We start from the raw sequence: 57,671 nt of genomic DNA, 5'->3' as shown, positions 1-57,671 counted from the left end.
TGGAATCCCGATATTTTACAAGCGTCGTAATATTGGTAAACGTATGATCCGCTCTTTTGCCAGTTGCCCAAATTACATTGGCTGCTTTAATTCCTTTTTGCAGAAGAAAATCAAGTGCCTTTTCTAAATCTGTTGATTCTTGATCGGTACAGTGTATAATTTCTAAGGGATACTGTTTTTCTAAATATACGTTAGGATCAAATGCTCTGTCAAAATCCCCAATAAGAACATCTACTTTAATATTTAAGGCGATGACTCTTTCTATTGCTTCATCCAAAACAACAATAAAAGGAGACCATTCTAATAATTGATTCATTAAATCTTGACTGCAAGCCGCACCATTAGCAATAATTAATGCAGGTTCTTGATCATCGCGAACGATATGATGTGATGACATAAATTGGTTCTTGAGTTTTATAGAACAAAGAAAAACAATAAATCCAACTAAAAGTCATTTTTTAAAGTGAAATAAGGGATAAAATACAAAATAACTTTATCTTTGAAGCTATTCTAAGAATTGAAAAAATGGATTTAAGACAAGAACAATGGTGGGCACAATATCAAGAAGATACGAATGCTGTTATTTTAGATGTTCGCACAGATGAAGAGGTGGAAGAAGTAGCAATTCCAAATGCAATTAACATCGATATTTATAAAGGACAAGGATTTTTAGATGCTGTAGAGCAATTAGACAAGTCTAAGAATTACTATATCTATTGCAAAGCTGGAGGTAGAAGTAATCAAGCGTGTTTATTGATGAATCAACTTGGTTTTGAACATACTTTTAATTTAGTAGGAGGTATTATAGAATGGGAAGGCCCAACCCTATAAAAAGTCAACTCAAGTTGACTTTTTTGTTATACTAAAAATAGAAATTCATTGGTTTAGCAGTTGTTAAACCCCCTAATTGTCGTTCTATGACTCACATTCATTTTATAGTAAATCCTATTTCAGGAAAAGGTAAGCACAATATTACGGAAGCGCATATCAAAACCTTTTTCCCCAGTGAGAAATACGAGGTTTACGTTCATTTAACAAAGCGTAAAAGACATGCCATTGAGCTAACAAAGTTGGCGTTGGAGCAAAAGGCAGATATTATTGTTGCTTGCGGAGGAGATGGTACTATTCATGAAGTAGCAACGGCATTGGTAAACAAAGAGGTTCTCTTCGGGGTTGTACCTGTGGGCTCAGGCAATGGCTTAGCGTCTAACTTATCTATTCCAAAAAATATTGACAAAGCTTTAGAATTAATTAGAAAACAAACCGTAGTTGCTATGGATGTAGGGTCTTTGAATGGCGAATATTTCTTTAGTAATATGGGCTTTGGTATTGACGCAACCATTATCGAACAATATGAAAAATCAGGTAAACGTAAATTGGGCGCTTATATCCGAGCAGCTTTGAATTCTGCTCAGCAATATAAAGCAAAACAGATGTACGTTACGTATAATGGAAATACAAGAGAAGTAAATCCTCTGTTGTTGTTTATTTCTAATTCTAATGAAATGGGGTATAATATGAGTTTAACACCCAAAGCAAGTTTGACCGATGGCCTATTGGATTATTTAATGGTTCCAAAAATAGGAATCTTTAAACAATTGACCTTTGGGTTATACGTGCTATTAAAAAAAACAGAAAAGTTTCGACAAACGGATTATGTGCAAACCGCTAAAATTGAGGTTGAAATAAAAAATAGTCAGCGTCAAGGTGTACAAATTGATGGAGAGTATTATGAATTTAATACCAATCATTTTATCATCGAAGTTGTGCCTAAGAGTTTAAACGTAATCTGTTAAGATAAAATCGTTATATTAGGAAGAGTTATTTTAGAAAACCGTACATTTGTACATCGTAAATAAACATCAAAAAGTTAAAAAAATATGAATTCATTTGACGTAGTTGTAATTGGTTCAGGACCTGGTGGATATGTAGCTGCAATCCGTTGTGCTCAATTAGGTTTTAAAACTGCAATCGTAGAAAAATATGCTACACTTGGAGGAACTTGCTTAAATGTAGGGTGTATTCCATCAAAAGCATTATTAGCATCTTCTCACTTTGTTGAAGAAATGAAACACTTTGGAGAGCACGGTATTGAAGTAGCGGGTGATGTAAAAGTGGATTTAGCAAAAATGATTGAGCGCAAGCAAACCGTTGTAGATCAAACTTGTTCAGGCGTTAAGTTCTTAATGGATAAGAACAAAATTACAGTATATGAAGGAGTGGGGTCATTTGAAAATGCAACTACAATTCATGTTACAAAAAAGGATGGTTCAGTAGAACAAATTGAAGCAAAATACACAATTATTGCGACGGGTTCTAAACCAACCACTTTGCCATTTATTCAATTGGATAAAGAGCGTGTTATTACTTCTACAGAGGCCTTAAAACTTCCAGAAGTTCCAAAACATTTGATTATTATTGGAGGTGGAGTAATTGGCTTAGAATTAGGACAGGTTTACTTGAGATTAGGTGCTCAGGTGTCTGTTGTTGAATTTGCAGATCGTATTTTACCAACGATGGATGGTGCTGTTTCGAAAGAATTGACAAAGGTATTAAAGAAACAAGGCATGAAATTCTATACTTCACACAAAGTACAAGGTGTTGTACGTGAAGGGGATGTAGTGAAAGTTTCAGCAGAAGATAAAAAAGGAGAAATTATTACTTTAGAAGGAGATTATACTTTAGTAGCTGTAGGTCGTCGTCCTTATACAGACGGTTTAAATGCAGATAAAGCGGGAGTAAAACTTACAGAAAGAGGACAAGTAGAGGTAAATGACCATTTACAAACAACAGCTTCTAATATTTATGCAATCGGAGATGTAGTTCGTGGAGCTATGCTTGCACATAAAGCAGAAGAAGAAGGGGTGTTAGTAGCTGAATTTTTAGCAGGACAAAGACCTCATATCAACTATAATTTAATTCCTGGTGTTGTATATACATGGCCAGAAGTTGCTGCAGTTGGAAAAACAGAAGAACAATTAAAAGCAGAAGGAGTTGCCTATAAAGTAGGTAGTTTTCCATTCAGAGCTTTAGGACGTTCTCGTGCTAGTGGTGATTTGGATGGATTTGTGAAAATTATCGCAGATCAAACGACAGATGAGGTTTTGGGCATTCACATGGTAGGTGCCCGTGCAGCTGATCTTATTGCAGAAGCAGTTACTGCTATGGAATTTAGAGCTTCAGCGGAAGATATTTCAAGAATGTCGCATGCGCATCCAACTTTTGCAGAAGCGATTAAAGAAGCTGCTTTAGCAGCAACAGAAAATCGTGCTCTACACGTATAGTTTAAGAGAATATATGTTAAAAAAAAGAGTCTAAAGTCTATTTAGACTCTTTTTTATTTATGGTGATACAAAAAATGATATATTTGTTTTCTTAAATACTAAAATAAAACCAAAATGAAAAAGATACTAGTTATGCTATTCGGCGCTATTACTATAGCTGCTTGCTCTAGTGATGATAACTCATCTTCATCTAATGACCCTATTTTTTCTCAACCCTATACTGAATTAGCTAATTTAGATGAATTAGTTACAGGTAAATATGCCTATGTCGGAAATAAAATCGGAGATAGAAAAGTTGGTTTAGTACCTGCGTCAAATGAATGTAAACAAAAAGACTATTTAGTTGTTCATAGAACTGGTGTTGTTTTGGATTCCTTATCTTATAATAATTACGGATACAGAGTAGTTGATGATAAAAGAGAATGTAGAAGTATTTTTGAATTTCCAAGAATTGTTCGTGGTATGAATTTATTATCTCCGGATAAGCTAAAGGTACTTGTTACGGATGACTATTTAGAGTCAAAAGTAATAGATGAACTAGGTGCTGATGGAAAACCGGTATTAGATGAACATGGAAAACCTAAAAAGAAAACTATTTATCTTAGAAAAAGAAAAGAGCATTATAGTGGAAATTTAGAAATTGGTTTTCAAGCAGATTATTTACGTGTAGAAGATCGTTTATCTGATTACTCAAGAGTGAAAGATGAAAAAGTATATCTATATTTCAAAAAAATGTAAATTGATTTTATACTATATAAAGCTTCTACTTTTGGGTAGAAGCTTTTTTTATTGCAAGGAATTGTGCAGATTGTTTTTTAACTTTGTATTTTTAACGTAGAAAAATGAGTGTAGATATAAAAACCTTAATTCATCATAACCTAGATGAATTATTGTATTTAGCAGATCAAAAAGGAGCCTTAAATACGGATTTGGTGGTGAAAATAGGAGCTTTTGTTAGTGCAGCTGTACTAAGAGGTAGGTATGCAGATAAGAAAGCGGTAACAGAAGAGGAAATAAATGGCGTTTTTGGTATAGTAGGCGATTTTTGTAAGATGAGTTTTGGTAGAAGTTATACCAAAGTTCACTTTAAAAAAATGACAACATTAGCCTTGGAATTGATACAAGAACCTACATTTGATACAGACGTAGAAGCTTTTATTCAGGATTTGAAATCCTAAATAGCAAAAAAACGATATAATTTCATAGAAATTAAAAGGACAGTAGTTTATTACTGTCCTTTTTTTATTTGTAATCTTTATTTAGAGTTAAACGTAAAATTATAAAAAACGTTAAATCATTGAGTATCTAGAAAATAAATAATAAATAGATACCGCTGAGGTGTTAATGCACTTGTTATATCTTTCCTAATGGAATATCTTGTACCTATCGAAATAACAAATAATAACAAACATTTACACGTATAACATGATTCGAACGAATAAAATCTATTCCTTAAGTATCGGTATTTTACTATTGACCGTTACTTTAGGATATGGACAAAAAAAACCTTTAGATCATACCGTATATGATAGTTGGGAAAGCATTGCAATGAAACAATTTTCCAAGGATGGTAAAACCATTGCCTATCAAATTGCCCAGCAAGAAGGAGATAAGAAATTAGTTATTAATTTAGGAAATAAAAAGAAGGATCAACTAGTTGAACGAGGAGAGAACGCCCTATTTACTGCTGATTCAAAGTATATCGTTTTTGCTATTCGACCTTTTTACAAAGAGTTGAAAGCGGTGAAAAACAAGAAAAAGAAAGCCGATGAAATTGCCAAAGATTCTTTGGGAATATACAATCTACTAACCCAAGAAATGACTAAAATCCCACAGGTGAAGTCTTTCAAATTACCGAGTAAAGGAGCGAGTACAATTGCTTATTTATTAGAAAAAGAAATAGATACTACTCAAGGAAAAAAGGCGAAACTAACGAAGAAATCGGATAAAAATGAACCGCTAGAACTCGTTTTGCTTAACTTAGAAACGGCGGTAGAAAAAAGGATAGCAAATGTTACTGAATACTACTTTGATGAAAAAGGCAACTATTTAGTGTACGCAACAGCTAATCCAGAAAAAAAGAAGGTTGAATCTAAAGATTCGGTTGAAGTAGCCACTGATTCTCTAGCTGCCATTTCTGAGCCAAAATCAGCAGATCAAACCTATGGTGTTTATGCCATTGATTTAAAAACAGCAAAACTAGCAACCCTATTTCAAGGAGAAGGCAAATTTTCTCAATTTAGTTTTGATCAGGAGGGGAAACAGTTAGTTTTTACCTATACAGCTGACGAGGAGAAAGCTTTAGTTAAAAACTATATAATTTACTATACACAATTGCCAAAACAAGCAAAAATTTTGCTTACCAAAGAAGTAAAAGGAATGCCTTCGGATTGGGTGATTTCAGAAAATTACGCTTCCCAATTCAGTAAAAATGGAAAAAGACTATATTTTGGTATTGCGCCTCAGTCCATTCCTAAAGACACTACACTTGTTGCAGATGATCATGCCTTAGTAGATGTTTGGCATTATAAAGAAGATTATTTACAACCCCAACAATTAGTTAATTTAGAAAAAGATTTAAAAAAGTCTTACCTAGCAACGATGGATTTGACACAAATGAATCGTATCGTTGCTTTAGCAAATGAAACAAGTAATGCTACGTCTCTGGTTGATGAAGGAAATGCTTCCTTTGTTTTTCAAATGTCTGACTATGGAAGACGTGTAGAAAAACAATGGGATATAGCAGGGGTTAGTTCTTACTTTATCGTAGATGTAAATACAGGTGTGCGCAAAGAAATAATCAAAGATTTACCTGGTAGAGCTTCTGTTTCACCTAAAGGAACAGCCGTGGTGTATTACAATAGTCAAGAGGGCAATTGGTACGTATATGAGATAAAAACGGGAGTAACCAAACAATTAAACAAAGGGTTAAATGTATCTTTTGCAGAAGAAGAATTTGATATGCCAGATTTACCATCCTCTTATGGGATAAAAGGCTGGACGGATAAGGATGAATCCGTTTTAATAGGGGATCGTTATGATATTTGGGCGTTTTATTTGAAAGGTAATAAAGCTCCTAAAAGGATTACAAATGGCTATGGACGTAAACACAACCTTACTTTTGATTTGATTCAGTTCGATGAGGAGAAGAAAGCGTTCGATAAAAATGAAACAGTAATAGCAACTGTATTTGACAATGCAACAAAAGAGGCGGGATATTTTAGTGTGAATTTAAAAACATTGGAAGATCCAAAGAAGATTTTACTAGAACCTTATGGAGGATTCTCATCCCTTATAAAAGCAAAAGATGCAACGGTATATGCCTTTACCAAGGGGAATTTTGTTCAATCGAATGATTTATATGTTGGAGAAAGATTGGATCAAACTACCCGTTTGAGTCACCTTAATCCTCAACAACAAAACTACAATTGGGGAACCAATGAATTGATTCATTGGACAACCCCTAATGGATATGAGGCAACAGGTGTTTTAGTTAAACCAGAAGACTTTGATGAAACAAAACAATACCCAATGCTAGTTTATTTCTATGAAAAATTATCAGATAATTTACATCGCTATGAAGCACCAGCACCTACTCCTTCTCGCTTAAATATTTCTTATTTTGTGAGTAATGGGTATTTAGTATTTACACCTGATATTAGCTATACAGATGGATTTCCAGGAAAAGCCGCCGAAGAATATATCAATTCGGGGGTAGATTTTTTGAAACAAAACGCATGGGTAAATCCAGATAAAATTGGTATTCAAGGACAAAGTTGGGGTGGATATCAAGTGACTTATTTAGTAACGGTTACCGATATGTATGCAGCAGCTTGGGCAGGTGCTCCTGTGGCTAACATGACATCTGCTTATGGTGGAATTCGCTGGGGAACAGGAATGAGTCGTCAATTTCAATATGAAAAAACACAAAGTAGAATTGGAAAAACACTTTGGGAAGGTTATGATTTGTACATCGAAAATTCACCCTTATTCAAAGTTCCAAATATAAAAACACCTTTGGTGATTATGCATAATGACAATGATGGAGCAGTGCCTTGGTATCAAGGAATAGAAATGTTTATGGCTATGCGTCGTTTAAATAAACCAGTATGGATGCTAAACTACAATGGCGATGAACACAATTTGATGAAACGTCAAAATAGAAAAGACATCCAAATTCGTCAACAACAGTTTTTTGATTACTATTTAAAAGATGCGCAAGCTCCTATTTGGATGGTAAAAGGGGTTCCTGCTGTACTAAAAGGAAAAGACTGGGGATTTGAATTAACCAACGAAACGGTCAATTAAAACGTTAAATGAACACTAATAAAAGATCTAAAAGAACCTTCTCTTTTAGGTCTTTTTTTTGTCAAAATAAGAAACCTACTACTAAAATTTAGAAGGTGGAAAATGCATAAAAAAGCATTCTTATCTGTACATTTGTGGCTCGAAGACCTTGTACTTTTACAAGTGTAAGCTTGTTTCTCAAATACTATGAAAAAAATTAGTTTAGGATTGCTCTTTTTGCTTTGTGTATCTTGTTTAAATACTTCCCAAAACAAGAATACCAAGCTGTCCTTTTATTATTGGAAAACCAATTTCTCTTTAGATCAAATAGAAAGAGAGACTTTAGAAAATCTAGACGTAAGTAAACTTTATATTCGCTATTTTGACATTGGGTTAAAGAATGGTTTAGCGGTTCCTATTACGCCAATTGTCTTCAAAGAATCAGTGCCTTTGCTAGAGGTGGTTCCAGTTATCTATATTAAAAATGAAGTTGTATTGAATGAAAAGCTAGATATTAAACACCTAGCCAATCAAGTGGTCGATTTTGTGCATCAAATAAATGAACACAACAATATTGATAGCCAAGAAATACAAATCGATTGTGATTGGACTTTAAATAGCAAAGAGCGCTTTTTTGCTTTCATCGAGCAATTGCGCAAAGAAACAGAAATGAAAATTTCGGCAACTATACGTTTACATCAAGTAAAATATGCTTCTAAAACAGGAATCCCTCCCGTAGATCGTGGGGTTTTGATGTATTATAATATGGGACGTATTGCTACAGATTCATTGAATTCTATTTATGATCGTCAAATTGCACAAAAATACACCAGTGGATTGAAAGACTATCCCTTGTCTTTAGACTATGCTTTGCCTATCTATTCCTGGGTAATTCACAGTAGAAAAGATCGGATTATTCGACTAATCAGCCGATTGAGAGTAACCGATTTAATGCAGCAAGAAGCTTTGGAATCCATTAATGCGCATCAATTTGTGGTCAAAAAGGAAACTGAACTTTTTGGTTTTCTATTTCAAAAAGGAGATGTGTTAAAAGTAGAAAGTATTTCAACAGATCAATTAAAAGAAATGACGGTCGATTTGTACAAAGCGAGCGGGAAATACCCAGGGGAAATAATATTATATGATTTAAATTCAAAAAATATCAATGACTATGATCAAGAGATCTTTAAAGAAATGGTACGTTCTAGGTAGTTTATCTGTGCTATTAGGTACGGGTATTTATACCTATGCTTGTGCAGATGGATGGTGGAGTTATTCCAGCACTTCTAATTTTACACCTGAAGCTTTTGCTGATGCGTCCTATAAGCCTCTATTTTTCGCTCCGTATGATCGTTTTTATAATGGAGGATATATGGTGAATGGGGCGATGTTTAATGATGATATTGTAGCAGAATGGACCGCCTATTTACAAGGAAAATTAGAGGAAAAAGAAATTGAGAAATACCTATTGTCTAGTAGAGAATATGCGAGTGAAATAGATCAATTATATGCCAATTTAAAAGGTAAAAAATCTACAACCTGGAATTTAAAAGAAGAGCGAATTCAAAATTTTGTTACTTTTTTATATCATGCTAAAGAAATTGAACACTATTCTAATGACAGTTATAGTTACTGGGATTATGACACGTATGTTGCTGCTTTGATGAATGAAAATCAAGCAGATAAAGTGGAGAAGCTGTATAAAAATTTGAAAAGTAAAGACATTTTCTTTGCGAATAGAATGTGGTTTCAGGTGATGAAAGCAAAGTTTTATTCGGCCAATCGCGCAAGTGTGACTACTTTTTTCAATCAAACTTCAGATAAACAGCCAAAAAACACACTGTATTATAGAGGGTTGAGTTACGTTGCAGGGGCTTATTATCAAGCAGGAGATTACGAAAGGTCTAATGCGCTTTATGCTGAGGTTTTTAATGCAAATCCATCCTTGCGTCAAGTAGCATTATACAATTATAAGCCGATGGATACAGAACGTGTAAAACAAGTGGCACAAACAATCCCATCCAAAGAGGTACAAGCCGCTTTATGGGCTATGCAAGGCTATTATACAGCAGCTAATACCCTTGATGCGCTCAAAGAAATTATGGCGATTGATAGCCAAAGTCCGCACGCAAATTTTTTGTTGACTCGTTGGGTAAATGAGCAAGAATCTTCGTTTTTAAAATTTAGAGAAGAATCGTTTAAAAGCAGCAAAGCGTATTTCGAAAGTTTAAAGAAAACGATTGATCAACCGGGATTAGCTTGGGTAAAACAAATAGCAGCACAACCTGAAAAAGTCGATAATCCAGCTTTATGGCTTATGGCAAGTGGTTATTTAGCTATTTTTCAAGGGGAATATACCGAAGCGGATGCTGCCTTCGCTAAAGCTAAAAAGGAAGCACACAACAACCCATTGATAGAAAATCAAATTCGATTATTTGGACTGATTAATAAAGTCTCTCAAATAAAGAAAATGGATGCCAAAGCTGAACAGGTGATTCTAAAAGATATGCAGTGGATGTATACGGAGATTATGCCCCATTCAAATTGGGAAGATCCTTTCCGATATGAATATGGGATACATTGGATTCGCCAGTATTTAGCAGCGATCTATTTAGAAAATGGCAATAGTGTCATGAGTGAAATTATGTATTCAAATTTGGATTTCTATGGTAAAGTAGACAATACCGTGAAGATAGAAAAATTCTTGTTGAGTAATACTAAAACAAGCTTTGAACAATTGATGGTTGATAAATACGAATATACACTAAGCGATATTTACGAGCGAAGAGCTATTAACTTATTCTATCAAGATAAAATTGAACAAGCGATTGCTGAAATGAAAAAAGCTGAACCTGTTACAGCGGTATATGCTTATAATGGAGAATCATATGTGAAACCCTATAATGCTACTGTTTTATTAGGAAATCCTTTTAATGGTAAAATTCAAGATTGTAACGATTGCGACCACATGGCTAAGCAAACGATTCTTTACACAAAGCTTTCATTTTTAGAGAAAATTAAAGAAATGCAGGATAAGATTGCAAAAAAAGAAGATGTTTTCAATAATGCATTGCTCGTCGGAAATGCGTTTTACAACGGAACGTATTATGGGAATGCACGTGTTTTTTACTATAATCCTTTAGTTAATGAATATGGTAATTTTATTTCTCCTTCAGAGCGAAAGTATTTATTGAATATGGGATTAGCTAAAAAATACTACAGTATTGCTAAAAAGGCGGCTACAACTAAGGAACAAAAGGCAAAAATGGCCTATTTAGAAGCCAAAGTAGAACGCAATGAGTTTTATGCCATCGAGTATCAAAATAAAGACTATTATTGGGGGGCAGGATGGGAGGATCCTATGTTTAAAAAATGGAAAGGATTCCAAGAACTCGCAACCTTATATAGCGATACAAAATATTACCAAGAGGTAATTAATGAATGTGGCTATTTCAGAACTTATTTAGAAAAAAACAACTAGCTAAAAACAAAAATCCACCAGAATAGGCTGGATTTTTGTTTTTGTATCAATTCATATTTTACTTAATTACATACGATATTCATCGTTGTAAGACTAAAATTTCTTAAAAATGCCTCAGGGGCATTTTCTAGTTTTTTTAATTGATGCTTAGATAAAATAAAGTTACTACTAACCCAATTTTTGGTATCATACAGCATAACTAAAAGCTCCTCTTGCAATTGGTGGGCGGGAAGTTGAGCCATGTTTTGTTGTTTCTGCTCAATTCCTTGTTGATTGAAAAATAATTTTTTCATTACGGCTACTTTTTAAAGAACGACAATCTATTTTGTAAGGTGCTTTGGTGAAATCAAATTATAGTGTTGTTATTTGTTGTAAAATTACTTATTTATTTTTAATTTTTAACGTATAAGTTTAAAAATAAGCGATTTATTTGTTTTTGTTTTGATTTGATACTCTTTTTTTAAATAAAATAACACTATTTAATCAGTGATGATTACTGGAATTACTAGTAGTTTTAATACTAAAAACAAAACTAATTATTTTTATTGCCAGTAAAATAATTGCTCTTCGATGGAGTTTTCGCGTTTAAGAAGACGAAGATCATCTTAAATGATACGTGTATTTATATTTAGAAATAACCGCTTTTAAAAAAATGGAATTTAATTTTAATTGATTCAAAATAAAGTTTTTTAATCTTGCTGTACTTTTATTTTTTTCTTCATTATCAGGTCAAAAAATAATCAATTGTTTGAAAAATTAATTATTTATATCCCCTAGTATAGTCTGTTTTTGTTATTTTTGAGTAAAAAAATTAGACTTTGAAGAAACTACTTGTTAAAATAGGTAAAATAGTGGGGTGGATTGTATTTTCAGTTCTTGTTTTACTGATACTTTTAATTGTATTAGTGCAAATACCAGCTATTCAAAATGCAATAAAAGACAAGGTGATATCCTTTGTTGAAGAGAAAATTGGCACACCCGTTAAGTTGGATAAAATAGCCCTTTCTTTTCCTAAAGAAATTGTAGTAAAAGGTCTTTATATTGAATCGCAAGAAAAAGATACGTTAGTTTATGTCAACCATTTGGGAGTTGATATTAGTTTGTTGGGCTTGTTGACTAGTAAAGTGAATGTTAGCTCGGTGGATTTAGATGGATTAAAAGCAAATATTCAACGAGATACGCTGCAACGCTTTAATTTTGACTACATTATAGAAGCTTTTGCTTCGGAAGATGAAAAAGAAGATACTCCTTCTACAATGACCATTGATGTTGGTCAAATTCGCTTGAGTAATATCGATGTGAAATTTGAGGATTCTTACGATGGGCATCAGGTAAACTTAAAATTAAATCAGTTTGTAACGCGATTTAAGGTTTTTGATTTAGATCAAATGAGATTTGAATTACCTAAGATTTTTTCGGATGGGATTGATGTTGTATATCACAAAGAAAAGCAATTTGGAGAGCGAATAGAAGAGGAGATTCTTTTGCCAGAAACTACAAATCAGGATGATAAACCTCTTGATTTGCGTATTGGAGCAGTTGAAATGACGAATACACAAGTAGATTATCAAAGTGTAGAAGATTATATTCAAGCCTTTTTATCGCTAAGTGAATTTAAGTTAACAGTAAATAAATTTGATTTAGGCAAACAGCAAATTGATGTTGAGGACATACTGTTGAATAAAACAGTAGCAGAAGTTAAGTTTTTACCCCGAAAAATTCAGACTACTGAAAGTCAAACACAAATAGTTAATACGGATAGTTTAGCAGTAGAAACGAAAGCTAAACTTGGCTGGAATCTAGCAATTAAAAACTTTAATATCAAAGATTTTAATGCAAAGTATGACGATGAAAATCATAAAAAAGTCAACGAAGGACTAGATGCCAACCACATCGGAATTGAAGCATTAGATTTTAAATTAAAAGATTTCCAGTATAGTGATGCAGGGCTTAATGGAAATTTACAGCATTTTTCTTTTAAAGAACAAAGTGGTTTTATCCTTAATAATGTAAAGACCTATTTTCAATATGGGCAGCAAGCGTCTTTTTTGAAAGATTTGAATATAGAAACACCAAATACCCAGTTTAATAGCTCTGTTGTATTGAATTATAATACACTTGATATGCTCATGAATGAAATTGGACAGGTTTCAACGGATGTTGTTATTACTAATTCTTATTTAGGATTAAAAGATGCTTATTTATTACTACCAGACGTATTTAAATCCAATGGACTGACTAAATTAAGTCAAGAAAAAATAAAAATTGAACTTGTTGCAAAAGGATTGGTTAATGATTTGCAAATTGACAAAGTATATTTGAACCTGTTGGGATCAACGTTTTTAAATGCAGAAGGAAAAATCAAAAATCTTCCACTGGTAGAAAAAGCATATGTTGATATTACTATCAAAGATTTTCAAACCACGGCGAAAGACATCAAGTTGTTATCTCCTCCAGATATACTACCCAAAAATATTGAAATTCCCGCTTTAATTAGTTTGGTTGGAACTGCAAAAGGAACACAACAGGATATAACGAGTACTTTTAAGCTGAAAACAAGTTTAGGATCGGTTGCTTTTGATGGTTCTTTCAATCAAAAAATTAAGAATAAAGAAAAGTATAAGGCTAATTTGACAATTGACAAGCTAAATGTAGGACGTTTAATTAAAAACGATTCTATTGGTAGTATCACGCTTCAGGCTAAAATTGACGGAATGAGTTTTGAACCGTCAAAGGCTCAGGCTCAAGCTTTTATTAAATTAGATGAAGCAGAGTACATGGGGTATACTTATAAAGATATCCAATTAGATGGAGTGCTTGCGAATGGGCAATACACTTTAAAAACAGCAAATAAGGACCCGAATTTAGATTTTACGCTGGAGGCTACAGGTGCATGGACGCATCAAGCATTAAGCCTAAATCTAGTAGCTGATTTGAAGCAAATTGATTTATATCAATTGCATTTGAATGATGAACCTTCTACAGTTAGCGCTAATTTGGCGGTTGATATGCAAAATATCTTACCCGATAGTTTAGTGGGTACAGCAACAATCAAAGATTTGAGTTTTAATGCTCTAAGTCGATCTTTTAGATTTCAACCTATTGTTTTTAACGCCCAAGCGAGTGAATCTTATCGCAAGATGAATATATCTTCTCAAGTACTTGACTTTGAAATGGAAGGAGATTATCTATTGACTAAACTCGGAGATGCAATTACAACAACAATAAGCAAATATTATGCTTTAGCAGTTAGTGCAGAAACTGAAAAAGACAAGATTAAACAGAAAAATAACAAAAAGGAAAAACAAACGGTTGTAAAACAACAGTACTTTACCTATCAATTACGCATAAAAAATGATCCGATATTCCAAAAGGTTCTCCCTGAGTTGAAAGAAATACAACCAATTGTTTTTGTGGGAGCTTACAGAGAAAAGGAAGCTTATCTTGCCCTTAAGGGAGGAATTCCAACACTTGAATATGGTGATATTGTAATCGATTCTATTTCTCTAGATATTGAAACCAAAGCTACTACCTTGGATTATAAGTTAGCTATTCAAAGTATCTCAAATGCTGCATTCAATCTCAAAAGAATGGTATTTGATGGTTTTGTGAAGGATAATACAATTGACTTTAACTTTAAACTGTTAGATAGTCAAGAGAAAATCTGCTACTTAATTGGAGGTGAGGTTTTGGCAGGTATGGCTCAACAAGAGATTCGATTAAAGGAGAAAGGATTTATTTTAGACTATATGCCTTGGCATGTCAATCCAACCAATAAAATAGTTCTAGGAGATAAAGGATTCTTTGCGAAGGATTTTGAACTGAAGTATCAAAACAGTACGTTTAGCTTGGCTTCTGAAGAAGAAGAAATGAATAGTCCCCTGACTGTAAATTTTGAGAATTTTAGTATTGAGATGCTTACTAAAATGATTAAAAAAGATAAACTATTAGCTGCGGGAACAATTAATGGACAGGTGAACTTAAAAGATTTAAGCGCAGATTTTCGATTTATTTCTGATTTGGATATTTCTAATCTAGCTGTATATGAGATTGGTTTAGGAAATTTACACATAGGGGTTGAAAATCAATCGCTAAGCCAATATAAAGCAGATATAATTTTAGAAGGAAAAGAAAATAAGATTCGCCTTTTTGGAACAACTGATGTGGATCAAAAAACCTTGGATTTAAATCTGGCAATTGATAAATTTCAGCTAGCTGCAATTGAACATTTTACTATGAATAACCTCAGTGAAACACAAGGCTATCTTTCTGGACAATTGAATATTGGTGGCAACTATGATAAGCCGGCTATTCTTGGAGCAGTAAACTTTAATGATATTGGATTTCACGTGAATCCAATTAATGCCGATTTTAAAAATATAAACGAAAAAATAGCTTTTACAAATCGAGGGATTGAGTTAGATGCCTTTAGTATTACAGATGCAGATGGTAATTTATTGGTTATTGATGGACAAATACTAACGCAAACGTATACTGACTTTGACTTTAATTTAGATGTTAAAGCAGTCGATTTCAAAGCCGTTAATTCTACCTCTAAAGACAATGAGATGTATTATGGTACCTTGGTTTTTGATTCGAATATTATAATTAGAGGAGATTTAAATACTCCTAAGGTTTCGGGGCAAATTAGCATTGGAAAGAAAACAGATTTTACCATGGTAATGCCGCAAGAAGATCCTTCAATTGCAGATCGAGAGGGAATCGTAGAATTTATAGATGAAGAGAGTTTACGACAAGCGGAATTAGTAAAATACCAAGATGATTTCAATCAATCTGAATTGAAAGGAATAGATGTTTCTGTATCCATTATTGTAGATAAAGAAGCTACTTTCTCCATGATTATGGATAAGAGTAGTGGAGATAAAATCGTGCTGAAAGGTGAAGGAGATATTGTTGGGGGAATTGATCCTTCTGGTAAAGTATCCTTGACTGGTAGGTATGAGTTTTCTGAGGGGTCATATGATTTATCTTTTAATTTTTTGAAACGAAAATTCTTGGTCGAAAAAGGAAGTTCAATCACCTTTGCCGGTGATCCAACCGATGCTATTTTAAACTTGACAGCGATTTATGAAACAAAAACAGCGCCTATAGATTTACTTCAAAATCAATTAGCGGCTTTATCGCCTACACAACAGAATATGTATAAACAACAATTGCCTTTTCAAGCGCTTTTAATGATGAAAGGAGAATTGCTTAAACCTGATATTTCTTTCGATATTCGATTAAAAGAGGGCGTTACAAGTGCTTCAGGAGATGTGATTTCTAATACAAAATCTAGACTAGATCAAATTAGAGCCAATGAATCGGAATTGAATAAACAGGTATTTGCTTTGCTGTTATTAAATCATTTTATAGGAGATAATCCTTTTGAAAGCAGCATGGGAGGATTAAGTGCTGGTACTATGGCAAGACAAAGTGTCAACCGACTCTTGTCTGATCAATTGAATAATCTTGCCAGTAATTTAATACAAGGCGTAGAATTAAATTTTAATCTAGAATCAACGGAAGATTTCTCTACAGGAGCAAGAGAAAATAGAACCGATTTGAATATAGCCGTTTCAAAACGTTTGTTTGCGGATCGATTGAAAGTTACTGTTGGAAGTAGCTTTGAAGTAGAAGGAAACCAAAGACAAAATGAACAAGCATCCAATATTGCAGGTGATATTGAGTTAGAATATGCACTATCTAAGGATGGACGTTACTTGTTGCGTGTGTATCGTAAAAATCAATATGAGGTTGCTCTACAAGGACAAATAATAGAAACAGGGGTAGGTTTTATCATTACCATGAGTTATGACCGTTTTAGAGAATTATTTGAACGTTCAAAAGACAAAAGACAATTGAAAAAACAACTAAGAGATGAGGCTAAAAAAGAAAACTAATCGTGTTCTATTATTGACTGTAACAGGAATTGCTGGATTCTTTATAAGCTCATGTAGTTCCACTAAATATTTAGAAGAAGGACAAGTACTCTATACCAAAGGTGTAATTGAAGTAGATAATACGCAGGGAAGCAAAGTACAGAAAAAAGAAATTGAAGAGTCATTAGACGGTTTACTTCGACCAGAACCCAATGCCTCAATATTGGGCTTTCGCACGAAGTTGTTTTTTTACAATTTGGGCGGAGATCCAACTAAAACGGGCAAAATACGACAATGGTTTCGCAATTCTTTAGGAGAACCTCCCGTTCTTTTTAATCAAGTAGATATGCAACACAATCAAGCTATTTTGGTTAATCGAATGGAAAATAACGGTTTTTTTAATGTTCAAGTAGCTTATGACACACTAAAGGTTAGCGAAAAGAAAAAAGGAGCTTTATATACCGTAAAACCAGGGCCACAATTTACAATAAACGAAGTGACGTTTTTAAATGATTCTACGCCTTTGCAACAGGCTATCCACGATGCAGGTATGAGATGGACTCGATTGAGAAAAGACAAAGCGTACAGTCTAGATGTGATTAAAGAAGAACGCGTTCGCTTTGATAATTATGTAAAAAACAAAGGTTATTTTTATTTTAGCCCGAATAATCTTTTGGTACAGGTAGACAGTACAGTAGGCAATAATAAAGTAAATCTTTTTGTCAAAGTAAAAGAAGATACCCCTGTATTGGCAACTAAGGCGTATACGATTAATAAAATCTATGTTTTTTCGGATTATTCTTTAGCAGAAACCGATGTTAAACGCGATATAAAAACAGCAGAAGCCTATAAGGATTTTGAAATTATTGATCCCAAAAAGAAATTCAAACCAAGTATTTACGATCGTACTATCTACTTAGGTGAAGGAGAACTTTACAATCGGAATGATCATAATTTATCCTTAAATCGATTGGTGAATTTAGGGGTTTTTAAATATGTTAAAAATCAATTTGAATTAGTAGATACACTCAATAATAAGTTAGATGTTTATTATTTCCTGACTCCTGACAATCCAAAATCAATTCGTTTAGAATTGTTGGGAAAAACAAACTCTGCGAGTTACAATGGAGCTGAATTAAACGTTAACTGGAGTCATAAGAACATCTTTAGAGGAGCTGAATTATTTTCTGTTTCAGCCTATGGCGGAGCTGATTTTCAAATGTCATCTAAAAACAAAGGCTATAATGTCTACAAAGTAGGGATGGAAACCAGTTTAACCTGGCCGCGTTTAATAGCACCTGGTAATTTCCACTCTTCAAGTGGATACGTACCCCGAACAAGAGCGATGCTAGGAGGCGAATATTTAGAAAGAAGCCAATTGTATTCTTTGACGTCTTTTAAAGGTTCTTGGGGATATATGTGGAAAGAGAATGCTAGGAAAGAGCATCAATTAAATGCATTAGAAATAAATTATGTAACGCCTCAAAATATAACTGACCTATACCGAGAAACAGCTGCGGGAAACCCTTCTTTGGAACGAGTATTGGACAAACAGTTAATTTTTGGTCCAACTTACACCTATACGTATACAAATACGATGAATCAGTACAAAAAGAATACTTTTTACTATAGAGGAGGACTTGATTTATCCGGAAATATAACAGGATTAGTTATGGGTGCTGATGTTGATGGCGATAATGAAAAAGCAATTCTCGGTGTCCCTTTTAGTCAATATATCAAAACAGAACATGATTTTAGACATTATTTGCGATTGAGTAAAACCTCTCAGTTGGTGAGTCGTATTCATGCAGGTATAGGATATGCGTATGGGAATTCAAAGAATTTACCGTATACCAAACAATTTTATGTAGGTGGGTCTAATAGTATTCGCGCGTTTAGAGCAAGAACATTAGGACCAGGAAACTTTAATCCTAATTCATTTGATGCCAAGTTTATTCCAGACCAATCCGGAGATATGTTGTTGGAATTTAACTTCGAATACCGCAAAAAATTAGTGAGTATTATTCATGGTGCCCTATTTATCGATGGTGGGAATATTTGGAATTTAAATGAAGTCTCTGATCGACTAGGTGGAAAAATATCAGGTGATTTTTATAAGGAAATTGCATTAGGAGCAGGAGCAGGACTTCGATTTGATATAACTTTTTTAGTAGTTCGATTTGATTTTGCCTTTCCCCTTCGAGTGCCTTATAACGAACCTGGAGAGCGTTGGGTAGTGAAAGATATTGATTTTGGAAGCGGTAGATGGAGAAAAGATAACCTGATGTTCAATTTAGCAATTGGGTATCCATTCTAGTAAATGGGGAATATGTACCCATTTTGTGAGGAAAAATAAACATAAAAACAATTCTTGATAAAAAAAGATTTTAATATAAGTGATTGATAGATAGGTATTTGTTTTAGTTTTTATAGAAGTAGTAGTTTTGGCACGTTTTTTTCTATATACTATAACGTAAGGTGTTATATAAAAAAACAAACAGTTGAGGAATCAACTTTAAATTGCTAGAAAAAGAAAATTAAGTGTTTGTTTAAAAAAATTTTATTACCGCATGCGGTAATAGGTTAGATCGTTAGTAAGGTGAAGAAGAGAAATCTTCAGGTATAGAGGGAGCTTAGGCTCCCTTTTACTGTTTATAAGAGGTTAAAGTTTAGAGTCTTATTAGTTTCTCAAAAATAATTATATTAAATTTGTCTTTAGCCCTAAAAAAGACGGATAAAATATGAGTCATAAAGTTCTCGTAATAGACGATGATGTACCATTCTGCGAAATGTTGAAAGCCTTTTTAACTAAAAAAGGTTTTGCCGTTACAAACGCTTTTAATTCGCTAGATGCAAAAAAAGCAATTGACGATACGTGTTATGATATTGTATTGACAGACGTTAGACTGCCGGATAGCGATGGTATTGAAGTATTAAAATACATCAAAGAAAAGTGTATTTCTTCACAAGTTATTTTAATGACGGGTTATACCGAAATCAAAACAGCAGTTAATGCTATGAAATTAGGCGCTTTTGATTATGTAGCGAAACCTATTAATCCGGATGAAATTGTTTTAACCATAAAACAAGCTTTAGATAAAAAGAATAAAACAGAGGATAAAGGAAAACAAGAGACTTCGAGTAGCTCATCTGTAACGAAAGCAACAGAGCAACAGAGTATAGAAGAATATGTGCGAGGTGACAGTAATGTGTCTTCTCAATTACAAGAATATATTGCTCTGGTTGCACCAACTAATATGTCTGTTTTAATTATTGGAGATAGTGGTACAGGGAAAGAAAATATAGCGCATTCTATTCATTTATTGAGTAAGAGAAATAAGAAACCCTATATTGCAGTAGACTGTGGAGCTATTCCCAAAGATTTGGCATCTAGTGAGTTTTTTGGACATATTAAAGGATCGTTTACAGGAGCAGTTACCGATAAAATAGGGCATTTCGAAGCAGCAAATGGAGGAACAATCTTTTTAGATGAGGTAGGGAATTTATCTTATGAAGTGCAAATACAACTTTTGCGTGCACTTCAAGAAAGAAAAGTGAAACCCGTAGGAAGTAGTGTAGAAATCGATGTTGATATTCGCGTTATTGCTGCAACTAATGAAGATCTACCCAAAGCAGTTAGAGAGGGAGAATTTAGAGAAGATTTATACCATAGACTTAATGAGTTTGGTATTGTTGCTCCGAAGTTAACAGATAGAGGAAGTGATGTTTTATCATTTGCTAAACATTTTTTAAAGAACTCAAACCAAGAATTAGAAAAAAATGTAAAAGGATTTTCTAGTGAAGTAGAATGTATATTCTTAACCTATGATTGGCCTGGAAATCTTCGAGAAATGAAAAATATTATTAAGCGTTCAGTTCTCTTAACCAAAGGGGATTTTATCGAGAAAGACGTTTTACCAGATGCCATGTTTGCACCGAAACCGATAGTTTCAGATAGTCCAAATGAAGAAGAAAGAGATTTAAAACTGTTTTCATCTAGAAATGAAGAACAAGCGATCCGAACGGCTTTGGAAAAGGTTAAGTTTAATAAAACAAAGGCTGCACAACTGCTAGGAATTGATCGAAAGACATTATATAATAAAATGAAACTTTATAATATAGAATTGTAAATTCACCGAGTAAAAAAGGCATCTAATTTTGTATTAGATGCCTTTTTTGTAAATAATTATGGGTATAAAGTAATTTATCTAGTTACTTCTTCAATCAAATAAAAAATGGATTTAAAGGTACGATTACTATGTTCCGTTAATCCTATTTCACAAGTGCGGCTCGTAGAAAAACCATCAGAGCAGCTAGCGGGTATTTGCTGTTTTAAATTTCTATTGCCATGTTGATTGAGCTCAGGAAATGTAAAACCTCTATCACCAGCAAAACCACAACAATTGCTATCTATATAGTTTACTTTCTTTGCACACTGTTGAGCAATAGCATCTAATTTTTCTTCTAGTCCTAGTTTTTTAGCAGAACAAACAGAGAAAATAGTTACTTCATTTCTTGGATTTGTAATGGATAACTTGGGAAGTACGAGGTCCATCATAAATTCAATCGGATCATAGAATTGAAAAACACCCGTAGCATGATGTTCATGGTACGTGTAATGGCAAGGGCTCATATCAAATAAAATAGGATATTTCCCTTGTTGAGAAGCCTCTAATAAAGCCGTTTCAAGGGCTGTAGATTTTTGTAACCCTTCTTCTTGAAAACCTTTACTGCTAAAAGGCATTCCACAGCATAAATTAGCTATATTTTGGGGGTAAATAACTTCGTAACCCGCACGTTCTAGCAATAGCACAGTCAAATCTTTTAAATCTAACTCTTCTTTGGGATAGTCTTTTGATTTACCCATAGTTCGATTGATACACGAAGGAAAATAAACGACTTTTTGTGCCAATTGGTTGCTTGGCGTAGTTGGATACACTCGGGTTGAGGTTCCGGTTGGCATAGCTATATTCCATTGAGGTAAGCGGTTTTTACTAAATTGACGCATTTTCGTTGCCAAGCGAAGCATGTTTTGATCTCCAACAATATTTTGAAAAAATCGAACAGCTTTTAAACCATAACGACCTAATTGGGTAATGCGATCCAAATGTGCTACGAAATATTGGGCATCCTGGTGATTTTTTGAGGTTAATTTATCAGCGCGTAAGGCTTTTACATATTTACCCGTATCTATTTTTACAGGACAAGCAATCGCACATAAACCATCCGTTGCACAAGTATCATCGGAATAATATGGGGTTTGTGTTTGCAATTGAACTAATAAGGCTGGATTTTCTTGGGTTTGCTCTAAACGGGCAATCTCTCGTCCAATTACAATCCGTTGACGTGGAGAGAGTGTAAGTCCCTCCGATACACAATGCGATTCACAAAAACCACATTCAATACAGGTATCAACAATAGGATGGGTAGCAGGTGAAGCCTTTAGATTTTCTAAGTGAACCTTTGGATTTGCATTGATAAGTACGCCCGGATTGATGACCTGATTTGGATCAAAGATTTGTTTGATGCGAAGCATTAAGGCATAGGCTTGTTTTCCCCATTCTTTTTCTACAAAGGGAGCCATATTACGCCCTGTGCCATGTTCAGCCTTGAGAGAGCCATCAAATCGCTGTACAACCAAGTCTACGAGCTCATCCATTAAATTGGCATACCGCTGAATGGAAGTTGTTGTACTGAAATCTTGAGAAAAAACAAGGTGTAAATTTCCTTCTAATGCATGTCCAAATAGAACCGCATCTTCATAGTGATATTTAGCAAATAACTGTTGTAAAGCCAGGCTGGCTTCAGCTAATTTATCCAATGGGAAAGCTACATCTTCAATAATACAAGTTGTTCCTGTTTTTCTCAGGGCTCCAGTAGTAGGCAAAAGTCCATTACGCGCTTTCCAATTAAAGGCGTATTCTTTTGGATCAGAAGTAAATGCAAAAGGAGCTAAAGTTGGAATAGGCGTAACCGCCTGTTTCACTTGCTCTTGTTTTTGAACCAATTCTTCTTGTGTATTTGCTTGTACTTCTATAAGTAATAGACAAGCAGATTCAGGTAGTGTTTTAAAATAATCAGGAGCTTGAGGTTCATTCTCTATAGAGCGAATACTATTTCGATCTAGGAGTTCTACTGCTGCCACGGGGCTCTGCTTTAAATATGGAACGGCTTGACATGCTGTTTCAATAGTTTCAAAGACCATTAAAGTACAGGCTTTTTTCTTGTAATTTAGAACCGTATTATAGGTGATTGCTGAAATAAAAGCAAGGGTACCTTCTGAACCAATCATCAAGTGTTTGAGGATGTCAAAAGGATCTTGGTAGTCAATAAAAGCATTTAAACTATAGCCTGTTGTATTTTTGATTTTATACTTGCGTTGAATGCGCTCATATAAGAGTGAATCTTGTTGTATTTCACGGTGAATAGCTTCTATTTCAGCTAGGATTTCAGGATGTTTCTCCGCAAATTGTTGTTTACTGGCCCTATCAGCAGTATCTAATAGCGTTCCATCATAAAAAACCAAGCGAATATCAGCAAGGGTATTGTAGGAGTTTTGAGCGGTACCACAACACATGCCACTCGCATTATTGGCTGCAATACCTCCAATCATTGCCGCATTGATTGAACCTGGATCCGGTCCAATTTTACGCCCATAAGGCGCTAATAAAATATTAGCTCTTCCGCCAATAATTCCAGGTTGAAAAGTGGCCTGTAAACCATTATTTGTGATGCTATAGCCTTTCCAATGATGCGTAGCAACCAATAAAATAGAATCAGTTACTGCCTGACCAGATAAGCTTGTACCAGCTGCACGATATGTAATGGGCAATTGTTTTTGATGTGCTAAAGCAATTACCTGAATGGCTTCAGTCTCATTTCGAACTTCTACAACAATTTGTGGGTTTAAACGATAAAAACTCGCATCTGTCCCATATGCTATAGTTTGAATAGGATTGGTAATGATTTGCTTTGGATCGAGGAATTGTGCTAATTCACGGGCAAAAGAAGTGTAGCTTTCTGATAACATAGCAACTTTTTGATTTAGTAGCAGAAAGTTACGATAAAATTAAAAAGGAAGGTGGCTTGCTCCGATAGTTTATATCGGGTTTAAATAGAAGACAGGGAGCAGTTCACCGTCCAGGGTAGACTGTCAACTCTTATATCCAAATTCCAGCGGCACTTCTATTTTTTTTGCAATTCGTTCTGCTTGTAAAGCACGAAGTTCAACCCGTTTGATTTTACCACTGATTGTTTTGGGTAATTCCGTAACAAATTCAATTTTACGAGGCATTTTATATGGAGCGAGATGTTGACGAGAAAACTGAAATATTTCATCCGCTAAGGATGTCGTAGCTTGTTGAATATCCTTAATAATTACAAACGCTTTTACTTCAAATCCTTTGATTTCATGAGGACTTGCTACTACTGCTGATTCGATAACAGCAGGGTGTTCCAATAAAACACTTTCTACTTCAAAGGGCCCTATTCGGTAATCAGAAGCTTTAATAACATCATCATCACGCCCAATAAACCAAATATAGCCGTCTTCATCTTTGTAAGCTTTATCCCCTGTGAAATAAACGTCATTTCTAAAAACCTGTTTTTGACGTTCTTTGTCATACATATATTCTTTAAAAATACCATTGATTTTATCCGTATCCGTTTTAATACAAATATTTCCCTCTTCATTGATTGGCAGTTCACGTCCATCATCATCTGCAATAATAATATCATATAGAAATGTTGGTTTTCCCATTGAACCATATTTTAATTTGGCATTTGGGTAATTGGCTACTAAGCAAGTACTTTCTGTTTGACCAAAACCATCGCGTATATATAGACCCGTTGCTTCTCGCCATTCTTCAATAATTTCTGGATTTAGTGGTTCACCTGCCGCCACGCATTGTCTTAAACTAAATTGATAAGAAGCTAAATTTTCTTGAATAAAGAAACGCAAAACGGTAGGAGGAGCACAGAGCGTCGTTATTTTGTGTTTTTCGATTAAGGATAATGTTTTTTGTGCATTAAAGCGCGCTTTGGTATGATAGGCAAAAATAGTAGCACCTACATTCCAAGGAGCAAATAAACTACTCCATGCAAATTTAGCCCAACCCGGTTGAGAAATATTGTAATGAATATCCTCTTTTTTTAGCCCAATCCAAGCAGTAGTAGTTAGATTGCCAATAGGATAGCTTAAATGTGTATGACAAACAATTTTCGGCATGCCCGTTGTGCCAGAGGTAAAAAATAGAAAAAGAATATCATCAGGCTTAGTTTGAGCCGCAGGAGCTTCAGTTTCTTCTGCATCTAAAACAGACAAAGGATACCAACCTTCGCGTTGACCATCAAGGATGATTTTAATTGGAATCTTGTGATTAGAGGCTTGTTCTGCAGCATCAATTTTTTCTACATTGTCAACATCGGCAATAATTACTTTAGGAGCAATTTTTTCAAAGCGATATTTCAGATCATTTACACCTAAAATACTCGCTGCAGGTGATAAACGATAGCCTCCTTTAATTGCTGCTAAATGCGTTACCCAATTAATGCGTTGTAGCATCATTTGAGTTAGGATAACATCTTGTTGTTGAATCCCTTTTTTACGCAAAAAATTCAAAAGCTGGTTGTAGCGATTATAGAGGGTTTTAAAAGTATAGTGTTCCGTTTTTTCGCCATCTGTCCAAAGTAAAGCCGTTTTATCAGGCGTTTCTTGAACATTAATTTCTTCAAATATTTCTGTAACCCAATTAAAAAAAACAGGTTTTTCTACTTTTATATCTTGCAAAGCAGCAAAGTTTTCTGTAGCAATAAAATCGCCGATGGTTTTAAATAAAGTTTTCATATTCTTTGTGGTTTTTGTGGTAGTAAAATATACACAAAAGGATCAAGAATACATAGGAAAAAGAAGGAATAAGGTGTTTTATTGAAAATATAGGTATTTATATTTAAATTTTTTGGAAAAAAAAGAGTGATTTTTAGATTAAATGGAGGTGGTTTAGCAAAGTGATAGCTATCAAGCTCTATTAAAAATAACTAAAAATACAGCGTTCTTTTCTATTATTTACTTTCTGTGTATTAGTATAAAAACAAAGAATAATTAGTGATACTTAGTTAAAATATATGTGTATATATATCCAATCCAGTAAATAGTTATACTTTTTGTAGGTTTTAAAGAGGGTTTTTTTGTGTATTTGTAAGTTAATTAATTGTTATGGTTCGTTTTTTTGATTAAAAAAATGATTTTATTGCAATATAATTAATATTTATTCGTTTTCTTTGATGTAAACCAATAAACTGAATGTACTATGAGATCTTATTCATTGACTGAAATTAATGAAGTACTAAATGGAGTCGTGATAGGCTCAACAGTAAAAAAAATCAATGCTGCAGAACAATTAGAAAAAGCACAAGATGGGCAAATTTCTTTTATAGGAAATAAGAAATACGAACGACTATGGGAAAACTCAAAAGCGAGTATTGCTATTGTCAATAAAGATATCTCAATTGTACCTGGTGCGGATAGAGCTTTTATTAAAGTAGATAATGTGGATATAGCTATGTCTCAATTATTGACTTTTTTTGCACCTAAAATGCCAAGTATAAAAGAAGGGATTCATTCTAAAGCTAATATAGATGAAAGTGCTCAAATCGGAGAAGGTACGCAAATCGGTGCAGGATGTTATGTAGGAGAAGATGTGGTTTTAGGAAAAAATGTAATCCTTTATCCGAATGTAACCGTAATGGATCATTCAGTTATTGGAGATAATACAGTTATATGGTCAGGAGCGGTGATTCGAGAGCGTACACATATTGGACAATCTTGTATCATTCATCCCAATGCCGTAATTGGTGCAGATGGGTTTGGATTTTGTCCTTCTGCTGAGGGGCTAGTTAAAATTCCTCAAATCGGAAATGTAATCATTGGAAATCAAGTAGAGATTGGAGCTAATTCATGCGTTGATCGTGGGAAATTTAGTGCCACTATAATTGGAGATGGTTGTAAAATAGATAATTTAGTTCAAATTGGACATAATTCAGTTTTAGGAAAATGTTGTATTATGGCTGGGAATAGTGGATTAGCCGGTTCTGTAACCTTAGGTAATTTTGTAATTATTGGTGGAAGTGCTTCGATTAAAGATCACGTAACCTTAGGTGATGGCGTAGTAGTAGGAGCAGGATCAGGGGTTACGGGCAATGTTGAAGCAGGGAAAACAGTTTTAGGATATCCCGCTTTAGAAGCTAAAACAACGTTAAAGCAGTGGGCATTTTTGAAGCAAATGGTAAAAAGTTATAACAATAAAGCTTAAATAGAAAAATTTCAAGTTAGCTAATTGAAGTCTTATAATATAAAAAAAACGCGTTGATAAAAATCAACGCGTTTTTTTTTATTGTTTATCTTCAGCTGTTTTTTGCTTATTTTTATTAATCATTTTTAGGTCTTCTGATTCCATTTTATTTCCTTCTAAGTCAAACTTTGTATCTTTCTCAGGAATAGTGAAAGCCTTTTTATTTGATTTGTAAAGTGGAATAAAATAACTCACTGTGTAATTAAAACCAACGCCGATTGCTCCGCTGTATTTTCTATTATAACCTGGAATATATAAGTTTTCAAAATCATCCGGTTTTTTTTGGGCAATTAAACCCGTTAAACGCAGACTGAATCCCATAAATACATTGTTAAATACTCTCGTTTTTATTCCCGCTACAAATTCTATCCAATGTGCGGATAGACCACTGTATTTTTTATTGGCAGGAATAGAAGGATTCTCAAAATAAGAATTTGTTGTATAAGGCTTATACCAATCTAGCGTTTGCGTAAAAGTAGAAAAACCATAGCGTCCTCCAACATAAATTTGATCTTCTCTGTCTAGCCAGTTTTCGTGTAGGTTGTAATCAACTCCTAGGCGAAGATAAGTTCCATTGGTTGTAAAACCATAGGTGCTTTCGGTTTTTTGCAATTTATCGTGGCCTAATTCTGCAACGGCAAATAGTTTTTTGGTTAGTCTATAATCGCCGACAACTTCAAAACCAGTATAGGTTTTGTCGTACATAGATCGAGTAAGTCGAAACAAATCAGCACCTAGACGTAGCCCATAGCGTTGCGGATATTTAAGGGGTATTTGGGGTGCCATGTGTGGCGTGTCTTTCTTGGTATCTGTTTCTGTGGTCTTCTCTTGTGCTGAGGATACAACAGTAAACAACAAAAGAATACCACTAGTAATATATTTTAAAATGAGTTTGCTCATCATTTTCTATTTCGTTTGTTTCTGTTATATATAATTTAATCCAATTTCCTTTCGTTGTATTGGGTTTGCTATTTAATAAAGGAGACGTGCCATCTTGTTGCAAAGAAAAGGTAGAAACATAGCCACAAGCTTTATTCAAATAATGCGTATTTACTCTGTATTTTAAGGTAATTGTATCACTTTTTGTAATTGTTTCTTTTCCTCTTACCTCTTTAATTTGCAAGACCCAACTTGTTTCTTGTTGATCCAAGCGAAGCGGAAGTAGTAGGGTGTTACCTGTATTGCGAATCGTATCTTTAATTCCTACTGCAAAGGCTTCAACTAGTCCATTTTGCGGAATATCTTGGTCTTCATAATTAAAGAATTGAATTTTATAATTTGGAGTCGTAAGTTCATTATTACCACATATATCATCTTTTTCACAAGCTATAAATACAAAGCAAGCAAAGCATAAAAAAGAGGCTATGACCATTATTTTTTTCATAAAGGAATAAGTCTAACTAGGATTAAACAGCATCAAAAATACTAAAAACAAACCAAACGATTTATATTCTTTGGACTAGGTTTCGCAAATAAGTACAAATAGACCTTTTTACTGAAAAAAAGTCGGAGGGTTTCCTCCGACTTTTTATATAAAATAGGCCGCCACTACACCGAGTAGTATGGCTATAAGTTTATTGATATTGAATTTGTGATCTTCATTGCTTTCAAAGATAATTGTAGATGAAATATGAAATAAGATACCTACTACAATGGCTGATATTTCTGGATAGTATGTGCTTAGGATAGGTACATTACTTGAAATCAAAGTACCCAAAGGTGTCATAATTGAAAATAGCATCATAAATACAAAGACCATCTTTTTATTCATGTCGGCATTAATGAAAAAGGCCGTTAAAATAATGGCAATTGGCAGATGATGAATCCCAATTCCCAAGGCTAATTCACTATGTTGACTAATAGGCATTCCTTCAAAAAAGGCGTGAATACACAAACTAACAAACAACAACCACGGAATGCGATCTAGCTTTTCATGGCTGTGAACATGTCCATGTTCAGCTCCTTTAGAAAAATATTCTAAGATAATTTGAAACACAATACCCGCCATGATAAAAAAACCAATTCTTGCCGCACCCTGGTGATCATGACTATGGTCATGGCTGTGTAGATGCTCACCAGCAGCAGTAGCAAGATCGCTAAGCGCTGCTTGATATACATCAGGTAATAGATGAGTTACGGTTAGGGTAAGTAAAAAGGAACCACTAAACGCCATCAGTAGCTTGATGTGTTTCTTGTTTTTAGGTTGAGTGAGCAACGCAATTAAATATCCAATAATTACGGCTAGTAAAGGTATTATATATGCCATCGGCTTATTTAAAGATCATGATTAATCGATCAGATTCGTTAGGATAGAATTTTCTTAATTTATAATCGCCAAATACATCAAGCAAATAAATTTCATGTTCATTCATCATCGTTTCAAAATCGTTTAAAGTTAAGGCTTTTACCTTTTCAGTAAAGGCAAAATCTTCTCCATCCGCATGAAAACGGATATCTTTGAAAATAAAACCATTTTCTACTCTTCGTTCGATATGGAAATCAATACCTTCTACGGTTTTGATTTCTGAAGGAACTAAGGTAGCAATAACTTTGTTTACATTCATGAAGTCGATAACTGCTAATCCATATTCCGATAAGCTATCGTGCATGGCTTTTAGTGTTCTGGCGTTATCTTCTGGATTACTAAAATAACCAAAACTTGTGAATAAGTTAAAAATGGTGTCATATTTTTTTTCTAAAGGTTCACACATATCGTGTACCAAAAAATGCAATTTTTCATTTTCAAATGCTTTAGCTGCATCAATATTGTTTGGCGATAAATCGGCTCCAACCACATCATACCCTAAACTGTTTAGATAAATAGCATGACGTCCTTTGCCACAAGCTAAATCTAAAACAGCAGAATCTTCAGATAAGTTTAAATAATGGGTAAGATTATCTATAAAAAGTTGTGCTTCATCATAATCTCTATCTTTGTATAAGATGTGATAATAAGGGCTATCAAACCACGATGCATACCAAGCTTTCTGTTGTTGAGACATAGTTTTAATTTAAATCTTTTATTAGCTTGCAAATTTACTTTATTTTTGCACATTTAGATAACGAATGCAATTATTCCTTATAGAGATATAAAAAATGGAAAATTTTAAAATGGTAGCCAAGACTTTTTTTGGTTTAGAAGAGGTTTTAGCGAAAGAACTACAGCTTTTAGGAGCAACAAAAGTGAAGGAAGGAACTCGTATGGTGAGTTTTGAAGGAGATAAAGGATTTTTATATAAAGCAAATCTTGCTTTGCGTACGGCATTGAAAGTTTTAGTTCCAATTAAAGAATTTGCTGTTTACAATGAAGATAATCTTTATAAAGGAATACAAAGTATAGATTGGAGTAAGTATTTGAGTGCCCATCAATCGTTTGCTATTGATTCTACTGTGTTTTCGGATCATTTTAACAACAGTTTATTTGTATCGTTAAAATCAAAAGATGCCATTGTCGACCAGTTTAGAGATAAGATGGGAAAAAGACCAAATGTGGATAAAGATTTTCCAGATTTGCGTATCAATGTACACATTCAACGTGATTTTTGTACCGTTTCTTTAGATTCATCAGGTGCATCTTTACACCAAAGAGGATATAGAACAGCCACGAATATCGCCCCAATTAATGAGGTACTAGCAGCAGGTATGTTGTTGTTATCCGGATGGGATGGAAGAAGTCATTTTATGGACCCGATGTGTGGTTCTGGAACTCTTTTGATTGAAGCAGCTATGATTGCTTGTAATATTCCTGCCAATATTAATAGAAAAGAGTTTGCTTTTGAACGCTGGAAGGATTGGGATGCCGATTTATTTGAAATGATTCAAGGTTCTTTATTGAAACGCAGCAGAGAGTTTCACTACACCATTCAAGGGTATGATAAAGCACCTTCTGCGGTGATGAAAGCAGTGGATAACGTGCGAAATGCCAATCTGGACGAGTATATAAAAGTGGAAAATACAAACTTTTTTGAATCTTCCAAACAAACAGAAGGACCTTTGCATATGGTATTTAATCCCCCGTATGGAGAGCGCTTAGATATTAATTTAGAGCGTTTTTACCGCGAAATAGGAGATACGCTAAAACAAGGATATCCTGGAACGGAAGCGTGGTTTATAACCGCTAATATGGAGGCATTGAAATATGTAGGTTTGCGTCCGTCTAGAAAAATTAAATTATTTAATGGTAAATTAGAGGCACGTTTCGCGAAGTACGACCTTTATGAAGGAAGTAAAAAAGGAAAATATATGGATCAAAATTAAAATAATATGGGAGTAGGTACAAAAACATTACTGTTGCAATTTGTTAGTTTTGCAATACTCTTTCTTTTAGTTCGTACAGGATTGATGTATTTTACAGACTTAACAGGGATATGGTTGCCTCTTGTAAGTGCAATTATCGCTACGATTTTGGCTCCACAATTCAAAGTTTTTAAAACCGACGAAGGAGAGAAAATTTGTGTGCGATGGATTTTTTTTAAAGGGGTAAAAATCTTGAATTAAAAACATATAAGTTCAAAGAAATGGAGCACTACTCCTGTTTAGAAGAGCAATCTTCCAACTAGGAGTAGGGGCTCTTTTTTTATATTTGTTTACTTAATGCAATCAAATGCGCTTTAATTTGTTCTATTCCGCTTGATGCTTTATCGGCAATGACTTCAATCTTTCGATTAAAATGATTGGTTTTTGCTGGATGTAAATCAATGTAGTAGACCAAAGTATCTGGTTGAGCAAAATCAAGCAAAGAAGCCGCAGGATATACTTGTAGAGAAGTTCCTATAATCAGGATAATATCAGCTGCTTCTACATACGGAATCGAGCGTTGTAATTCTGGAACCATCTCGCCAAACCACACAATATGAGGGCGTAAGGAATGACCCTTGTCATTTCGGTCTAAGGCAGTTAAATCTGTGGTCCATGGATAAACTAAGTATTCATGGCTTTCACTGCGTACCTTTAATAATTCACCATGCAAGTGAATAACCTCTCGACTACCCGCGCGTTCATGTAAATCATCCACATTTTGAGTAATTACAGTTGTTTTAAAGTGTTGTTGTAGTTCTGCAATAGTAGCATGTGCCGCATTAGGTTCGCAAGCTAAAAGCTGCTGACGGCGGTCATTGTAAAATTTTAAAACAAGGGCTTTATTTTTAGCCCAACCCTCAGGAGAAGCAACTTCCATAATATCGTGACCTTCCCATAAACCATCAGCATCCCGAAAGGTTTTAATGCCACTTTCTGCGCTCATTCCCGCTCCTGAAAGCACAACTAGACGTTTTTCCATAATATTGTTACCTTTGTCTTTTTTGAATAAAACGAAAGATATAATGAATATTTCAAACAAGCTATTTCAAGACAAGGAATACTTAGCTTATTTAGAAACTTTTTTGACAGCGCGTCGAGTAGAGCGATTTAAAGAAGTTTTATCGAACCGCACCAATTACATCACCATCGTAGCAGAAGACATCTTTCAATTGCACAATACGAGTGCCGTTATGCGTAGTTGCGAGGTTTTTGGAGTACAAGAACTTCATGTAATTGAACAAAAGTTTGGGAAGCAAATTGATAAACAAATTGCACTTGGTGCAGAAAAATGGGTAGATATTCACCGGTATAATTCGGTACAAAATTGCATTGATTCTGTCAAAGCCAAGGGGTATAAAGTTGTAGCTACAACCCCTCATGGTACTGCACAGAGCTTAGATACATTTGATTTGTCAGAACCAGTTGCTATTTTTTTTGGCACAGAAAGGACAGGGTTATCTCCCGAAATTATAGAACAAGCGGATGATTATATAACCATTCCTATGGTTGGTTTTACTGAAAGTTTGAATATTTCCGTTTCCGCAGCCCTTATCATTCAAAGTTTATCCATGCGATTAAGAGCGTCAGCATTGCCGTGGCAACTATCAGCAGAAGACTTAGTCACCAAACGCATTGATTGGGCAAGAAAGACAATTAAAGATATTGATTTCGTAACAGCGCGTTTTTTGGAGAGAGGGAATGAGTGAGATTTGAAATAAACAAATCCCTTAAAATATAAAAAGGGTTCGATCTTTCTTAAAGACCGAACCCTTTTTTATGAGATAATTCAACAGATCATCCTTCACTATAGCCCATTACCCATCATCATCACTGTAAATAATACCTCCCCACTTTTAAATCTAAAAAATGTTAAGGCTATCCCATTTAACAGTATAAGTGATTAGACATCGATGATTAATCATTAACTTGAGGTATTCAACCAATTCAGTTTAACACTAAAAAAGTATACTATGAAAAGATTTGAGAAAAAAGTGGCTTTTATTACAGGAGGAAATTCAGGAATAGGTAAGGCAGTAGCGATTTTAATGGCAAGAGAAGGCGCTCATATTGTTATTGCGGATCTAAAAGAAAATCAAGAAACTTTAGAAGAAATACGCAAGGAAGGAACGGAGGCTAGATTCATTCGCTGTGATGTGTCAAAACCACAAGAGGTAGAACAGGCTGTTTCAGTAACGATTAATTTTTTTGGTAGTTTGGATGTCGCGGTAAACAATGCTGGTATTGTTGATGCTTCTTTACTCCATGAGAAGTCAATTGAGGAATGGCAGCGGGTCATAGATATTAATCTAAGTGGTGTTTTTTATGGGATGAAATATCAGATTGCTCAAATGCGAAGTCAAGCTTCCGGAGGATCCATTGTCAATGTTGGCTCCATCATGAGTCAGGTGGCTGAACTTGGCATTGCTTCTTATGCCTCTTCCAAGCACGGTTTAGTAGGTCTTACAAAAGTAGGTGCATTGGAAAATGCAGTAAATAATATTCGGGTGAATGCCATTGGTCCAGGTTATATAGAAACTCCATTACTAATGGATAATGCAGCGCAAGACTCTAGAGCTTATATGGAATCGAAACACGCTATGAAACGACTAGGCAAACCAGAAGAAATTGCGAAAGCAATTCTCTTTATGGCTTCTGACGATGCTAGTTTTTGTACGGGGGCTTATTTACCTGTAGATGGTGGCTATTTGATTCAATAGTTTTTTTAACTTGCAAGCATGAAAAAAAGCAATATTCAGGAATTACCGCTTCGTCGAAAACTGGGAATTACCTTGGTAGAATCCTATACTAGAGCGTATGAACAATCACAGCTTTTCTTTGCTGAATATGAGCTCACTTCACAGCAATATAATGTGTTGTCCATTTTGCATGAAGCTGGAATGCCCTTGTCTACCTCAGATATACTGCAAAAAATGTTGGAGAAAAATGCAGGAGTTTCTAGGTTGGTTGACCGATTAATTGTAAAGCATCTGGTAGAGAAAAAGCATAACAGTAAGGATAAACGCTTGATTGATGTTAGGCTGACCAGTAAAGGAGAAAAGCTGTATCAGGAAGTTACTAGCCATTTAGTTGGTGTTGATACAATTTACAATTCCCTGACCGATCAAGACGTTGAAACGTTAATTTATCTTTTGGAAAAAATAAAAAATAAGCCCTAGAAAAGGATTGCTTATTATGGAATAGAAACCTCTACTTTAAACGTGATTTTAAAGTAGAGGCTTTTTATTTTATTACTACATGGAATTGCCTTTGAAACAATACTTCCGCATCGAATTACTACCTAGTAGTCCAATTCCATTGGTGTGCAGTTTACGAGTTGTATAACTCGGCTTTAAATCCTTTTTTACCAATGATTTCGATAACCTCTTGTTCTGTTATTCCGTTTGCTTCTACAGTTAATAGTTTATCGCTAGTAGAAGTATCGACCTTCCACTCCTTAATTCCTTCAGCATCGTCTAAATCGGCTGTTACTTTAGATACACAGCTAGAGCAATTTAAATTTGTTTTGAATTGAAGATTTTTAGTATCCATTTGTTTACATTTTTAGTTATTATTTGATAGAGTAAATCTCCTCAAATTAGCCTGAATATTTTTACAATATTACCTATATGATTTACAAGATTTACGGATTAGCGTAGGTATATGCAGGGTAAAGAATCGGCAGTTAATAAGGGATACTTTCTTGCAATCGGTGATTTTATAAATCCAATAGGCCTAAGGCAAATTGCAATTCTATTTCAAGCATGCGCAAAGTATATAGGGCATTGCTATAGCTTAGTTTAGCTTGTGTTAAAGCTAGTTCTGCATCTGTTAGTTCAAGTCTGGATCCCAATCCATTTTTAAAGCGATTATCTATCATTTGTTGGTTTAATTCTGCTAGTTCTACGGCATTTTGTTGTATATCTAGCTGAGAAAAACCTTCTTTTTGTTTACTAAGAATCGTTGACAGTTCTGTTTTTACCTTATCATTTAAATCAGCTAATTTTATTTCTTCCTGATGCGTCTTAATTTTGGCTTGATTAATTTGAGATTTAATTCGGTTCCCACTAAAGATAGGAATGTTAAGTTGTACTCCTAAATACGTAGTTTTTGGTAAAGCGTATTGTCCGAACTCCATCGTGTCTTCTTGTGCTTGAATTTGATATTGACCTACAACTGAGAGCTGTGGTAGTTGTTCTGCTTGAATAGCCTTTTTCTTTTTTTCTTGTAAATGGATTGCCAATTGTTGTATAATCAAATCTTTTCTATTGTTCTGCGCAATCCCTACTGCATCTTCAATTTGATATAAACTTTTTATCCTTGCATCTTCTGTGAGGATTAGTTCATCGGTTACTTCTATTTCCCCTAATGCATCAGTACCTATCAATCTTTTTAATTCGATAGCAGCTACCTCAATCGTACTTTTTAAGTAAGAAAGGGAGGATTTTAAATTGCTAACAGCAAGGGAACTACGCAAGGTGTCAGACTTTAAACTTCGGCCTTGTTCATATAAAGAACGAGAATCTTTTAGTGCTTGTATATTGCGCTGAAGGCTTTCTTGTAAGAGGTTTTCTTGATGATTCATCAATACCATAGTTAGGTAATGCGCGGATACTTGGTAAGCAATTCGACTGCTGAGATCTTCTGTTTTTTCTTTCTCTATATCGTCATTTAGGTTCGCTATCTTGATTTGCTGTTGCTTCTTACTATCAAAGATAGGTTGGTACAAGGAAAGGTAAGCGTTATATACATTTTTACCCCCTACGGTGATATCTTGAACAGGTTTAGTAGAATTTGCAAAATAACCAGGTAAGAATATAACCTGTCTGTCAAAGTAATAAGAGTAGCCCGCATTAGCGGAAATACTTGGGAGGAAATTATTTTTAGTTTCGCGTATTACTTCTTTTGAATTTAGTTCTTCTAACAGTTGAATTTGCAAGGTTTTGTTGCCCTCTTTGGCCATTTCTAAAGCGGCTTTTAGGGTAAGTGTATGTTTTTGAGCATACAGGTCATTACTGCTGCTTAACCCTAGTAATGCCATAGCTATATATATAGTATTTCGTTTCATATCGGTTTTGTTCGTTCTTTTGCCTTTTGGTTATACAACTTCTTTTGTTGTTTCTTCATCTTCAGTAATTTCTGGGGCACTTTTTTTACTTGATAGGTAAGAATACACAGCAGGAATAATAAATAGGGTTAGCAAACCAGAAAAAACTAGTCCCCCAGCAATCACAATACCCAAGGATTGTCGACTATTAGCGGTTAGAGCAATAGGTAATGCCCCAAATATCATCGCTAATGAAGTCATCAAAATAGGGCGAAAACGCTGTACTGCCGCTTGTATGGCCGCCTCGTATTTTGATAGGCCGCTTTCTTTTAAACTATTTGCAAACTCTACGATTAGGATTCCATTTTTGGTAATTAATCCGATTAATGTGATGATGCCAATTTGACTAAAGACATTCAAACTCTGATCATATCCATATAAACTTAGGATTGCACCTGCTATAGCCATAGGTACGGTAAGCATAATCGTTAAGGGATCGCGTAAACTTCCAAACTGCGCGGCAAGAATCATATAGATTAAGAGCAAAGCAAGAATTAGTGTAAAGGTGATATTTCCTTGACTTTCGGTATAGTCTCTAGATTGCCCCGCCAATGAACTTTTAAAATTCTCTCCTAGAACTTCTTGTTTTATTCTTTCAATTTCATCTATTCCTTCTGCTAAACTTACGCCTGGAGCCATAGCCGCAGAAACAGTAGCTGAAGTATATTGATCATAGCGGTAGATCGCAGCAGGGCTAACGGCCTCTTCTGTGGTTATTAAGTTACTCAAGGGTACCATTTGGCCACTTAATGCGCGTACGTAAAGCGCACTCAAATCATTTTTATCATTTCTATATTCGCGATCTAATTGTCCAATCACTTCATATTGGCGATCATTTCGCAAGTAGTAGCCGTAGCGTTGTCCAGAAAAAGAAAGCTGTAGGGTATGGGCTACTTCTTCCATTGATACCCCCATTAGAGCTGCTTTTTGTCTGTCAATATTTATTTTTAGTTCAGGTTTATTGATTTTTAAATCGGAATCAATAAATAACAGCTTCTTGCTTTGACGTGCTGCTGCTAAGAATTTGGGAAGTATCGCCGTTAAACTATCTAAATTGTCTGCTTGTAATACATATTGTATTGGCATTCCTCCACCATATCGGCTCCCAATAGTAGGCGGTAGATAGGGAAATAATAGGAATCCTCTAAATTGCCCTGAGGCTGCTGCATACTGATTATACAAATCTTGAATACTCGATTTTCTATCTTTAGGATCTTTGAGGTAAATACTTTGTACGGCTACGTTTACGGGGGCAGGTGCGGGAATAAACGAAATAGCTACCATCGAATAGGTCTGATATAAACCGTCCGTAGAGTCATTGACATAGTTTCCTACTTCATTCATGTGTTTTTTCATATAATCGAAAGAAACCCCTTCTGGTGCAATTGCGATCAAACTCATATTTGAACGGTCTTCGATAGGAGCTAATTCGGAAGGGAGTTGCTTTCCTACAAAGTATATTAAAAGGGTGGTACCTGCTAAGAATACCCAGGCTAACCATCTGACTTTCATAAAAGCGATTAATAAATTAGCATATCCTGTATTCAAGCGAACGAAAAAAGGTTCTGTTGCAAGATAAAACCAGTTTGGTTTGTCACTTTTTTTTAGAAAATAGGCACTTAGCATAGGGGTTAGGGTAAGGGCTACAAAGGCAGATACTAATACAGAACCCGATACTACAATGGCAAACTCCATAAAAAGCTGTCCACTAATTCCCCCCATAAAAACAATAGGTAAAAATACAGCCGCCAGTGTAACCGTAGTTGAAATTACGGCGAAGTAGATTTCTTTAGATCCTTTAAAAGCAGCTTGAATAGGCGTCATTCCTTCTTCTATTTTTTTATAGATATTTTCAAGCACGACAATCGCATCATCAACCACTAGGCCTATGGATAATACTAAGGCTAAAAGCGTCAGTATATTAATTGAAAAACCAGCGACATACATGATAAAGAAAGCGGATAAAATAGAGACTGGTATGGCTATAACTGGAATGAGTGTAGAGCGCCAATCTCTTAGAAATAAAAAGATGATCAAGACCACTAATCCAAAGGCAATAAACAAGGTTTCTTCTACTTCAGCAATGGAATTACGAACGGATTGTGTAAAGTCAAAACCTACGATTAATCGGTATTCAGCGGGTATTTCAGCTTTTAATTTATCTAATCTTCTATAAAATTCATCTACAACTTCAATGGCGTTTGCGCCACGTTGTATTTGTATAGCTACACCTACACCAATGCGGTTTAGATTGCCCGTTTGATTAATAATGGCTGTGCGTTCATTCACTTCACCCAATTCAGCAGAACCAATATCTTTTAATCGAATAATCGTATTGCCCACTTGCTTAATAATCATGTGTTCAAAATCAGTAGCGGTAGTTAATCGTCCCATCGTACGAATACTCAATTCACTGTTATCTCCTTCTATTCGCCCAGCAGGTAAGTCAATATTTTCACGTTGAAGAGCTTGACGTATATCTTCAGGGGTAAGTTGATAAGCCGCAAGTTTGTCTGGCTTAAAGCGCAAACGCATCGCATACTTATGCTCTCCAACGATGGATACATTGCTAATACCTGGGATAGATTGGATTCTATCTTTAATAGTAGTTGAAGCCAAATGACTCACTTCTTTGATGTCTTTCGTATCACTTTCTACTTCCAAAAAAGCAACTAAATTATCTGGAGAAGATGCTTTTTGTACAATAGGGGGATCCACATCCGCAGGGAGTTGTTTTTTTGATTTAGCAACTTTATCTCTAACGTCGTTCAAGGCATCTTCAATGTTCATTTCTCGATTAAATTCGATTGAAATAACACTTACTTGTTCTCTTGATTCGGAGGAGATTGTACGTATGCCATTGGCTTCTGCAATAGATTCTTCCATTGGTTTGGTAATCTTGGAGGCAATCACATCAGGACTTGCTCCAGGATAAAAGGTGACTACTGAAATAACAGGAGGTTCGGTTAAGGGAAATTCTCTAATTCCCAATTGTTTCCATCCCACTATTCCTAACAGAACAAGTAAGAGTGAAAACACCCCGGCTAAGACCGGTTTCTTTATACTTAATGATGATATACTCATGATGTAAATTTGAAATTTGATTAGTTGGACCCCACAACTTCTACTGGAGTTCCTTCTCCTACGCGAAGTATATTTGAAATAATGATGGAATCCCCCGTTACAATACCCGAGGTGATAATAGCCTCTTTTTCGGTTCGGTTGCTGATAGCTACAGGCATTGACTTAGCTACTCCCTCTTTAATTATAAAAACAGTGTATCCTTTTTCTGCGGGTAGTAGGGCTTCAGTAGGTATTAATATGCCTTGTTCTCCTTGATTGGCCACACTAACATGAACTTTGGCAGAGAGACCTGCTCTAAACGATGTGTTTGTATTAGTAGCTAATGCCTGTACAACTAAGTTTCTTCCTTTTGCATCTAAACCAGGTTCGATGGCACTAATATTTGCTACATATTCTTTGTCCGTTAATTCGGTGGTAAATCGTATTTGCATTCCCACTTGTAGTATGGTGGAATACTTCTCTGAAATAGAGAAATTAACTTTAATACTACTCAGATCTTGGAGTACTACCAACTGCTCTCCAGGTAATACATAAGAACCTAAGTGAACTTTTGAAATCCCTATATTTCCAGAAAATGGAGCTCTAATACGCGTTTTTTCTAATTCAACATGCAGTAATTCTTGCTGTGATTCTAAAGAATGGAAGCGCATTATTACTTCATCATATTCTTGTTGTCGTACGGTTTCGGTCTGCAATAAATTACTCATTCTTGTTTTGTTTAAACGCGCTAATTCTAGTTCTGCGCCAACTTGTTTTAAACGCGCTTTAATATCTGCATCATTTAATTGGTATAACAAGGCTCCTTGCTGTACGAAACTCCCATCTCTAAAGGCGATTTGAGTAACCTTTAGGGGTAATTCACTAACGATAGAAACTTCTCTATTGGCGAGCATTGTTCCCACTACCACTTCTTCTTGAGTTAGTAGTTGTTCTTGCGCGACAATAATATCAACGGGTAATTTGTTTGTAAGGGCGGTATCACCTTGATTTTCTGCTTGTGTTTTTTCCGATTTATTCTCACATGCGAGCAGTAAAAAGCTCAACAGCGGTATAAGTAGTCCTGCTCTAAATAGGATAGATCTATATAACATAATCTTCTCTTTATTGATTAATACTTGATTAAAATTCAAATACAAATGTAGGGGGGAGAACGAGGGCTTATTATATAGAATTACAGATAAGAATTACAGAATTTACACGTTGAATTTATATGAAAACGAATGAATTCGAAGTAAAAGAGTCTGATTATTACTTGTTTTTAGTGATTTAGCGAATCAGGTGTAAAAGTAGGGGATTGTACAAAAAAGTATCTTTTTTTGGGATTCACTTTTCTAGTTCGTATGCCCTCGATGAGGTAGAGGTTGCATCCTATAAATCCACACTACGAATAAGAACCTTAAGCATCGCTTTGGTTATTCAACGTTTGGTATGGGACGTGTGTAGATGTATCGACTGTGATTCCTTAGAATCAGTTTGGTCGAATTTAAAAATAAATGGTTTGTAGAAAGTACTTTCTACAAACCATTTATTGCTATCTCTATGAATGAAGTTAATGTTTAAAAACGGTCAACCCTATTTAGGGATGCTCAACCCATAACCCTCACTCATCCACTTCCATCAAACAATAAAAATGAATGGTATTAGCTACGCTAATCTGAAAATGTAATTGTGTGTTTTCCTTTAAAAAATGCACTATACAAGTCGAATTAATATGTGTTTCTTTCAAAAAGTGCATATCGATAATCTGAATTTTGTCTACTGCTTCCTGACAAGTAAAAGCAGCATCGATGCACCATTCGAGGTATTTGATATTTGTAACATGCTTTACCATGTCTAAATCAGATAATTTGACTTTTAATTCATCAATCTTTTGATAGTCACCTTTGTATAACTTGGCAAAGTCGGCTTGCGTTACTTTTTTGTCGGTGTATTTGAAAAAGTGCTCATGTGGCAAAGCGATTACTTCGGGTCTGCGGCGTTCCGTATTGATGATTACCCAAAGCGATGTAGCAACAGCAATAAGTAGCTCCCCGAGGTATACTTCAAAATTTCGAATTGAGCGCACGCCATCTAAGCGTTCAATCCAAGTAATAATCGTAATATTATCCTGCCATTGCGGGAGTTCCGCTTTTTTTTCAATTCTAAATTTACTTAATACCCAGGCTTGGTTGTGTGTTTTTAAATCCCAAAAACTAATTCCACCAATTACGGAATGATCCGCAGAAACGCGTTGAATGAGCTTACACAAATCCACCCACTTAAGATGCCCCGAAGGGGAGCAGGCGAAAAAGTCAATTTCAAAAGACTGCTGGTAAATAGAAGTAAAATGATTCGAAATGGGCATAATTTAGTGTTTTAGTTGCTGCGTGATAGCCTCAATGATCTGAGTAGCATCCGTTTGATAGGAATACCAAGTAGCATTTGGCGTGCGTTTAAACCAAGTAATTTGCCTCTTAGCAAAACGACGTGTATTTTTTTTGATTTCTTCTACGGCTTCTTCTAAAGGGCTATTTCCATCTAAATAATGAAAAAGTTCACGATAGCCTACTGTTTGTAAAGCATTGAGTTCCTGGTAGGGAAGTAAGGCTTTTACCTCCTCAAGTAGCCCCGATGCAAGCATAAGGTCCACGCGTTTATTGATGCGATCATACATCACTTCGCGAGGTGCTTCAAGACCAATGACAATCGGTATAAAATTGCGTTTAACCTTGTTTTTTGCTAAAAAGCTAGAGTATGGTTGCCCTGAACCAATAGAAACCTCTAAGGCGCGAATAACGCGTTGCGGATTATCCAAAGCTACTTTTTCATAATGCACAGGATCCATTTCTTTCAATTGCGCTTGTAAAAAAGGAAGTCCCTTTTCTTCTAGTGTTTCATTGAGTTGCTGGCGTATAGCAGGATCAATCGAAGGGAATTCATCCAATCCCTCTAAAATTGAATTGACATATAAACCAGAACCACCAACCATCACTTGTATGTTATTTTGTTCAAATAATCGATCAAGTAGGGCAATGGCATCTCTTTCAAAATCACCTACAGAATAGGTTGAGTGAATACTTATATGTTGAATAAAGTGATGCGGTACAGCCTCGAGTTCCTCTTTCGAAGGAACCGCAGTACCTAACGTCATTTCCTGATAGAACTGACGGCTATCGCAAGATAGAATTTCACATTTAAAATGTTGTGCAAGTCGAAGGGCTAAAGCTGTTTTTCCAATAGCAGTAGGACCAATAACGACAAGTAAATAATGGGGGTTATCGAGTAAAGACATCTCCTAATTTTTGTCCGCAATTATAACAATAATTTGCGTCATCATCATAAATAGTTGTTGTACAAGAAGAACAAGCTCTTCTGCGTCTAGCATCTACGCTTTTATTGCGTTTTAAGCTAGTGAATTCCGCTGTTACGATTCCAGTTGGGACGGCTATAATACCATATCCCATAATCATAATAAACGAGGCAATCATTTGGCCAATTGTAGTTTGAGGCGCAATATCCCCATAGCCTACCGTGGTAAGTGTAACTATACACCAGTAAATACTTTTGGGAATACTTGTAAATCCGTTGTCTTTTCCTTCAATTACGTACATTAAGGCACCTAATAAAATAGAAACCACCACAATAAAGTAAATGAAAACAATAATTTTTGTTCTACTGGCTTTTATAGCTAATTTTAAATTTGATTCCTGACCAATATAGGGAACTAAGTTTAAGATTCCGAAAAGACGCAATAAACGCAAGGCTCTTACCACAGCTAAAACACCCAAATCAGAAACAAAGAACGATAAATACATCGGCATGATGGAGATTAAGTCAACAATACCGTAAAAACTGAAGATATACTTCAACGGTCGTTTGTTGCAAATAATCCGCAAAACGTATTCAATGGTAAAGAAAATAGTAATCACCCATTCTAATACTTTTAATAGGGTGTGATGCTTCATGTCGTAACTCTCAACCGATTCCAACATAACCAAGATCACACTCAAAAAAATTACGCCTAATAAAACTAAATCAAATAGTTTACCTGCAAATGTATTAGAGCCATAGATGATGATATAAATCTTCTGTTTTAAAATATCCCATTTATTTTTTAGCCTTCGTCTCACCGTAAATACGTTTAATAATGGATTAATTTATAGCCTGTTTTTTTGTTCAAATAATTGAGAATAATATTTCTGTTGTTACGGTGAAAAGTAAGAGGCGTCAGGTTGGCTGCAATTCTTGCAGGATCATTGATCTGGTAATTCAAATCATAAAAACAATAGCCCGATAATTTTCCGTTTTCAATAACAACAGCACTTCTTTCATTGATGGTTCTTCCCTTATCGAGAATTAAAACAGAACCCTCATCGATAGTATAGCTGTTTAATAGGTTAACTAATAGTTTGTTATATTCTTGAAACGCTACTTCAAATGTAGTGCAAAAAGTTTCTTCTGTATTCTTTTTTGATTTTTTTTCATGGAGCGTCTCCAAATAAAAAGGAAGTTCAAAGTCAGCCGTTATCTTTTCCACAAACTTTCTTCCTTCCGATAAAGAAGTAAATGCCATTAAATTTCTTTTGCGTCCGTCTGTTTTTTCTAAACTAAAATAGAAATACCCTTGCAAGTTAGTTTGGATATATAAAGAATAAGGAAAGATTCCCTTTTTAGAAATTCGGTTGAATTTAGGTTTATTCAAGAGAATTTCTTCTGCTTCTTTTAGAATAGCGATTAGTTCAGTACCTGTTTTTTCAAAAGTAACTGTATACGTTTCTTTTTGTACCTTTTTGAATAAAACCGAATTATTCGTAAAGTGCTGCATTATTTTCTTTTTGATATTGCGACTTTTGCCGATGAAAATAATTTCTCCCTCTTCGTTGTGAATATAGTAAATACCAACTGAAGTAGGCAAAGCATCTGTAATATCAAAAAACTTGGGATTAAGTCCTATTTTAATATCAGACTTAATCATAGCCGTAAGTATTGTTTTTTCGGTGTCTTTGGATAAGAGCAACTGAAAAAGTTTTAATGTAGCCAAAGCATCTCCATAGGCGCGATGTCTATCAGCTAGTGGGATACCCAAAGTGCGTACTAATTTGCCTAAGCTATACGAAGGCATTTCAGGCAAGAGTTTCTGTGCCAGTTCGACCGTACAAAGCGTATCCTTTTGAAAGTCATACCCCAAGCGGCTGAATTCATTGCGCAACACGCGATAATCAAAGGATGCATTGTGAGCAACCAACACACAATCGGCAGTTATTTCAATAATTCGTTTCGCTAATTCGTGAAATTTTGGAGCTAAGCGTAGCATAGCACTGTTAATCCCCGTAAGTTTTACAACAAAAGGTTGTATTTCCTTTTCGGGATTAACTAAACTAATGAGTTGATCTACCACTTGATGCCCATCAAATTTATAGATGGCAATTTCGGTTATCCCTTCCTCGTTAAATTGACCACCTGTGGTCTCTATATCTAAAACTGCGTACAATAGTATACTTATTTGTTTAATTCGTAATTGCGTTCTCCAAAAATAGTACTTCCGATTCTAACCAATGTACTTCCGCAGGCAATAGCAAGCGTATAATCATTACTCATTCCCATAGATAATGTATCACAGTTAACATTAGGTAGGTGATTGTAGTTTTGATTTACTTTTTTGAAACTATGGTGTAGGGTAGAAAACTCTTGTTTGATTTGCTCTTGGTTATCCGTGAAGGTTGCCATTCCCATCAAACCTTGAATCTTAATGTTGTCTAAAGCTTTAAATTCAGCACTATCTAGCAGTTCAAATAACTCTTGTTCACTGAATCCAAATTTGGTTTCTTCATCAGCAATAAAGAGTTGTAATAAACAAGAAATAGTGCGGTTATTTAGCTTGGCTTGTTTATCGATTTCAACCAATAAACGCAAGCTGTCAACTGCGTGAATTAAAGCAACAAACGGAGCCATGTATTTCACTTTATTGCGCTGTACATGTCCAATCATATGCCACGCGATATCTTTAGGTAGCGCGTCATATTTATCCGTCATTTCTTGTATTTTATTTTCACCGAAAACTCTTTGTCCTGCGTCATAGGCTTCTAAAATGGCCGCATTGGGCTTGGTTTTAGAAACAGCAACTAAACTAACAGTAGCTGGTAGACTAGTTTTAATTCGTTTTAGATTTTCAGCAATCGTTGACATCGTATTGTATTTTTTTAAATTTCGTATGTTAATAACCCATTCATGAACTTTGGTTCAATATAGGTGCTTTTTGGAGGCATAATTAAATCATTATCCGCCACGAGTTTGATTTCCTGTACATTGGTTGGATATAGCATAAAACCAACCTCATATTCCCCATCATCAACCAATTCTTTGATGGCAACAATAGATTCATTTCCTGGGATATAATCTATTCTGGCATCATTTCTCAAATCGTCCAAACCTAAAATAGGGTTTAAAACCGCATCATATAATATTTGGGCATCCAACTGCATTAATATATTTTCTGTTTTTATTTTCTCCTTCATTTTTAACGAGTAAAAATCGCCATCTAAATACATGCCAAATTCCATTTTTTTAGAAGGTTTCCACAGCTGTTGCTGCTTGTTTTTTACATTGAATTTCTCACTTAGTAAAGTTAAAAATTCTTCCTTGGTATGGTTGTTTAAATCGTGGATAATGCGATTAAACTCATAGATTTTGATGTTGTTTTCAGCAATTAAAAAAGTCATGACTGTATTGCTATGCGAATGCGGTTCAAAGCCATTTTCTTTTTTGAGTAAAGCCGCAGAAGCAAAGCGATGGTGACCATCGGCAATATACATTTCAGGAATCGTGTCAAATTCTTGACACAGCCATTCAATACGCTCTAGATCATCCACTTTCCAGATGGTATGCCTTTCTTTCGTAACGGTGGTGAAATCGTAAATAGGTCTATTTTCTTTGTGTTCTGCAATCCATGTATTGATGTGTGGCTTATCCGGATACATCATTAAAACGGGTTCTGTATTGAAGCGACTGTGATAGAGGTATTCTTTGAACAGTTTTACGCGATATTCAAGCGTATCTTCATGTCTTTTGATGATGTTATTCTCATAATCTTCAATACTCGTACCTGCAACGATACCTGTAAATTTCCAGCTTTTAGTCTCAATTTGATAGAGATATAAAACCGGATCCTCTTCTTTGGTTAAAATACCTTCCTTTTTGAAATCGTTGAACTTTGCAGCCACCATTTTGAATCGCTTATCACTAGTCACCTTTTGCGGATTGACATAGGCTGGATTTAAAACGTGTAGAAATGAAAAGGGATTGTAATCTAAAAGATAGGCTAATTCTACTGCATTGTAGTCTTCAAAAGATCTACAAGTCACCAAGCTAGCTTTATCTCGTGTGGGGCGTATACCCTGAAAAGGAATTATTTTTGCCATTTTTTACTTTATGGTATCAAAAAGTAAGACAACCGACAATAAATATCGATTGTCTTAGTATGATTGATTGTTTAATTTGCTTTTCAATTAAGCAAACATTTTTGCTACTTTTTCTGCTTTTTTGCTTGCTGAATAATCATAAAATCCTTCGCCTGATTTTACCCCTAATTTTCCAGCCATAACCATATTAACTAATAGGGGACAAGGTGCATATTTAGGGTTTTTAAATCCATCATACATTACATTTAGGATCGATAAACACACATCAAGACCAATAAAATCAGCTAATTGTAAAGGTCCCATTGGATGAGCCATTCCCAATTTCATTACCGTGTCAATTTCTTCAACACCAGCCACTCCGTTGTATAAGGTTTCAATAGCTTCATTGATCATCGGCATTAAGATGCGGTTCGCTACGAATCCTGGGTAATCGTTAACTTCTGTAGGTACTTTATCCAATTGTATGGATAAATCCATGATAGCTTTTGTTACCTCATCCGTTGTATTGTATCCTCGAATGATTTCTACCAATTTCATGATTGGCACTGGATTCATAAAGTGCATACCAATAACGCGCTCAGGGTTTTTCACTACAGATGCAATTTGCGTAATAGAGATTGAAGAGGTATTTGAAGCTAAGATGATATCCTCGCTGCAAACAGCACTTAATTCTTTAAAGATATTTAGTTTTAACGTCAAGTTTTCTGTTGCTGCTTCAATCACTAAATCTGCATTGACAACGCCGTCTTTTATATCAGTATAAGTAATAATATTCTCGATTGTTGCTTTTTTGTCTGCTTCCGTAATAGACCCTTTGGCAATCATTCGATCTAAATTCTTGCTAATGGTGTTCATTCCTCTTTCAATCGCTTGTTCAGAGATGTCGATTAAAAGTACTTTAAAGCCTTTTTGAGCAAAAGTATGAGCAATTCCATTTCCCATTGTTCCTGCCCCAATTACAGCAATATTTTTCATAAGATAAGTATAGGTTTACGCGTTAATTATTAGGTTGTTTTTATAAGCCTCTATGATTTGGTAAGCCAAACGCAAGGCTTTTGTACCATCTTCTAAAGTAACCACAGGTCTTGTTTTATTTACAATGGCATCGTGAAACGTTTCCAGTTCATCTAAGATAGCATTATTTGGTAAAACCTTAGGGTTGTCGTAGTAAATTTGTTTTTTTAATCCTTCTGCATTTTGCAAGATTAAGTCAAAATCACCTGGTGTTTCTGGTGCATCTTTCATCTTTACAACCTCACAGGTTTTTTCTAAGTAATCGATAGAAATATAAGCATCTCGTTGAAAGAAACGAGATTTACGCATATTTTTCATAGAGATTCTACTTGCTGTTACATTCGCTACACAACCATTTTCAAATTCTATACGCGCATTGGCAATATCTGGAGATTCGCTTAAAACAGACACACCACTTGCACTTACGTGTTTAACGGGTGAATGTACTACACTCAAAATAGCATCCAAATCGTGAATCATTAAATCCAAAACTACAGGAACATCGGTACCTCTTGGATTAAATTCTGCCAAGCGATGTGTTTCGATAAACATTGGATTTTTAATTTGTGTTTGAATAGCCACGAAAGCAGGGTTGAAACGCTCTACGTGTCCCACTTGGCCTAAAACTTTGTGTTTCGCAGCGAGTTCCATGATTCCTTCTGCTTCTTCAACCGTTGTAGTAATGGGTTTTTCTAAGAAAACATGCTTGCCCGCTTCAATTGCTTTTTTAGCACAGTCAAAATGAGAGAGCGTAGGTGTTACAATATCAATAACATCAACCGCTTGGATTAGGTCATCCATGCTATCAAATTTGGTGTAACCAAACTCTTGAGCTACTTTGTTTGCATTTTCTGCAGAAGGGTCATAAAAACCTACTAATTCATATTTTTCTGATTGGTTGAGTAAACGCAAGTGAATTTTACCTAAATGCCCTGCTCCCAATACGCCAATTTTAAGCATAAAAAATTATTTTCAACAAAAATAAAACTTATTTATTGAATGGGTAAAATTTAAGCTTTAAATCTTTCGCAATAGTTGGTGATGGGAATGAATAAAAGGCTTTTTTTATAAAAATATTGGTTACTTTTGTATAAATTATTTAAGTATAGTGAAGGATTCTACGAAGCATCAGGGATTGCGCAATCAATTGGTTGAGGCATTGAAGGAAAAGGGAATTGACAATCAAGCCGTACTTCAGGCGATTAGACGTATTCCCCGACATTTATTTATAGATTCAAGTTTTGAAAATTTTGCCTATCAGAATACGGCCTTTCCTATTGGAGCAGGACAGACGATATCGCATCCGTATACGGTAGCTTTTCAATCGCAATTGTTGCAAATCAAACCCGAGGATAAGGTATTGGAAATAGGAACTGGAAGTGGGTACCAGACCGCCGTTTTAGTGGCTATGGGGGCTCGTGTTTACAGTGTTGAACGCCAGTTGGAATTGTATAAGAAAACCGCGTTGTTGTTGCCGAAACTTGGAATCAGAGCCAAGCTCTTAACTTTTGGAGATGGCTATAAAGGATTGCCTAATTACGCCCCTTTTGACTCGATTATTGTAACCGCAGGCGCTCCTTTTATTCCCCAAGCCTTGATGGGACAACTCAAAATAGGAGGGCGTATGATTATTCCCGTAGGAGAAGAACAGCAGACAATGATTGAACTCATTCGCTTAAATGAAACCCAATTTGAAAAACACGAACACGGAGATTTCAGATTTGTACCCATGTTAGAAAATAAAAACTAAATATACGCAAAAAGCATCCCTAGAAGGATGCTTTTTTTGTTGAAAATAATTATTAAGGTTTGTTGTTTGTTCTAAATTGAAAGGACATTGTCTTTTTTTTATTCAATTAAAATTGATATTTAGCTGTAGTAAATTTAGCTGTTGTGTACTACCTGTACAGCAACAATTGTTACAGTACATCAAAAAAAATAAAGCTAATTTTGAAAGAATTTGAAAGAAAATGAAAACGATTATTGATTATTTTAAAAAATGGACACCAATGCGCTATATCCGTTTAGGGTTAGCTTTGTTATTACTAATTCAGACTTTTGATTCTCGCATTTGGATTTTGGGAATCCCAGCGGCTTATCTATTCATTCAAGCAGTTTTTAATTTTGAGTGTAAGAATGATTCATGTGTGAGAAGTTAGTAATGGAGGTTCATATTTTGGATTTAGATAGCATAAAAATAACCGTTATCTAACCAATTTGATATAATTTTCTTTTGGATCAGATTGAATAGAAGAACGTATATACAGTAATTCTTCTTTGTTTGTTGTTAGATTTAATTTGATTAAACCAATTTCACAATAAAAGAAAACGAAGTTTTTATCCAGTATTTCAATATTCGAAATAGGCGTATTTTGAAGGGAAATTTCCTTTTCTATTTTCCCATCTTTAGAATCGAGAACAAGAAAAGTGCTTTTATTGTTGTAAGCATAAAGTTTACCGTTGAATTCCTCTAGCTGTCGAAGGGAGAAGCGAGATTCTGATTGTTCTTGGCGGGGAACTTCTGTTTGCCAAATAATAGCTCCATTTTCTGGATTAATGGCGTAAAAATTATGGGCGGTTGCAATTAATAATTGGTTGTTGCTGTACACCATTTTATGATCAATGGATCCCTCAGGCAATTCGATTTCCCATAGAATATCCATGTTATCAGGATTTAGAGCAAAGAGACTTCGGCCTAAATCAGCGATGAATACGCGTTTTCCATCACTAACTGGTCGGGAATACATCCCTGTTTTAAACCCACGGGTATATAAAGCTTTGCCTGTTTCAGCGTTAAAACTATAGACATAGGGGGCATTGGGAACAAAAACCTTGTTATTGGTGTATAAAACAGGCATGTGATTATAAGGATATTCTAACTTGTAGTTCCAAATATGGTAACCTGTTTTTTTGTCAAAGGCATATATATTGCTGTTTTCGTATTGGGTAACTAAATACAGAAAGTCATTGTGAATAACGGGAATTTGATTGATTAACATTTTGGTGTATTCACTATTTTTCAATCCTATTTTAACTTCCCAAAATTTTTCTCCTGTTTTGTGGTTTAAGGCATAGAGTTCTCCATTGAGAAAGGGAATATAAACGACCCCATTTTCTATGGTGAATTTATTTCTCGCATATGTTACAACCGTGTCTTCAGCAACAAAAGTCCAATTAATTTTTTGGGTGGCTAAGTTGAAAGATTTAAGTGTGCCATCATAGTCATAGATGAGGATTGCATCTTTGTCTAATGGAATATTTTGAATGGATTGGTATTGACTGTTGAGTACAAAATCGTATTCCGTACCAATTTGATTGTTAGAGTATTGATTTGTTTCACTTTTTGGACCAATAGTAGGTGGAATGGGGTTGGTCTCTTCTGAGGTTTTTTGCCCTAGTACTGTAGTATAAATTAGAAGTCCTAAAATTAAAAGTAAATTTTTTCTCATAGTTAATGGTGTTGTTTTTTTAGTTGTGGTTATAAAAAAAACACCCATTTTTGGGTGTTTCATTTATAGTGCCTTAGCATTAATACGCATTTTTCAAGCGATCCAGTGCTATTTTATTATCTCGATCTTTAATCGTCTCTCGCTTGTCGTAGTTTTTCTTCCCTTTACACAAGGCAATGTCCATTTTAGCCAATCCTCTTTCATTGATAAACAAACGCAAAGGAATAATGGTTAATCCTTTATTTTGAACACTTTTGTGTAAGCTTTTTAGCTCTTTTTTGTTCAGTAATAGTTTGCGTTCTGTTTTTGCTTTGTGATTGAAGTGTCTGCTGTTGGCATATTCTTCAATTTGGGAGTTAATCACAAAGAGCTCTAGATCTTGAAACTCACAGAAACTTTCGGCAATATTGGCTTTACCCAATCGCAAGGATTTGATCTCCGTACCTGTAAGTACAATTCCTGCGGTATATTTATCTAAGATCTCGTATTCGAACTTAGCTCTTTTATTTAGAATATTGATGTTCTTTTGCATAGCACAAAAATAATAAAAATTTAAAGTAAAACTAGTTTTGCATACAAACTGTTCTTACAAGCATTTAAAAGGAATAAGAAATAGAAAAGGCTACCCTTCAAACAAGGATAGCCTTTTATTTATCTTGACGCAGCTATTAAAGGAATTTATACCCTACGGCTACAAACCATGTATTTGGTTTTGATTTGAAATCTTTACTCACATTGTTTAAACCGCCATCGTAAGAAACGTCAACGGTGAATTTTAAAATATCCACACCCGCTCCTACACGGTAACCAATATTAGACTTGTCGAAATCTTTGAAGGCATTGCCTACTTCATTTTTAGAAATGCTGTTATTCAATACAACCGAATAAACACCACCACCAAAAATTCTCACGTTATACAATGGACTTTTCAATAATTTGTATCCATATACAACAGGTAGCTCTAGATTTTTCATCGTTGTTTTATCATTGCTAAGTCCAGCTTGGCTAGATTCAAACTTCGAATTTTTTTCCATATACATCAAATCCGCTTGAATATAAGAGCGATTTAAGTTGATACGAGCCATTACTCCTAAACCAAAACCTGTTGAAGATTTGTTGCTATACTCTTTTAAATCATGAGAAAGCGTTGTGAAGTTAGCGCCTGCTTTAATCCCTATGTTAATAGGAGATTGTGCATAAGCATGAAACGTTAGTGAGGTAAGTAAGATGCTAAATAGTAGGCCTAGTTTTTTCATATTTAGGTTTTTTTTGATTTAGGGCTAAATTAAGTAAAAAAGAATGGGATACAAAAAAAGTCGTTTAAAAAAGTCCAAATGACCCCCAAAACGAAAAAAAGTTAGTATTAGCTATTTTTTTTTGGGTTTTGTTTTCATAATAGTTTGATAAGATAGGGTAAATGCAGCTAAACTTTTGTAGCCTACTTGATAGGCAATCTCACTTAAAGTAAAGGCTTGAGTATCTCTGAGTTCAATGCTTTTTAAAATGCGAATGAGTTGGGTGTATTTTTGTAAAGTAATTCCCGTTTCTTGTTTAAAAAGGCGTTGTAAACTGCGGATAGACAATTGAGCAACCTCTGATAGATTATCTAGTTTGCCAACGGCCGCATAGTGGGTATTGATATAGTTACACACCTCAAGTAAACGTGGGTGGGTGGGAACAGGAATTTGCAAGGATTCATTTTCTAAACAAAAATGCGGTAAGTTGCTCAAAATGGCTTGAGTGAAAACGAGTTGTTCTGGGTTGTGCTGCAACGCTTGATTCCACTTACTTGCATATAAGAGCATTTCTTTTAAAACGGCAGGCGCAGAAAAAACGTGTACTTGTTGAAAAAACGCATCGTCAGGAACTGTTTTAAATAAGGCAACTCGCAAGTGAACCGTTTTTGCCTCCGAACTGATGCGATGGGCTTGGTTAGAAGGAATCCAAATGACGTGGTTTTGAGGTACTAAATAGGTTTTTCCATCCAGATGAAAGTATTGATAGCCTTGTTCTACATACGTCAATTGATACCTTTGATGGGTATGGGTATAGGCATCGTGTTTCCAGTTTGAATCATACCAGACATAGGCATCAATAGAGAGGTTATCTGCATAATTCCCTTCTTTTTCTTCCAATAGCCCACATTTAAGTGTGTCGTTTTGCATATAGTTTTTGGCAAAGTTAATAAAAAAAGCATGCCTATCTTTGAAGATATAAAATCAAATCGTACACAAGATGAAATATACCTTTACTTTTTTAGTAGCTTTCGTATTAATCAACTTAATACAACCCGTTAGGGCACAAGAACAATCTGTTCGTATTCTCGTTCTCATTGATTCAGATCAAGGAGGAACGTATACTTTAGCAAAAGAAATCGCACTGGGAATTGAAAAAATACCTCATGCAAAAGCGACAATAAAAAAGGTGAAAGCCAGCGAAAATACGAGCTTACAGTCTATTCCAATGGCACAAGTAGAAGAATTGCCGACCTATGATGGAATTGCATTCGGTTCGCCTGTTTATTTTGGCAATATCAGTACGGGTATGAGTGCTTTTTTTACTCAAACAATTGACTTGTGGAAACAGCGCTCACTCGAAGAAATGCCTGCTACTGTTTTTATGTCAGGAGGTAGTGGAGCTGGCAATGAATTAGCCTTGCAGTCTTTTTGGAATACATTAGCTGTACATGGGATGCTGCTCATTCCCAATGGCATTCAAGGGTTTGATACTATAGATAGAGAAATTGTTCAAGGCAATACCGTATTGGGAATCACCAGTCCCGTTTCTGTCAATTCAGTAGAACGACCAACAAAAGATGAACGTTTTTTGGCTCAACTACAAGGTGAGAAATTAGCGAGAGTAGCTTTGGCTCTTAAACCAAATAAAAAGCAATATACTAAGTCAAGTACTATAAAACCAGAAGAAAAAGATGTAAATTTAGTTCTCAAACAAAAGCATATCGAATTGCCAGCATTGCCTAAACCTGTGGGGAATTATGAATTGTATGCTCGTTCGGGTAATTTGGTATTTATCAATCAAGTAGCTTTGAAAGATGGGAAAATATTCAATCCCGGAAAATTAGGTGTTGATGTAGATGAAAATCAAGTAAAAGAAGCGACTAAGGTAACCATGCTCAATGTTTTAGCTATTTTAAAAGAGGCTGTGGGGGGTGATTTAAATAAGGTGAAAAAATGTGTGCAACTGATTGGTGCATTTAATACGGTTGATACGTATACGCAACACGCTGCATTAATGAATCCCGCTTCCGATTTGATGGTTGAGGTATTTGGAGAAAAAGGTAAACATACCCGTAATACTGGGGGAGCAAGTTCGCTGCCTGTGGGGTCTAGTGTTTCGATTCAAGCTATTTTTGAAGTGGAGTAGTGGTTGTGATGAAGGGTGATGTGTAAAGGGTTGAACATCTAAATAGGGTTGCCCGTTTTTAAAGATTAACTTCATTATTATAGGTAGTAACAATTGGTTTGTAGAAAGAAGTTTCTACAAACCAATTGTTTTTAAATTTAACTAGACATAGCTTAATACACAGCGTCTTCATTTGATACCTTCTTAAAGGTAAATAAAAGTGAGCGATGCGATCCCTCCTTCGTCGGGATTACATACGAGGATGTCTGCTGTTCCTCGTAATCGGCTTACTGTTTTCTTGGTAGTTACTAACTAGCTATTCAAAAAATTCACCCTTCACCCTTCACCCTTCACCACTCAGTTCTCACTCACCCTTTGTTCGACAAACACCCCCTTTTTCCGAAGCTCATCCGAAGGAGACTTGAACAACACTCGAACAAGCACAACTAAAAGCTTGAAAAATTCCATCAAAAGGTCTTAGAAAGCAAAGGATTAGTACGGTTTTAAACAAGGGGATTTTATAAAAAAAGTATTTCAGTTTCTGTGAAGCTAAAAGACAGAAAGAAGGGGCATGCTATAAATCCACAAGACGTAGAGCGAAAGTGGAATGCCTCATGTGATTCTTCATTTCTTTCAGAATGACCTACAGCATGAAGATACAGCCTGGAGATACGTAGTGAATTGACCGATGCGATTCTTTATTTCAAGCAGAATGACTTATAACATGTAGATACAGAATGAAGAGATTCTTTATTGCAAATAGAATGATTTAATCAGTAGTTGTTTATAATTATTGAGATAGGAAAGGCAAAGGTTATGATAAGGAGAAAAAATAGTTTCTTTTTAGAAGCTTATTTTTTCGTGATATTTAGTACTTTAGTTTCTTTTGGACAAGAGAAAATGTACAAGTGATGGATATAAGAAAGATGGAAATAGGTGATGCAACGGTTGTTGCTGGTCTTTTAGAGCAAATGGGATACCCTAATACCTTAGGTTTTTTACCTAATAGAATTGCTCAAATGAATCAAGATGAGAAAGAGCGACTCTTAGTGATGGAGGAGGAAGGAAAGGTTATCGCGTTTATTTCTCTTCACTTAATAACGCAAATTGCTGTAGAAGGTGATTTTATGCGGATTAGTTATTTTGCCGTGGATCAACAGGTTCGAAGCAAAGGAATAGGCAAGAAGATTGAAGAATATGCGACGGCTTTAGCGAGCGAATTAGGATGTGATCGCATAGAGCTTCACAGTCATAGTAGGAGAACTCAAGCGCATCAATTTTATTTTAGACAAGGTTATGAGGAGGTTCCCAAGTACCTGGTTAAATATTTGAAGCAATAAGGTTTGTTGCAAAGCAATTGCAGTAGGTTATCCATCGACTGAAATACAAAAGAATTATCATACCTTTGTTTAGATAGGTAGAAGCTAATTAATCAAGTAAAATATGGGCATTTTTTCTAAAACTTGTGAGTATGCGTTAAGAGCAGTATTGTATATTGCAAAAAGAAGCGAACAAGGATATAAATCAGGGATAAAGGAAATTGCGGAAGAAGTAAATTCTCCAGAGCATTTTTTGGCTAAGATTTTACAAAAATTAAGTAGAGAAGGACTTATTCAATCCACTAAAGGCCCCAATGGAGGGTTTTATCTTGATCATGTGGATTTCAATCGACCGCTAGCAGAAATCGTAGAAGCCATTGAGGGAAAAGAACTCTTTATAGGGTGCGCTATGGGATTGAGCTATTGCTCTGAAACCAATCCATGTCCTTTACATAATGATTTTAAGAAAATTAGAGATAATCTAGCCCATGTATTGAGAACTACAACCATTGGGCAATTCAATCAAGATCTTATTGACGGACACTTTACCTTAAATAAATAAAAAAATAAAAGTTGAAATTAAGTTGTGTTTTACTTGAATAAAAGATATTTATATCTTTTATTTGTAAGCGAAGAAATAGTAGAAAATCTACTATACGCATGAAATAATAAAAGATAAAAAACTCTTTTACTTAGTATTTAAAAACGAACAACATATGACAACAACTCAAAAGGAACTCGTTAAATCGACTGTTCCAATTTTAAGAGAGCACGGTGTAGTGCTAACGACCCATTTTTATCAAAGAATGTTTGAACACAATCCTGAATTAAAACATATCTTCAATCAGGGCAATCAGCAAAACAGCCGACAACAAACGGCTTTAGCTATGGCGGTATTGGCCTATGCAGAGCATATTGAAGATCCAAGTGTTTTGTTTCCAGTAGTTGATTCCATTGCCCATAAACATACAAGTTTAGCTATTCGAGCCGAGCACTATGTGATTGTTGGGAAGCATTTAATTGCTTCTATCCGAGAAGTTTTAGGAGAATTGGCAACCGATGAGCTACTAGAAGCTTGGGCAGTGGCGTACCAAGAACTAGCAGATTTAATGAGTGGACACGAGCAGAATATCTACAACAAAAAAGTCAGTGAACAGGGAGGATGGACAGGTTGGAGACCTTTTGTGGTAAAGGATAAAGTCGTAGAATCAAGTGAGATTACTTCTTTTTATTTGTATCCCGCAGATGAAGGGCCCATTGCGGATTTTAAACCTGGACAGTTTTTGAGTTTGCGTCTGTTTTTGCCCGAATTAAACCTACTACAACCTAGGCAATACAGTATTTCTTGTGCACCCAATG

Annotated in this window: 48 protein-coding genes (2 of these 48 only partly in view); 23 read left to right on the top strand and 25 right to left on the bottom strand. The window is 35.1% G+C overall.

Going from position 1 to position 57,671, the window contains the following annotated elements; all coding sequences use genetic code 11:
- Positions 1–397, bottom strand: partial view of a thiamine diphosphokinase gene (locus ACMHJ2_RS12630; RefSeq protein WP_413513217.1) — the 5' portion only. Its footprint begins 266 nt before the window's first position; 397 of the gene's 663 nt are visible here — the first part of the coding sequence; the start codon lies at positions 395–397; the stop codon falls past the left edge of the window.
- A 128-nt stretch (positions 398–525) separates the two neighbouring features.
- Between ACMHJ2_RS12630 and ACMHJ2_RS12625 the strand changes: the two genes are divergently transcribed.
- The 8 genes from ACMHJ2_RS12625 (at position 526) to ACMHJ2_RS12590 (ending at position 11,052) form a co-directional block, all read left to right on the top strand.
- The gene (locus ACMHJ2_RS12625) at positions 526–831 is read left to right on the top strand and encodes a rhodanese-like domain-containing protein (protein WP_413513216.1); all 306 of its coding nucleotides are present in this window, start codon (positions 526–528) and stop codon (positions 829–831) included.
- A gap of 86 nt (positions 832–917) precedes the next feature.
- Complete coding sequence (locus ACMHJ2_RS12620) at positions 918–1,796, top strand: diacylglycerol/lipid kinase family protein (protein WP_413513215.1); 879 nt, start codon at positions 918–920, stop codon at positions 1,794–1,796.
- Between the two features lie 84 nt (positions 1,797–1,880).
- Entirely contained in the window at positions 1,881–3,284 is a 1,404-nt protein-coding gene (gene lpdA / locus ACMHJ2_RS12615; protein ID WP_413513214.1) for a dihydrolipoyl dehydrogenase, read from the top strand.
- A 114-nt stretch (positions 3,285–3,398) separates the two neighbouring features.
- Positions 3,399–4,022, top strand: a complete 624-nt coding sequence (locus ACMHJ2_RS12610) for a hypothetical protein (protein ID WP_413513213.1) — start codon at positions 3,399–3,401, stop codon at positions 4,020–4,022.
- Between the two features lie 104 nt (positions 4,023–4,126).
- Complete coding sequence (locus tag ACMHJ2_RS12605; protein WP_413513212.1) at positions 4,127–4,462, top strand: hypothetical protein; 336 nt, start codon at positions 4,127–4,129, stop codon at positions 4,460–4,462.
- A 247-nt stretch (positions 4,463–4,709) separates the two neighbouring features.
- Positions 4,710–7,592 (top strand): alpha/beta hydrolase family protein, encoded by a 2,883-nt coding sequence (locus ACMHJ2_RS12600; protein WP_413513211.1) that lies wholly within the window; start codon positions 4,710–4,712, stop codon positions 7,590–7,592.
- Between the two features lie 186 nt (positions 7,593–7,778).
- Positions 7,779–8,783 (top strand): hypothetical protein, encoded by a 1,005-nt coding sequence (locus ACMHJ2_RS12595; RefSeq protein ID WP_413513210.1) that lies wholly within the window; start codon positions 7,779–7,781, stop codon positions 8,781–8,783.
- Positions 8,743–11,052 carry a hypothetical protein gene (locus ACMHJ2_RS12590; protein ID WP_413513209.1) on the top strand — a complete coding sequence of 770 codons (2,310 nt, stop codon included), beginning with the start codon at positions 8,743–8,745 and terminating at the stop codon, positions 11,050–11,052. Before ACMHJ2_RS12595 ends, ACMHJ2_RS12590 begins: the two co-directional genes overlap by 41 nt.
- Positions 11,053–11,114: 62 nt before the next feature.
- Here ACMHJ2_RS12590 and ACMHJ2_RS12585 read toward each other — a convergent pair whose 3' ends face one another.
- A complete protein-coding gene (locus ACMHJ2_RS12585) occupies positions 11,115–11,345 on the bottom strand; it encodes a hypothetical protein (protein ID WP_413513208.1) in 231 nt (76 codons plus the stop codon).
- A gap of 525 nt (positions 11,346–11,870) precedes the next feature.
- Here ACMHJ2_RS12585 and ACMHJ2_RS12580 point away from each other — a divergent pair.
- The 3 genes from ACMHJ2_RS12580 to ACMHJ2_RS12570 all read left to right on the top strand — a co-directional run bounded on the left by ACMHJ2_RS12580 (position 11,871) and on the right by ACMHJ2_RS12570 (position 21,064).
- Positions 11,871–16,955, top strand: a complete 5,085-nt coding sequence (locus tag ACMHJ2_RS12580; protein WP_413513207.1) for a translocation/assembly module TamB domain-containing protein — start codon at positions 11,871–11,873, stop codon at positions 16,953–16,955.
- Positions 16,933–19,251 carry a BamA/TamA family outer membrane protein gene (locus ACMHJ2_RS12575; protein WP_413513206.1) on the top strand — a complete coding sequence of 773 codons (2,319 nt, stop codon included), beginning with the start codon at positions 16,933–16,935 and terminating at the stop codon, positions 19,249–19,251. The genes ACMHJ2_RS12580 and ACMHJ2_RS12575 overlap by 23 nt, the downstream gene beginning before the upstream one ends.
- Before the next feature lie 424 nt (positions 19,252–19,675).
- Positions 19,676–21,064 (top strand): sigma-54-dependent transcriptional regulator, encoded by a 1,389-nt coding sequence (locus tag ACMHJ2_RS12570; protein ID WP_413513205.1) that lies wholly within the window; start codon positions 19,676–19,678, stop codon positions 21,062–21,064.
- Between the two features lie 74 nt (positions 21,065–21,138).
- Here ACMHJ2_RS12570 and ACMHJ2_RS12565 read toward each other — a convergent pair whose 3' ends face one another.
- Together ACMHJ2_RS12565 and ACMHJ2_RS12560 are read right to left on the bottom strand one after the other, a co-directional pair.
- Positions 21,139–23,964 carry an FAD-binding and (Fe-S)-binding domain-containing protein gene (locus tag ACMHJ2_RS12565; protein ID WP_413513204.1) on the bottom strand — a complete coding sequence of 942 codons (2,826 nt, stop codon included), beginning with the start codon at positions 23,962–23,964 and terminating at the stop codon, positions 21,139–21,141.
- Positions 23,965–24,087: 123 nt separating this feature from the next.
- Complete coding sequence (locus ACMHJ2_RS12560) at positions 24,088–25,779, bottom strand: acyl-CoA synthetase (RefSeq protein ID WP_413513203.1); 1,692 nt, start codon at positions 25,777–25,779, stop codon at positions 24,088–24,090.
- Positions 25,780–26,242: 463 nt separating this feature from the next.
- Between ACMHJ2_RS12560 and lpxD the strand changes: the two genes are divergently transcribed.
- Positions 26,243–27,244: a UDP-3-O-(3-hydroxymyristoyl)glucosamine N-acyltransferase gene (lpxD, locus tag ACMHJ2_RS12555; protein WP_413513202.1), complete on the top strand. Its 1,002-nt coding sequence runs from the start codon at positions 26,243–26,245 to the stop codon at positions 27,242–27,244.
- A gap of 78 nt (positions 27,245–27,322) precedes the next feature.
- Here lpxD and ACMHJ2_RS12550 read toward each other — a convergent pair whose 3' ends face one another.
- The 4 genes from ACMHJ2_RS12550 to ACMHJ2_RS12535 form a co-directional block, all read right to left on the bottom strand.
- Complete coding sequence (locus ACMHJ2_RS12550) at positions 27,323–28,186, bottom strand: DUF6048 family protein (protein WP_413513201.1); 864 nt, start codon at positions 28,184–28,186, stop codon at positions 27,323–27,325.
- Positions 28,152–28,667, bottom strand: a complete 516-nt coding sequence (locus tag ACMHJ2_RS12545) for a DUF6452 family protein (protein WP_413513200.1) — start codon at positions 28,665–28,667, stop codon at positions 28,152–28,154. The genes ACMHJ2_RS12550 and ACMHJ2_RS12545 overlap by 35 nt, the downstream gene beginning before the upstream one ends.
- Before the next feature lie 144 nt (positions 28,668–28,811).
- Positions 28,812–29,549: a ZIP family metal transporter gene (locus ACMHJ2_RS12540; protein WP_413513199.1), complete on the bottom strand. Its 738-nt coding sequence runs from the start codon at positions 29,547–29,549 to the stop codon at positions 28,812–28,814.
- Between the two features lie 4 nt (positions 29,550–29,553).
- Positions 29,554–30,285 (bottom strand): class I SAM-dependent DNA methyltransferase, encoded by a 732-nt coding sequence (locus ACMHJ2_RS12535; RefSeq protein ID WP_413513198.1) that lies wholly within the window; start codon positions 30,283–30,285, stop codon positions 29,554–29,556.
- Positions 30,286–30,379: 94 nt separating this feature from the next.
- Between ACMHJ2_RS12535 and ACMHJ2_RS12530 the strand changes: the two genes are divergently transcribed.
- Positions 30,380–31,540, top strand: coding sequence for a THUMP domain-containing class I SAM-dependent RNA methyltransferase (locus ACMHJ2_RS12530; RefSeq protein WP_413513197.1), 1,161 nt, complete (start codon positions 30,380–30,382; stop codon positions 31,538–31,540).
- Positions 31,541–31,546: 6 nt separating this feature from the next.
- A complete protein-coding gene (locus ACMHJ2_RS12525; protein WP_413513196.1) occupies positions 31,547–31,780 on the top strand; it encodes a hypothetical protein in 234 nt (77 codons plus the stop codon).
- Positions 31,781–31,859: 79 nt separating this feature from the next.
- On the opposite strand, the gene ACMHJ2_RS12520 is transcribed toward ACMHJ2_RS12525, so the two are convergent.
- Entirely contained in the window at positions 31,860–32,561 is a 702-nt protein-coding gene (locus tag ACMHJ2_RS12520; RefSeq protein WP_413513195.1) for an SIR2 family NAD-dependent protein deacylase, read from the bottom strand.
- Between the two features lie 43 nt (positions 32,562–32,604).
- Here ACMHJ2_RS12520 and ACMHJ2_RS12515 point away from each other — a divergent pair, with 43 nt between their 5' ends.
- The 3 genes from ACMHJ2_RS12515 (at position 32,605) to ACMHJ2_RS12505 (ending at position 34,758) form a co-directional block, all read left to right on the top strand.
- Positions 32,605–33,288, top strand: coding sequence for a TrmH family RNA methyltransferase (locus tag ACMHJ2_RS12515; RefSeq protein WP_413513194.1), 684 nt, complete (start codon positions 32,605–32,607; stop codon positions 33,286–33,288).
- A gap of 264 nt (positions 33,289–33,552) precedes the next feature.
- Positions 33,553–34,299: an SDR family NAD(P)-dependent oxidoreductase gene (locus ACMHJ2_RS12510; RefSeq protein ID WP_413513193.1), complete on the top strand. Its 747-nt coding sequence runs from the start codon at positions 33,553–33,555 to the stop codon at positions 34,297–34,299.
- Positions 34,300–34,317: 18 nt separating this feature from the next.
- Positions 34,318–34,758, top strand: coding sequence for a MarR family winged helix-turn-helix transcriptional regulator (locus ACMHJ2_RS12505; protein ID WP_413513192.1), 441 nt, complete (start codon positions 34,318–34,320; stop codon positions 34,756–34,758).
- A gap of 151 nt (positions 34,759–34,909) precedes the next feature.
- Here the strand turns inward: ACMHJ2_RS12505 and ACMHJ2_RS12500 are convergent, their stop codons facing one another.
- From ACMHJ2_RS12500 to ACMHJ2_RS12445, 12 genes are all read right to left on the bottom strand, one after another.
- Positions 34,910–35,131, bottom strand: a complete 222-nt coding sequence (locus tag ACMHJ2_RS12500; RefSeq protein WP_413513191.1) for a heavy-metal-associated domain-containing protein — start codon at positions 35,129–35,131, stop codon at positions 34,910–34,912.
- A 166-nt stretch (positions 35,132–35,297) separates the two neighbouring features.
- On the bottom strand, positions 35,298–36,647 hold the full coding sequence (locus tag ACMHJ2_RS12495) for a TolC family protein (RefSeq protein WP_413513190.1): 1,350 nt from the start codon (positions 36,645–36,647) through the stop codon (positions 35,298–35,300).
- A 30-nt stretch (positions 36,648–36,677) separates the two neighbouring features.
- On the bottom strand, positions 36,678–39,770 hold the full coding sequence (locus ACMHJ2_RS12490) for an efflux RND transporter permease subunit (RefSeq protein WP_413513189.1): 3,093 nt from the start codon (positions 39,768–39,770) through the stop codon (positions 36,678–36,680).
- Between the two features lie 20 nt (positions 39,771–39,790).
- Positions 39,791–40,861: an efflux RND transporter periplasmic adaptor subunit gene (locus tag ACMHJ2_RS12485; RefSeq protein WP_413513188.1), complete on the bottom strand. Its 1,071-nt coding sequence runs from the start codon at positions 40,859–40,861 to the stop codon at positions 39,791–39,793.
- Positions 40,862–41,370: 509 nt separating this feature from the next.
- Positions 41,371–42,114, bottom strand: coding sequence for an acyl-[acyl-carrier-protein] thioesterase (locus ACMHJ2_RS12480; protein ID WP_413513187.1), 744 nt, complete (start codon positions 42,112–42,114; stop codon positions 41,371–41,373).
- Between the two features lie 3 nt (positions 42,115–42,117).
- Complete coding sequence (gene miaA / locus ACMHJ2_RS12475; protein WP_413513186.1) at positions 42,118–43,041, bottom strand: tRNA (adenosine(37)-N6)-dimethylallyltransferase MiaA; 924 nt, start codon at positions 43,039–43,041, stop codon at positions 42,118–42,120.
- Positions 43,025–43,879, bottom strand: coding sequence for an ion transporter (locus ACMHJ2_RS12470; protein ID WP_413513185.1), 855 nt, complete (start codon positions 43,877–43,879; stop codon positions 43,025–43,027). The genes miaA and ACMHJ2_RS12470 overlap by 17 nt, the downstream gene beginning before the upstream one ends.
- 11 nt (positions 43,880–43,890) lie before the next feature.
- Positions 43,891–45,240 carry an exonuclease domain-containing protein gene (locus ACMHJ2_RS12465; RefSeq protein ID WP_413513184.1) on the bottom strand — a complete coding sequence of 450 codons (1,350 nt, stop codon included), beginning with the start codon at positions 45,238–45,240 and terminating at the stop codon, positions 43,891–43,893.
- Between the two features lie 8 nt (positions 45,241–45,248).
- A complete protein-coding gene (locus ACMHJ2_RS12460) occupies positions 45,249–45,935 on the bottom strand; it encodes a YggS family pyridoxal phosphate-dependent enzyme (RefSeq protein ID WP_413513183.1) in 687 nt (228 codons plus the stop codon).
- Between the two features lie 14 nt (positions 45,936–45,949).
- Positions 45,950–47,167, bottom strand: a complete 1,218-nt coding sequence (locus ACMHJ2_RS12455) for a DUF1015 domain-containing protein (RefSeq protein WP_413513182.1) — start codon at positions 47,165–47,167, stop codon at positions 45,950–45,952.
- A gap of 87 nt (positions 47,168–47,254) precedes the next feature.
- Entirely contained in the window at positions 47,255–48,142 is an 888-nt protein-coding gene (locus ACMHJ2_RS12450) for a 3-hydroxyacyl-CoA dehydrogenase family protein (protein WP_413513181.1), read from the bottom strand.
- A 15-nt stretch (positions 48,143–48,157) separates the two neighbouring features.
- Complete coding sequence (locus ACMHJ2_RS12445; RefSeq protein ID WP_413513180.1) at positions 48,158–49,141, bottom strand: Gfo/Idh/MocA family protein; 984 nt, start codon at positions 49,139–49,141, stop codon at positions 48,158–48,160.
- A 148-nt stretch (positions 49,142–49,289) separates the two neighbouring features.
- Here ACMHJ2_RS12445 and ACMHJ2_RS12440 point away from each other — a divergent pair, with 148 nt between their 5' ends.
- Positions 49,290–49,931: a protein-L-isoaspartate(D-aspartate) O-methyltransferase gene (locus ACMHJ2_RS12440; RefSeq protein WP_413513179.1), complete on the top strand. Its 642-nt coding sequence runs from the start codon at positions 49,290–49,292 to the stop codon at positions 49,929–49,931.
- A 220-nt stretch (positions 49,932–50,151) separates the two neighbouring features.
- The gene (locus ACMHJ2_RS12435; protein ID WP_413513178.1) at positions 50,152–50,340 is read left to right on the top strand and encodes a hypothetical protein; all 189 of its coding nucleotides are present in this window, start codon (positions 50,152–50,154) and stop codon (positions 50,338–50,340) included.
- A gap of 45 nt (positions 50,341–50,385) precedes the next feature.
- On the opposite strand, the gene ACMHJ2_RS12430 is transcribed toward ACMHJ2_RS12435, so the two are convergent.
- The 4 genes from ACMHJ2_RS12430 to ACMHJ2_RS12415 form a co-directional block, all read right to left on the bottom strand.
- Positions 50,386–51,630, bottom strand: coding sequence for a PQQ-binding-like beta-propeller repeat protein (locus ACMHJ2_RS12430; protein ID WP_413513177.1), 1,245 nt, complete (start codon positions 51,628–51,630; stop codon positions 50,386–50,388).
- A 79-nt stretch (positions 51,631–51,709) separates the two neighbouring features.
- A complete protein-coding gene (smpB, locus tag ACMHJ2_RS12425; RefSeq protein WP_413513176.1) occupies positions 51,710–52,162 on the bottom strand; it encodes an SsrA-binding protein SmpB in 453 nt (150 codons plus the stop codon).
- Positions 52,163–52,298: 136 nt separating this feature from the next.
- Positions 52,299–52,886: a porin family protein gene (locus ACMHJ2_RS12420; RefSeq protein ID WP_413513175.1), complete on the bottom strand. Its 588-nt coding sequence runs from the start codon at positions 52,884–52,886 to the stop codon at positions 52,299–52,301.
- Positions 52,887–52,997: 111 nt separating this feature from the next.
- Positions 52,998–53,795, bottom strand: coding sequence for a helix-turn-helix domain-containing protein (locus tag ACMHJ2_RS12415; RefSeq protein ID WP_413513174.1), 798 nt, complete (start codon positions 53,793–53,795; stop codon positions 52,998–53,000).
- A gap of 70 nt (positions 53,796–53,865) precedes the next feature.
- Here ACMHJ2_RS12415 and ACMHJ2_RS12410 point away from each other — a divergent pair, with 70 nt between their 5' ends.
- The 4 genes from ACMHJ2_RS12410 to hmpA form a co-directional block, all read left to right on the top strand.
- A complete protein-coding gene (locus ACMHJ2_RS12410; protein WP_413513173.1) occupies positions 53,866–55,014 on the top strand; it encodes an Atu1372/SO_1960 family protein in 1,149 nt (382 codons plus the stop codon).
- An 890-nt stretch (positions 55,015–55,904) separates the two neighbouring features.
- Positions 55,905–56,333, top strand: coding sequence for a GNAT family N-acetyltransferase (locus ACMHJ2_RS12405; RefSeq protein ID WP_413513172.1), 429 nt, complete (start codon positions 55,905–55,907; stop codon positions 56,331–56,333).
- Positions 56,334–56,436: 103 nt separating this feature from the next.
- Positions 56,437–56,874 carry an RrF2 family transcriptional regulator gene (locus ACMHJ2_RS12400; RefSeq protein ID WP_413513171.1) on the top strand — a complete coding sequence of 146 codons (438 nt, stop codon included), beginning with the start codon at positions 56,437–56,439 and terminating at the stop codon, positions 56,872–56,874.
- Between the two features lie 154 nt (positions 56,875–57,028).
- Positions 57,029–57,671, top strand: partial view of an NO-inducible flavohemoprotein gene (gene hmpA / locus ACMHJ2_RS12395; RefSeq protein ID WP_413513170.1) — the 5' portion only. It continues 554 nt past the right edge of the window; 643 of the gene's 1,197 nt are visible here — the first part of the coding sequence; its start codon is at positions 57,029–57,031; its stop codon lies off the right edge, out of view.

The sequence above is a fragment of the Myroides odoratus genome (assembly GCF_965118575.1).
Lineage (GTDB): Bacteria > Bacteroidota > Bacteroidia > Flavobacteriales > Flavobacteriaceae > Flavobacterium > Flavobacterium odoratum_B.
This window is presented reverse-complemented; position numbering and strand designations above follow the sequence as displayed.

Bases quoted from the DNA above. Each gene is read 5' to 3' on its own strand.
- ACMHJ2_RS12565 (WP_413513204.1), bottom strand. From the start codon at position 23,964: ATGTTATCAGAAAGCTACACTTCTTTTGCCCGTGAATTAGCACAATTC.
- ACMHJ2_RS12590 (WP_413513209.1), top strand. From the start codon at position 8,743: ATGATCAAGAGATCTTTAAAGAAATGGTACGTTCTAGGTAGTTTATCT.
- ACMHJ2_RS12435 (WP_413513178.1), top strand. From the start codon at position 50,152: ATGAAAACGATTATTGATTATTTTAAAAAATGGACACCAATGCGCTAT.
- ACMHJ2_RS12520 (WP_413513195.1), bottom strand. From the start codon at position 32,561: ATGGAAAAACGTCTAGTTGTGCTTTCAGGAGCGGGAATGAGCGCAGAA.
- ACMHJ2_RS12480 (WP_413513187.1), bottom strand. From the start codon at position 42,114: ATGCCCATTTCGAATCATTTTACTTCTATTTACCAGCAGTCTTTTGAA.
- ACMHJ2_RS12550 (WP_413513201.1), bottom strand. From the start codon at position 28,186: ATGATGAGCAAACTCATTTTAAAATATATTACTAGTGGTATTCTTTTG.
- ACMHJ2_RS12450 (WP_413513181.1), bottom strand. From the start codon at position 48,142: ATGAAAAATATTGCTGTAATTGGGGCAGGAACAATGGGAAATGGAATT.
- ACMHJ2_RS12455 (WP_413513182.1), bottom strand. From the start codon at position 47,167: ATGGCAAAAATAATTCCTTTTCAGGGTATACGCCCCACACGAGATAAA.
- smpB (WP_413513176.1), bottom strand. From the start codon at position 52,162: ATGCAAAAGAACATCAATATTCTAAATAAAAGAGCTAAGTTCGAATAC.
- lpxD (WP_413513202.1), top strand. From the start codon at position 26,243: ATGAGATCTTATTCATTGACTGAAATTAATGAAGTACTAAATGGAGTC.
- lpdA (WP_413513214.1), top strand. From the start codon at position 1,881: ATGAATTCATTTGACGTAGTTGTAATTGGTTCAGGACCTGGTGGATAT.
- ACMHJ2_RS12570 (WP_413513205.1), top strand. From the start codon at position 19,676: ATGAGTCATAAAGTTCTCGTAATAGACGATGATGTACCATTCTGCGAA.
- ACMHJ2_RS12625 (WP_413513216.1), top strand. From the start codon at position 526: ATGGATTTAAGACAAGAACAATGGTGGGCACAATATCAAGAAGATACG.
- ACMHJ2_RS12595 (WP_413513210.1), top strand. From the start codon at position 7,779: ATGAAAAAAATTAGTTTAGGATTGCTCTTTTTGCTTTGTGTATCTTGT.
- ACMHJ2_RS12410 (WP_413513173.1), top strand. From the start codon at position 53,866: ATGAAATATACCTTTACTTTTTTAGTAGCTTTCGTATTAATCAACTTA.
- ACMHJ2_RS12545 (WP_413513200.1), bottom strand. From the start codon at position 28,667: ATGAAAAAAATAATGGTCATAGCCTCTTTTTTATGCTTTGCTTGCTTT.
- ACMHJ2_RS12490 (WP_413513189.1), bottom strand. From the start codon at position 39,770: ATGAGTATATCATCATTAAGTATAAAGAAACCGGTCTTAGCCGGGGTG.
- ACMHJ2_RS12500 (WP_413513191.1), bottom strand. From the start codon at position 35,131: ATGGATACTAAAAATCTTCAATTCAAAACAAATTTAAATTGCTCTAGC.
- ACMHJ2_RS12415 (WP_413513174.1), bottom strand. From the start codon at position 53,795: ATGCAAAACGACACACTTAAATGTGGGCTATTGGAAGAAAAAGAAGGG.
- ACMHJ2_RS12575 (WP_413513206.1), top strand. From the start codon at position 16,933: ATGAGGCTAAAAAAGAAAACTAATCGTGTTCTATTATTGACTGTAACA.
- ACMHJ2_RS12445 (WP_413513180.1), bottom strand. From the start codon at position 49,141: ATGCTTAAAATTGGCGTATTGGGAGCAGGGCATTTAGGTAAAATTCAC.
- ACMHJ2_RS12505 (WP_413513192.1), top strand. From the start codon at position 34,318: ATGAAAAAAAGCAATATTCAGGAATTACCGCTTCGTCGAAAACTGGGA.
- ACMHJ2_RS12585 (WP_413513208.1), bottom strand. From the start codon at position 11,345: ATGAAAAAATTATTTTTCAATCAACAAGGAATTGAGCAGAAACAACAA.
- ACMHJ2_RS12485 (WP_413513188.1), bottom strand. From the start codon at position 40,861: ATGTTATATAGATCTATCCTATTTAGAGCAGGACTACTTATACCGCTG.
- ACMHJ2_RS12540 (WP_413513199.1), bottom strand. From the start codon at position 29,549: ATGGCATATATAATACCTTTACTAGCCGTAATTATTGGATATTTAATT.
- miaA (WP_413513186.1), bottom strand. From the start codon at position 43,041: ATGTCTTTACTCGATAACCCCCATTATTTACTTGTCGTTATTGGTCCT.
- ACMHJ2_RS12510 (WP_413513193.1), top strand. From the start codon at position 33,553: ATGAAAAGATTTGAGAAAAAAGTGGCTTTTATTACAGGAGGAAATTCA.
- ACMHJ2_RS12515 (WP_413513194.1), top strand. From the start codon at position 32,605: ATGAATATTTCAAACAAGCTATTTCAAGACAAGGAATACTTAGCTTAT.
- ACMHJ2_RS12405 (WP_413513172.1), top strand. From the start codon at position 55,905: ATGGATATAAGAAAGATGGAAATAGGTGATGCAACGGTTGTTGCTGGT.
- ACMHJ2_RS12420 (WP_413513175.1), bottom strand. From the start codon at position 52,886: ATGAAAAAACTAGGCCTACTATTTAGCATCTTACTTACCTCACTAACG.
- ACMHJ2_RS12525 (WP_413513196.1), top strand. From the start codon at position 31,547: ATGGGAGTAGGTACAAAAACATTACTGTTGCAATTTGTTAGTTTTGCA.
- ACMHJ2_RS12605 (WP_413513212.1), top strand. From the start codon at position 4,127: ATGAGTGTAGATATAAAAACCTTAATTCATCATAACCTAGATGAATTA.
- ACMHJ2_RS12535 (WP_413513198.1), bottom strand. From the start codon at position 30,285: ATGTCTCAACAACAGAAAGCTTGGTATGCATCGTGGTTTGATAGCCCT.
- ACMHJ2_RS12610 (WP_413513213.1), top strand. From the start codon at position 3,399: ATGAAAAAGATACTAGTTATGCTATTCGGCGCTATTACTATAGCTGCT.
- ACMHJ2_RS12460 (WP_413513183.1), bottom strand. From the start codon at position 45,935: ATGTCAACGATTGCTGAAAATCTAAAACGAATTAAAACTAGTCTACCA.
- ACMHJ2_RS12430 (WP_413513177.1), bottom strand. From the start codon at position 51,630: ATGAGAAAAAATTTACTTTTAATTTTAGGACTTCTAATTTATACTACA.
- ACMHJ2_RS12495 (WP_413513190.1), bottom strand. From the start codon at position 36,647: ATGAAACGAAATACTATATATATAGCTATGGCATTACTAGGGTTAAGC.
- ACMHJ2_RS12620 (WP_413513215.1), top strand. From the start codon at position 918: ATGACTCACATTCATTTTATAGTAAATCCTATTTCAGGAAAAGGTAAG.
- ACMHJ2_RS12600 (WP_413513211.1), top strand. From the start codon at position 4,710: ATGATTCGAACGAATAAAATCTATTCCTTAAGTATCGGTATTTTACTA.
- ACMHJ2_RS12530 (WP_413513197.1), top strand. From the start codon at position 30,380: ATGGAAAATTTTAAAATGGTAGCCAAGACTTTTTTTGGTTTAGAAGAG.
- ACMHJ2_RS12560 (WP_413513203.1), bottom strand. From the start codon at position 25,779: ATGAAAACTTTATTTAAAACCATCGGCGATTTTATTGCTACAGAAAAC.
- ACMHJ2_RS12400 (WP_413513171.1), top strand. From the start codon at position 56,437: ATGGGCATTTTTTCTAAAACTTGTGAGTATGCGTTAAGAGCAGTATTG.